Annotated in this window: 56 protein-coding genes and 1 riboswitch (1 of these 57 running past the window's edge); of the genes, 18 read left to right on the top strand and 38 right to left on the bottom strand. The window is 41.2% G+C overall.

The annotated features are described in order from the left end of the window. On the bottom strand, nucleotides 1-293 hold the 5' portion of the coding sequence (locus tag CWB80_RS06915; protein ID WP_063706310.1) for a hypothetical protein. It extends 127 nt beyond the left edge of the window; the window shows 293 of its 420 coding nt (coding positions 1-293); its start codon is at nucleotides 291-293; the stop codon falls past the left edge of the window. Nucleotides 294-707: 414 nt separating this feature from the next. Here CWB80_RS06915 and CWB80_RS06910 point away from each other — a divergent pair, with 414 nt between their 5' ends. After that, the gene (locus CWB80_RS06910; RefSeq protein ID WP_171041495.1) at nucleotides 708-2063 is read left to right on the top strand and encodes a M14 family zinc carboxypeptidase; all 1356 of its coding nucleotides are present in this window, start codon (nucleotides 708-710) and stop codon (nucleotides 2061-2063) included. A gap of 213 nt (nucleotides 2064-2276) precedes the next feature. Here the strand turns inward: CWB80_RS06910 and CWB80_RS06905 are convergent, their stop codons facing one another. The 12 genes from CWB80_RS06905 to CWB80_RS06850 all read right to left on the bottom strand — a co-directional run bounded on the left by CWB80_RS06905 (nucleotide 2277) and on the right by CWB80_RS06850 (nucleotide 13689). After that, complete coding sequence (locus tag CWB80_RS06905; RefSeq protein ID WP_138686273.1) at nucleotides 2277-3254, bottom strand: transposase; 978 nt, start codon at nucleotides 3252-3254, stop codon at nucleotides 2277-2279. A 191-nt stretch (nucleotides 3255-3445) separates the two neighbouring features. Further along, nucleotides 3446-3658 carry a (Na+)-NQR maturation NqrM gene (gene nqrM, locus CWB80_RS06900; protein WP_055020649.1) on the bottom strand — a complete coding sequence of 71 codons (213 nt, stop codon included), beginning with the start codon at nucleotides 3656-3658 and terminating at the stop codon, nucleotides 3446-3448. Nucleotides 3659-3994: 336 nt separating this feature from the next. After that, on the bottom strand, nucleotides 3995-5026 hold the full coding sequence (locus CWB80_RS06895) for an FAD:protein FMN transferase (RefSeq protein WP_063528648.1): 1032 nt from the start codon (nucleotides 5024-5026) through the stop codon (nucleotides 3995-3997). Nucleotides 5027-5138: 112 nt separating this feature from the next. Beyond that, nucleotides 5139-6365, bottom strand: a complete 1227-nt coding sequence (gene nqrF, locus CWB80_RS06890) for an NADH:ubiquinone reductase (Na(+)-transporting) subunit F (RefSeq protein WP_130052183.1) — start codon at nucleotides 6363-6365, stop codon at nucleotides 5139-5141. 19 nt (nucleotides 6366-6384) lie between these two features. Further along, complete coding sequence (gene nqrE, locus CWB80_RS06885; RefSeq protein ID WP_016708692.1) at nucleotides 6385-6993, bottom strand: NADH:ubiquinone reductase (Na(+)-transporting) subunit E; 609 nt, start codon at nucleotides 6991-6993, stop codon at nucleotides 6385-6387. Nucleotides 6994-7003: 10 nt separating this feature from the next. Further along, nucleotides 7004-7636, bottom strand: coding sequence for an NADH:ubiquinone reductase (Na(+)-transporting) subunit D (locus CWB80_RS06880; RefSeq protein WP_054554281.1), 633 nt, complete (start codon nucleotides 7634-7636; stop codon nucleotides 7004-7006). Then, the gene (locus CWB80_RS06875; RefSeq protein ID WP_054554280.1) at nucleotides 7636-8388 is read right to left on the bottom strand and encodes a Na(+)-translocating NADH-quinone reductase subunit C; all 753 of its coding nucleotides are present in this window, start codon (nucleotides 8386-8388) and stop codon (nucleotides 7636-7638) included. The genes CWB80_RS06880 and CWB80_RS06875 overlap by 1 nt, the downstream gene beginning before the upstream one ends. After that, entirely contained in the window at nucleotides 8381-9583 is a 1203-nt protein-coding gene (locus CWB80_RS06870; RefSeq protein WP_062566711.1) for an NADH:ubiquinone reductase (Na(+)-transporting) subunit B, read from the bottom strand. The genes CWB80_RS06875 and CWB80_RS06870 overlap by 8 nt, the downstream gene beginning before the upstream one ends. Nucleotides 9584-9587: 4 nt before the next feature. Continuing rightward, nucleotides 9588-10931, bottom strand: coding sequence for a Na(+)-translocating NADH-quinone reductase subunit A (locus CWB80_RS06865; protein WP_138601815.1), 1344 nt, complete (start codon nucleotides 10929-10931; stop codon nucleotides 9588-9590). A 348-nt stretch (nucleotides 10932-11279) separates the two neighbouring features. Continuing rightward, the gene (gene fabV / locus CWB80_RS06860; RefSeq protein WP_138601765.1) at nucleotides 11280-12473 is read right to left on the bottom strand and encodes an enoyl-ACP reductase FabV; all 1194 of its coding nucleotides are present in this window, start codon (nucleotides 12471-12473) and stop codon (nucleotides 11280-11282) included. Between the two features lie 243 nt (nucleotides 12474-12716). Further along, the gene (locus CWB80_RS06855) at nucleotides 12717-13028 is read right to left on the bottom strand and encodes a BolA family protein (RefSeq protein WP_054554277.1); all 312 of its coding nucleotides are present in this window, start codon (nucleotides 13026-13028) and stop codon (nucleotides 12717-12719) included. Nucleotides 13029-13101: 73 nt separating this feature from the next. Next, nucleotides 13102-13689, bottom strand: a complete 588-nt coding sequence (locus CWB80_RS06850) for an alpha-ketoglutarate-dependent dioxygenase AlkB family protein (protein ID WP_138601767.1) — start codon at nucleotides 13687-13689, stop codon at nucleotides 13102-13104. A gap of 41 nt (nucleotides 13690-13730) precedes the next feature. Between CWB80_RS06850 and CWB80_RS06845 the strand changes: the two genes are divergently transcribed. The 4 genes from CWB80_RS06845 to CWB80_RS06830 are packed head-to-tail and all read left to right on the top strand — an operon-like array spanning nucleotide 13731 to nucleotide 17474. Beyond that, nucleotides 13731-14864 (top strand): methyltransferase, encoded by a 1134-nt coding sequence (locus CWB80_RS06845; RefSeq protein ID WP_138601817.1) that lies wholly within the window; start codon nucleotides 13731-13733, stop codon nucleotides 14862-14864. 13 nt (nucleotides 14865-14877) lie between these two features. Further along, nucleotides 14878-15429 carry a YajG family lipoprotein gene (locus tag CWB80_RS06840; RefSeq protein ID WP_054554274.1) on the top strand — a complete coding sequence of 184 codons (552 nt, stop codon included), beginning with the start codon at nucleotides 14878-14880 and terminating at the stop codon, nucleotides 15427-15429. A 2-nt stretch (nucleotides 15430-15431) separates the two neighbouring features. Continuing rightward, nucleotides 15432-16049: a peptidylprolyl isomerase gene (locus CWB80_RS06835; RefSeq protein WP_054554273.1), complete on the top strand. Its 618-nt coding sequence runs from the start codon at nucleotides 15432-15434 to the stop codon at nucleotides 16047-16049. A gap of 36 nt (nucleotides 16050-16085) precedes the next feature. Beyond that, on the top strand, nucleotides 16086-17474 hold the full coding sequence (locus tag CWB80_RS06830; RefSeq protein ID WP_138601769.1) for an AmpG family muropeptide MFS transporter: 1389 nt from the start codon (nucleotides 16086-16088) through the stop codon (nucleotides 17472-17474). A gap of 108 nt (nucleotides 17475-17582) precedes the next feature. Here the strand turns inward: CWB80_RS06830 and CWB80_RS06825 are convergent, their stop codons facing one another. The 4 genes from CWB80_RS06825 to erpA all read right to left on the bottom strand — a co-directional run bounded on the left by CWB80_RS06825 (nucleotide 17583) and on the right by erpA (nucleotide 22958). Next, the gene (locus CWB80_RS06825) at nucleotides 17583-17822 is read right to left on the bottom strand and encodes a helix-turn-helix domain-containing protein (RefSeq protein WP_054554271.1); all 240 of its coding nucleotides are present in this window, start codon (nucleotides 17820-17822) and stop codon (nucleotides 17583-17585) included. Nucleotides 17823-18350: 528 nt separating this feature from the next. Further along, nucleotides 18351-21425 carry an efflux RND transporter permease subunit gene (locus CWB80_RS06820; RefSeq protein WP_138601771.1) on the bottom strand — a complete coding sequence of 1025 codons (3075 nt, stop codon included), beginning with the start codon at nucleotides 21423-21425 and terminating at the stop codon, nucleotides 18351-18353. 2 nt (nucleotides 21426-21427) lie between these two features. After that, complete coding sequence (locus tag CWB80_RS06815) at nucleotides 21428-22519, bottom strand: efflux RND transporter periplasmic adaptor subunit (RefSeq protein ID WP_249362537.1); 1092 nt, start codon at nucleotides 22517-22519, stop codon at nucleotides 21428-21430. Between the two features lie 100 nt (nucleotides 22520-22619). Continuing rightward, on the bottom strand, nucleotides 22620-22958 hold the full coding sequence (gene erpA / locus CWB80_RS06810) for an iron-sulfur cluster insertion protein ErpA (RefSeq protein ID WP_036966451.1): 339 nt from the start codon (nucleotides 22956-22958) through the stop codon (nucleotides 22620-22622). A 179-nt stretch (nucleotides 22959-23137) separates the two neighbouring features. Between erpA and CWB80_RS06805 the strand changes: the two genes are divergently transcribed. The 6 genes from CWB80_RS06805 to CWB80_RS06780 all read left to right on the top strand — a co-directional run bounded on the left by CWB80_RS06805 (nucleotide 23138) and on the right by CWB80_RS06780 (nucleotide 32212). Further along, nucleotides 23138-25513, top strand: a complete 2376-nt coding sequence (locus CWB80_RS06805) for a diguanylate cyclase domain-containing protein (protein WP_138601773.1) — start codon at nucleotides 23138-23140, stop codon at nucleotides 25511-25513. Between the two features lie 130 nt (nucleotides 25514-25643). Further along, complete coding sequence (locus CWB80_RS06800) at nucleotides 25644-27326, top strand: chloride channel protein (protein WP_138601775.1); 1683 nt, start codon at nucleotides 25644-25646, stop codon at nucleotides 27324-27326. A gap of 20 nt (nucleotides 27327-27346) precedes the next feature. After that, nucleotides 27347-27781 (top strand): CopD family protein, encoded by a 435-nt coding sequence (locus tag CWB80_RS06795; RefSeq protein WP_054554266.1) that lies wholly within the window; start codon nucleotides 27347-27349, stop codon nucleotides 27779-27781. A gap of 104 nt (nucleotides 27782-27885) precedes the next feature. Further along, nucleotides 27886-28902, top strand: a complete 1017-nt coding sequence (locus CWB80_RS06790) for an aspartate carbamoyltransferase (protein WP_138601777.1) — start codon at nucleotides 27886-27888, stop codon at nucleotides 28900-28902. A 72-nt stretch (nucleotides 28903-28974) separates the two neighbouring features. After that, complete coding sequence (gene hemL, locus CWB80_RS06785) at nucleotides 28975-30255, top strand: glutamate-1-semialdehyde 2,1-aminomutase (RefSeq protein ID WP_138601779.1); 1281 nt, start codon at nucleotides 28975-28977, stop codon at nucleotides 30253-30255. A gap of 118 nt (nucleotides 30256-30373) precedes the next feature. Continuing rightward, nucleotides 30374-32212 (top strand): methyl-accepting chemotaxis protein, encoded by a 1839-nt coding sequence (locus CWB80_RS06780; RefSeq protein ID WP_138601781.1) that lies wholly within the window; start codon nucleotides 30374-30376, stop codon nucleotides 32210-32212. On the opposite strand, the gene mrcB is transcribed toward CWB80_RS06780, so the two are convergent. From mrcB to CWB80_RS06755, 5 genes are all read right to left on the bottom strand, one after another. Beyond that, a complete protein-coding gene (gene mrcB / locus CWB80_RS06775; protein ID WP_138601783.1) occupies nucleotides 32196-34520 on the bottom strand; it encodes a penicillin-binding protein 1B in 2325 nt (774 codons plus the stop codon). The genes CWB80_RS06780 and mrcB overlap by 17 nt on opposite strands. Nucleotides 34521-34611: 91 nt before the next feature. After that, nucleotides 34612-34773 (bottom strand): YqaE/Pmp3 family membrane protein, encoded by a 162-nt coding sequence (locus CWB80_RS06770; RefSeq protein ID WP_082401591.1) that lies wholly within the window; start codon nucleotides 34771-34773, stop codon nucleotides 34612-34614. A gap of 160 nt (nucleotides 34774-34933) precedes the next feature. Continuing rightward, a complete protein-coding gene (locus CWB80_RS06765) occupies nucleotides 34934-36163 on the bottom strand; it encodes an ammonium transporter AmtB (protein WP_054554261.1) in 1230 nt (409 codons plus the stop codon). A gap of 9 nt (nucleotides 36164-36172) precedes the next feature. Then, a complete protein-coding gene (locus CWB80_RS06760) occupies nucleotides 36173-36511 on the bottom strand; it encodes a P-II family nitrogen regulator (protein ID WP_054554260.1) in 339 nt (112 codons plus the stop codon). Nucleotides 36512-36692: 181 nt separating this feature from the next. Then, a complete protein-coding gene (locus CWB80_RS06755; RefSeq protein ID WP_054554259.1) occupies nucleotides 36693-37922 on the bottom strand; it encodes a diguanylate cyclase domain-containing protein in 1230 nt (409 codons plus the stop codon). Nucleotides 37923-38422: 500 nt separating this feature from the next. Here CWB80_RS06755 and CWB80_RS06745 point away from each other — a divergent pair, with 500 nt between their 5' ends. The 5 genes from CWB80_RS06745 (at nucleotide 38423) to serA (ending at nucleotide 43187) form a co-directional block, all read left to right on the top strand. Next, entirely contained in the window at nucleotides 38423-39940 is a 1518-nt protein-coding gene (locus CWB80_RS06745; RefSeq protein ID WP_054554258.1) for a S10 family peptidase, read from the top strand. A gap of 118 nt (nucleotides 39941-40058) precedes the next feature. Continuing rightward, nucleotides 40059-40625 carry a hypothetical protein gene (locus CWB80_RS06740; RefSeq protein ID WP_138601785.1) on the top strand — a complete coding sequence of 189 codons (567 nt, stop codon included), beginning with the start codon at nucleotides 40059-40061 and terminating at the stop codon, nucleotides 40623-40625. Between the two features lie 13 nt (nucleotides 40626-40638). Then, complete coding sequence (locus CWB80_RS06735) at nucleotides 40639-41235, top strand: 5-formyltetrahydrofolate cyclo-ligase (RefSeq protein WP_138601787.1); 597 nt, start codon at nucleotides 40639-40641, stop codon at nucleotides 41233-41235. A gap of 54 nt (nucleotides 41236-41289) precedes the next feature. Beyond that, nucleotides 41290-41943 carry a ribose-5-phosphate isomerase RpiA gene (gene rpiA, locus CWB80_RS06730; protein ID WP_054554255.1) on the top strand — a complete coding sequence of 218 codons (654 nt, stop codon included), beginning with the start codon at nucleotides 41290-41292 and terminating at the stop codon, nucleotides 41941-41943. A gap of 14 nt (nucleotides 41944-41957) precedes the next feature. Beyond that, complete coding sequence (serA, locus tag CWB80_RS06725; RefSeq protein ID WP_054554254.1) at nucleotides 41958-43187, top strand: phosphoglycerate dehydrogenase; 1230 nt, start codon at nucleotides 41958-41960, stop codon at nucleotides 43185-43187. Between the two features lie 258 nt (nucleotides 43188-43445). Here serA and CWB80_RS06720 read toward each other — a convergent pair whose 3' ends face one another. From CWB80_RS06720 to yaaA, 5 genes are all read right to left on the bottom strand, one after another. Continuing rightward, a complete protein-coding gene (locus CWB80_RS06720; protein WP_138601789.1) occupies nucleotides 43446-43922 on the bottom strand; it encodes a hypothetical protein in 477 nt (158 codons plus the stop codon). A gap of 138 nt (nucleotides 43923-44060) precedes the next feature. Beyond that, complete coding sequence (locus CWB80_RS06715; RefSeq protein WP_138601791.1) at nucleotides 44061-44363, bottom strand: type II toxin-antitoxin system RelE/ParE family toxin; 303 nt, start codon at nucleotides 44361-44363, stop codon at nucleotides 44061-44063. Further along, nucleotides 44350-44607: a ribbon-helix-helix domain-containing protein gene (locus CWB80_RS06710; protein WP_138601793.1), complete on the bottom strand. Its 258-nt coding sequence runs from the start codon at nucleotides 44605-44607 to the stop codon at nucleotides 44350-44352. Before CWB80_RS06710 ends, CWB80_RS06715 begins: the two co-directional genes overlap by 14 nt. A 161-nt stretch (nucleotides 44608-44768) precedes the next feature. Then, complete coding sequence (locus CWB80_RS06705) at nucleotides 44769-45704, bottom strand: mechanosensitive ion channel family protein (RefSeq protein WP_138601795.1); 936 nt, start codon at nucleotides 45702-45704, stop codon at nucleotides 44769-44771. Nucleotides 45705-45821: 117 nt separating this feature from the next. Continuing rightward, the gene (gene yaaA, locus CWB80_RS06700; RefSeq protein ID WP_062566697.1) at nucleotides 45822-46601 is read right to left on the bottom strand and encodes a peroxide stress protein YaaA; all 780 of its coding nucleotides are present in this window, start codon (nucleotides 46599-46601) and stop codon (nucleotides 45822-45824) included. Nucleotides 46602-46823: 222 nt separating this feature from the next. Between yaaA and tal the strand changes: the two genes are divergently transcribed. Continuing rightward, on the top strand, nucleotides 46824-47774 hold the full coding sequence (gene tal / locus CWB80_RS06695; protein WP_054554248.1) for a transaldolase: 951 nt from the start codon (nucleotides 46824-46826) through the stop codon (nucleotides 47772-47774). Between the two features lie 186 nt (nucleotides 47775-47960). Further along, the gene (locus CWB80_RS06690; protein WP_054554247.1) at nucleotides 47961-48149 is read left to right on the top strand and encodes a DUF3545 family protein; all 189 of its coding nucleotides are present in this window, start codon (nucleotides 47961-47963) and stop codon (nucleotides 48147-48149) included. Here the strand turns inward: CWB80_RS06690 and ung are convergent, their stop codons facing one another. From ung to CWB80_RS06635, 11 genes are all read right to left on the bottom strand, one after another. Further along, the gene (gene ung, locus CWB80_RS06685) at nucleotides 48150-48842 is read right to left on the bottom strand and encodes a uracil-DNA glycosylase (protein WP_138601797.1); all 693 of its coding nucleotides are present in this window, start codon (nucleotides 48840-48842) and stop codon (nucleotides 48150-48152) included. Next, nucleotides 48839-49696, bottom strand: a complete 858-nt coding sequence (locus tag CWB80_RS06680) for a cobalamin-binding protein (RefSeq protein WP_138601799.1) — start codon at nucleotides 49694-49696, stop codon at nucleotides 48839-48841. Before CWB80_RS06680 ends, ung begins: the two co-directional genes overlap by 4 nt. Nucleotide 49697: 1 nt before the next feature. Continuing rightward, on the bottom strand, nucleotides 49698-50297 hold the full coding sequence (gene cobO, locus CWB80_RS06675) for a cob(I)yrinic acid a,c-diamide adenosyltransferase (protein ID WP_138601801.1): 600 nt from the start codon (nucleotides 50295-50297) through the stop codon (nucleotides 49698-49700). Between the two features lie 9 nt (nucleotides 50298-50306). Continuing rightward, nucleotides 50307-51791 (bottom strand): cobyric acid synthase, encoded by a 1485-nt coding sequence (locus CWB80_RS06670; RefSeq protein WP_138601821.1) that lies wholly within the window; start codon nucleotides 51789-51791, stop codon nucleotides 50307-50309. Next, nucleotides 51791-52318 (bottom strand): bifunctional adenosylcobinamide kinase/adenosylcobinamide-phosphate guanylyltransferase, encoded by a 528-nt coding sequence (gene cobU, locus CWB80_RS06665; RefSeq protein ID WP_138601803.1) that lies wholly within the window; start codon nucleotides 52316-52318, stop codon nucleotides 51791-51793. The genes CWB80_RS06670 and cobU overlap by 1 nt, the downstream gene beginning before the upstream one ends. Then, nucleotides 52315-53169: an adenosylcobinamide-GDP ribazoletransferase gene (locus CWB80_RS06660; RefSeq protein ID WP_228290589.1), complete on the bottom strand. Its 855-nt coding sequence runs from the start codon at nucleotides 53167-53169 to the stop codon at nucleotides 52315-52317. The genes cobU and CWB80_RS06660 overlap by 4 nt, the downstream gene beginning before the upstream one ends. After that, on the bottom strand, nucleotides 53123-54184 hold the full coding sequence (gene cobT, locus CWB80_RS06655) for a nicotinate-nucleotide--dimethylbenzimidazole phosphoribosyltransferase (protein WP_138601805.1): 1062 nt from the start codon (nucleotides 54182-54184) through the stop codon (nucleotides 53123-53125). The genes CWB80_RS06660 and cobT overlap by 47 nt, the downstream gene beginning before the upstream one ends. Nucleotides 54185-54187: 3 nt before the next feature. Continuing rightward, the gene (locus tag CWB80_RS06650; RefSeq protein WP_138601807.1) at nucleotides 54188-55177 is read right to left on the bottom strand and encodes a FecCD family ABC transporter permease; all 990 of its coding nucleotides are present in this window, start codon (nucleotides 55175-55177) and stop codon (nucleotides 54188-54190) included. Next, nucleotides 55170-56000 carry an ABC transporter ATP-binding protein gene (locus CWB80_RS06645; RefSeq protein WP_138601809.1) on the bottom strand — a complete coding sequence of 277 codons (831 nt, stop codon included), beginning with the start codon at nucleotides 55998-56000 and terminating at the stop codon, nucleotides 55170-55172. The genes CWB80_RS06650 and CWB80_RS06645 overlap by 8 nt, the downstream gene beginning before the upstream one ends. 103 nt (nucleotides 56001-56103) lie before the next feature. Continuing rightward, a riboswitch (cobalamin riboswitch) is annotated at nucleotides 56104-56171 on the bottom strand. Nucleotides 56172-56231: 60 nt separating this feature from the next. Beyond that, nucleotides 56232-56849: a histidine phosphatase family protein gene (locus CWB80_RS06640; RefSeq protein ID WP_138601811.1), complete on the bottom strand. Its 618-nt coding sequence runs from the start codon at nucleotides 56847-56849 to the stop codon at nucleotides 56232-56234. An 84-nt stretch (nucleotides 56850-56933) separates the two neighbouring features. Continuing rightward, the gene (locus CWB80_RS06635; RefSeq protein WP_138601813.1) at nucleotides 56934-57362 is read right to left on the bottom strand and encodes an FKBP-type peptidyl-prolyl cis-trans isomerase; all 429 of its coding nucleotides are present in this window, start codon (nucleotides 57360-57362) and stop codon (nucleotides 56934-56936) included. Nucleotides 57363-57671 lie beyond the last annotated feature (309 nt).

The raw sequence follows: 57671 nt of genomic DNA, 5'->3' as shown, positions 1-57671 counted from the left end.
AAGAAATGGAAGACCAACCAGCATAAACCAATAAGTAATTGGCAAGACACCACAGGGTAAGCTAAAAAACTCAAAACATTAAGCAACGGTGTTTCGTATAAAGCACCTTCACTTAATAAACTTCTTAGCCCGTGAGCATCTTCTAATGTACCGTTGATTAGCATGGCTGAATTAATCAGCAACAAGGCTAAAACTGACATTAGTTCTTTGCCAGCAAAAAACGCACGCGCAGCCAATTGCAACCTAGCTAAGCTAGACTGTTTGACACCTTGTGACTGATTAATTGCTCGCAAAACTCACGCCTTTTATCGCTTTTACTGCATTTTAGGTAAATGGCTTACCCTATTTTTTAATGCGGTAACATGATCTTCATCAATAAAGTTTCAGTAATTACTGAAATTTCGATGTGGAGTATAACAAAGTCAACAGACGGTACAAGTAGAATTTTACAGCACACGGTTAAGTATTGTTTAGCCATTTGATAATAAACTGTAAAAAAACAAACCTATTGAAGCTAAGTACTTAAAAGTAATACTGTATTTTATATAGCGTAAAGCTATGAAGAAAAAGAAAATAGCATAAAAATAGCGATTTAAAGCATACTTAGTCAGTAGCAATCGAAGCTTTAATACTGAACAAGAATTAGCCAAAGGCGCTGAAATATAATATTCTACAGAATGTCAAAACAAAGAATAAAAGAGATAATTATGCACCTATATGTACTCGCCACAGCCCTTTTAGCACTAAGTACCAGTACACTTGCAAATACGATTGAAGACACCGCTGTAGCTGGCTTAGATAAACCTGCGATTTACTACGCCGATATAGAGCCACACTTAAAAAGCGCAGCAAAACACCCCAGCGTCACACTAAAACAAATCGGCACCTCTTTCCAAGGACAGGCACTTAATTCTCTAAAAATCGGCACCGGCCCAATCAAGGTGATGATGTGGAGCCAAATGCACGGCGACGAAAACACAGCTACTGCCGCACTAATGGATTTTTTAAGCTTTATAACCGCAGATGAAAACGCACAATGGCTAGAAAGCTGGCAACAAAAAGTAACTCTTCTCATTATCCCTATGGTGAACCCAGACGGCGCGGCAGCTCAAACTCGCCATAATGCACAAGGTATTGATTTAAATCGTGATGCAAAAGCCCTTCGCACAAAAGAAGGACAAATACTCATGACTGCGGCTGATGAATTCAAACCTGATTTCGGCTTTAATTTACATGATCAGAATGCCTATTACGGTGCCGGAAAAATGGGAGAACAAGCCACTATTTCAGTGCTAGCACCCGCCTATAATGAAGCAAGAGAAGTGAATAAAATTCGTGGTGAGGCTATGCAATTTATTGCTCATTTAGCCAAAACGGTTGAAACCATGATCCCAGGGCACTTGGGGAAGTACAACGACAGTTACTCTTATCGCAGTTTTGGAGATACTTTTTCGGAAAAAGGTATCCGAACTATATTAATTGAATCAGGTGCTTACCCAAACGACCCAAACCGACAAATAGCCCGTAAAGTTAACCGTGTTTTATATAAAAAGACTATTGATTCAATAACTTCACAGGAATGGAAAAGCGCTAAAATAGCCCAGTACCACGCTATTCCATTTAATGCTAAAGACAATTGGGTAGACTTACTAATAGATGATGTAACTGTAAAGAGTGAGCTAGGTGATTATCAGATAGATATTGCAATAAACAACAAAGGACAGTCACCCATTATTAAAGAGTTGGGGGATATAAGCAGTATCCGCCAAGGTTACACGAGTTTAGATGCAAGCAACCTGAACTTTAGAACCGGTAACAGTTTTGTTTTAAATGAATCGTTAACGCTTACCGAAAATAAATATAAAGAGCTTTTAATACAAGGCTATAGTTGCTTTTCTGGCGATATTAATATGCTAGAAAACTCCACAAATTGGCCAGTTTACGCATGCAAAAGTGTATTTACATCAATACCTTCACTTCATGCACCTGCCGCCTTTTTCTTACAAGCAAATGGCAAAAATAAGTACGCAGTTTTAGGGGCTAAGCTAATTAATTTAGATTGAACACGATTTAAAAGGACAGGCACTGTTAAAAGTGCCTGTTAAACCTCCAAATACCTTAAATTTGTAACCTAAAATAATAGTGGCGTAGGCAAGCTAGCCTATTAGCTTAATCTAACAATAGAAACCAAGATAAAAGATTTAGTTTTATGAGAATTGAAAGCACAAGTTAGCTGCAAGAGTTTGCAAAAAATAAAAGTCGAGAGAAATTTAAGATTAACTAGCAAGTAATAACTTACAGCTTGCTAGATTACTTCGTCGCTTACGAGCAGTTTTACTGCAATAACTTTCAATAGCACCCACTCGACCTGCGGCTCCATGAAATAAGTTTTCAAATTGAGTTGTTAATGTTAACCAGTTTTTAGCTTCCAAATTCAGCCTTTCAAGAATAGGAGGTAAATGATGCTCTATATATCCAGGCTTATCCGCGCTGATACAACGCCCAGTTTGCTCCACAAGTAGCAGGTATGACTTTAACTCAAAAGGTATTTCCTTTGATTTATACTTACTCATGCCACCAATAAAACGAGCTAGTAATTTAGGTTGCTTTGACTCCTTCGCGCTTTCGCATCGCTTTTTAAAACTGGTATAGTCCGATTGTTCCGGCGTGCTCGCAGCTTTAGCACGAACAGGGTTTAAATCAACATAGGCCATGCAGGCTAAAAGCGCTGATTCATCAAGGAGAGCTTGGCTTTTAAAGCGCCCTTCCCAAAAATGCCCTGTACACTCGTCTTCTTTATTTGCCCGTCTGGCAATATATTCATTTAGCATTCGCATGAACCAACTAATGCTCGAAAGGCGCGCTCTGTATTCTGCAACCTCTTTATTTAAGAAGACTTGTTGACCATCACTTAACGGCTCACCATAAAGGGCTTTTTGACCTAAAGGAGTCATTTTACTGAGCTTAAACCAGCGTAAAAGAATGGCTTTATCCGATAACCTATTTGCTTTTTTATTATCAACATAAAGCACAAGATGCGTATGATTGCTCATCACCGCATAAGCACACACATCAATGCAAAATACCTTTGCAAGAGCAAGCAGACGCTGTTCAACCCACACTCGGCGGTGTTCATATGATTTGCCTGTGAGTGCGTCTTCTCCACAAAGGTAAGCGCGTCTGACGCAACGAGATACACAATGATAATATTTGGTGTTTGACAAACAGATTTGCCGCTTCCTTGCTAAAGCCATCGTCCACTCCTTGAACTGATAATTTGAAATGCATTAAATGTAATTAAAGTTTAGACAATATCTTTTTTACTGCAAGAATGAGTTCATGGATAAAAGTGACTGTCTTTGTAAATATTCAAAATAGTTTTAAAGTGACTGTCCTTGTAAAATTTAGGTATTAAAAAAGCGCCTTTGGGCGCTTTTTTTTGTGGTTAAAGAATTTGATTCTCTTTCCAGACTTGTTCTTTTGCCATGCGCTTTTTACGCTTGTCACATGGGTCGTCGCAGTCGCAAGCTTTGTCGATACCAACAGCGCCTAGGCCACCACAACTACTGGCCATAGATTTCTTTTGCACAATCATGCCGACAGCCATCGCCGCCACAATTAAAATAAGTAGACCAAATGTAAGAAGAAAAAGTGACATTGCTTTGCCCCTATCGTCAGCAATTAAATCGAGCCCAACTAATTAGGCTGCATGTATTATATACCTAAACGACCTCAAGGTGCGAGTTTCAGTTAGAATTAAACGCGATTTAGGCAAGGCATTGATTGCAAGCAATAGTGGTTCTATTGTTAAAATCAATAACGCGGTATAAATCGCTTTTAAACCAATCCTTTGGTCGCTTCACAGGCGCTTACTCTCATCGTTGTTAGTTCTGGGACTGCCATTGTTGCCAAGTAACGCCTTGATATTAAGCTCCTGTGGAACGCAGAATTCTGCATCTTGAGGCTGCTTGGGTATACACGGCTTCTTGCCCTGCTACAAATAAGGTTTAAAAGCGGGGCTAGAATATGTCACTAAGCCATTGTCTGACTTACCAATTAAGTACACCGGCAAATCGTGCTCTTCGGCATATTTCTGCGCCTTTTCCATGCCCATCACTGTAATTGCCGTCGCTAAGCCATCTGCAGTCATCGCTGATGGGTGTAAAACAGTAACTGATACCAAATCATGACGGCTCGGCATACCTGTTACAGGGTCAATTAAGTGGCTATAGGTAACACCATCCATTTCGTAAAAAATTCGGTAATCACCTGATGTCGCAATACCATTAGTACCCGGCTCAATTACTTTATGTACTTTACGCACGCCAGGCTCAGCATCAGGCTGCTCAATAGCTATTTTCCAAGTGATGTTGTTTGGCTTAATACCCGACACACGAAGCTCACCACCAATCTCAACCATATAATTAGTGAAACCATGGCTTTCTATCACTTGTGCTACTTTATCAATGCCGTAACCTTTGGCTGTAGCCGAAAACGACAGCTCTAAACCATCAATCGTCTTCATAAGACCAGCATCTGTAAGTTCAAGCTTATCAACACCAATTTTGGCAACCATTGCGGCCAAGGCTTCATCGCTTGGGCGTTTAGTCGGCTTTTTATCTGGACCAAAGCCCCACAAGTCAATAAGTGGCCCCATAGTCACATCTAACGTTTTTGTTGATTCGCCAAGGCGAATTGATTCAGCTACCACGTTTCTAAAATCAGCGCTTATTGGCATTACCTGCCCTGCTGGTAACTGGTTGAACTGGTTAATTTCTGAATCGGGAATGTAAGTCGACATAGATTGATTTACATCTTTAAGTACTTGCTTAATTTCCGGGTGTAAATCAACACCTGCAACCTTTGAAGACTCTGCAAACACCTTAATATGATAAGTGGTGCCCATTGTCTTACCTTCAAAGTAAAGCTCTTCAGCCTTATCAGCTTGGCTGCAGCCAGCCATGAGTAAAGTCATAGTTAATAGAAAAAAGGCCATCAAGCCTTGGCGATAAAACACTCTATTCATAGCATTCACCTTTTAGGTACCACGGAGTTCGGTATAGAAATAAAAAAGCCTCGTAACACTAAGTGCTACGAGGCCTGTATTCTAACCAAAACTTATTGTTTTGTGTATGGTGTTAGCCACCGAAGTCATCTAATAAGATGTTTTCGTCTTCTACACCTAGATCTTTAAGCATGTTGATAACAGCCGCGTTCATCATTGGAGGACCACACATGTAGAACTCACAATCTTCAGGCGCTTCATGATCTTTCAAGTAGTTTTCATAAAGTACATTATGGATGAAGCCTGTGTAACCTTCCCAGTTATCTTCTGGTTGTGGATCAGACAGTGCTGTGTGCCATACGAAGTTATCGTTTTCTGCTGCTAAGCCGTCGAAATCTTCTACGTAGAACATTTCACGCTTAGAACGCGCACCATACCAGAAGCTCATCTTACGCTTAGATTGTAAACGCTTAAGTTGGTCAAAGATATGTGAACGCATTGGTGCCATACCTGCACCACCACCTACGAATACCATTTCTGCATCAGTGTCTTTCGCGAAGAACTCACCGAATGGACCAGAGATAGTCACTTTATCACCTTCTTTTAATGACCAAATGTACGAAGACATTTTACCACATGGAAGGCTTAGGTCTCTTGGCGGCGGCGTAGCGATACGCACGTTAAGCATGATGATGCCTTCTTCTTCTGGGTAGTTAGCCATAGAGTATGCACGAATTGTTTCGTCGTCTACTTTAGACTCCAGATCGAAGAAACCGAAGTGGTTCCAGTCGCCACGATACTCTTCTGGAATATCGAAATCAGCGTATTTAACGTGGTGAGCTGGTGCTTCAATTTGAATATAACCACCGGCACGGAAAGGTACTGACTCGCCATCAGGGATTTGTAACTTAAGTTCCTTGATGAACGTTGCCTTGTTATCGTTAGAGATAACAGTACAGTCCCACTTCTTAACACCGAAAATTGACTCTTCAAGTTCAATTTCCATGTCGTTCTTAACATTTACCTGACACGCTAAACGGCAGCCTTCACGAGCTTCACCTTTAGAGATGTGATCAAGTTCTGTTGGTAAGATATCGCCGCCACCTTCTTTGATGTGTACACGACACTGACCACAAGAGCCACCGCCACCACATGCAGATGAAACGAAGATACCTGAATCAGCTAGCGCGCCTAATAGCTTGCTACCTGCAGATGTTTTAATAGCTTTTTCTGGGTCGCCATTAATTCCGATGATGATATCGCCGCTTGCTACTAATTTAGATTTAGCACCAATGATAACTAAAACTAAAATAACAACGATAGCGATGAAAACACCAACGCCTAAGAAAATCTCATTCATGATTTATCCTCGCTACCTATTAAAGTGAAATACCAGAGAATGACATAAAGCCAAGACCCATAAGACCAACAGTGATGAAAGTAATACCTAAACCACGTAAGCCATCAGGAACGTCTGAGTACTTCATTTTTTCACGGATACCAGCAAGTAAAGTAATTGCTAGTGCCCAGCCCACACCTGAACCGATACCATAAACAACAGACTCGCCGAAGTTATAGTTACGCTCAACCATGAAAGATACCGCACCGAAGATCGCACAGTTAACTGTGATCAGTGGTAAGAAGATACCTAACGCGTTGTAAAGTGCAGGGAAGAACTTATCTAATGCCATTTCAAGAATTTGTACAAGTGCTGCAATAACACCGATGAAAGTCAAGAAACGTAAGAAGCTAAGGTCTGCTTCTGGGTAGCCAAGCCACTCTAATGCACCTGGTGCAAGAACAGCGTGATAAACCAAGTTATTTACAGGTACTGAGATACCTAGTACCACGATAACTGCCACACCTAGGCCGATTGACGTTGTTACTTTCTTTGATACAGCAAGGAAAGTACACATACCTAGGAAGAAGGCTAAAGCTAAGTTTTCAATGAAAACCGCTTTTACAAATAAACTAATATAATGTTCCACTGCTCGCCCCTTACGCTTTTGCTTCTACTTGGTCTTTCTTGAAGGTACGAAGTACCCAGATGAATAAACCAATAATGAAGAATGCACTCGGTGGTAAAATCAATAGACCCATTGGTTGATACCAGCCACCATTTTGTACTAATGGGATAATATCAACACCGAATAGTGAACCTTTACCGAATAACTCACGGATGAAACCAACAGTTAGTAGTACTACTGAGTAGCCTAAACCGTTACCGATACCATCTAAGAAAGACATTAACGGTGGTGACTTCATTGCGTATGCTTCAGCACGACCCATTACGATACAGTTTGTAATGATTAGACCAACGAATACTGAAAGCTCTTTAGCTGTTGCATAAGAGAATGCTTGCAATACTTGGTCAACAACGATTACAAGTGATGCGATGATCGTCATTTGCACGATGATACGTACAGATGATGGGATGTGGTTACGAATTGACGAAATAAACAAGCTAGAAAACGCAGTTACTAGTGTCAATGCGATTGACATGATTAGTGCATTTTTTAAGCTTGATGTTACCGCTAGCGCAGAACAAATACCTAGTACTTGTAATGCGATCGGGTTATTTGCGAATACCGGGCCAAATAGGACCGACTTCATTTCTTTAGTATCAGCCATTATTTCAACGCTCCTTCACGTACTTTCGCAAGGAATGGACCAAAGCCATGCTCGCCAGTCCAGAAGTCAACTGTGTGATCAACACCGTTTGAAGTTAATGTTGCACCAGAAAGACCATCGATTTGATGTTCGTTCTTCGCACCGCTCTTCATGATATTGATTGGTAACTCTTTACCTTGCCATTTAGCAGTCCATTGTGGATTTTGGATTTCACCACCTAGACCTGGCGTTTCGTTGTGCTTGAAGAAGTTGATGTTTTTAACTGTTTCACCATCGCTTTCAAGCGCTAAGAAGCCGTACATTACACCCCAAAGGCCATAACCTTGGATTGGTAGAATGATTGCGTCTGTAGAACCATCAGATTTCTTCGAAATATATACAGGTGAATTTTTTGTCATACGCTGAATACCAGCGATGTCTTTAATTCCTTCTGCTTTCAACGCAAAGCTACGGGCTTGGTCGAATTTTGTTTTCTCGAAGTCAAATGAGTTAGGATCAGCACCTTCAACAAACTCACCTGTGTTCATGTCTACAACACGTGCTTCAATTTTTGAGTTAAAGGTATCTGACACAGTACCTGATACTTCAATGCCTGCAGCCGCTAAGATATTACGTTGGATATCTTGTGTTTTGTTAGCTTGCTGTAAAGGACGAAGCTGAACTGAAGCAAACGATACGATGATTGCACACACTAAACATAGTGCAACAACAACGGTTAGCGTTTTGCCGATTGATTCGTTATTACTAGACATTACGTGCCAACCTCCGCTTGATATTAGCTTGCACTACAAAGTGATCGAATAATGGTGCAAATAAGTTAGCAAATAAGATTGCTAGCATCATACCTTCTGGGAATGCCGGGTTAACAACACGGATCATTACAACCATAAAGCCGATTAACGCACCGTAAGCGAACTTACCTTTGTCTGTGAATGATGCAGATACTGGGTCTGTTGCCATGAAGAACATACCAAATGCAAAACCACCAAGCACTAAGTGCCAGTGCCAAGGCATAGCAAATACAGCGTTAGTTTCTGAACCAATTGTATTTAGTAAGAATGCCGTTGCAACCATACCTAGGAATACACCTAGTACTATACGCCAAGAAGCGATACGCACATAAATTAGGAATAAACCACCGATTAATAGTGCTAGTGTTGACGTTTCACCTACAGAACCTTGAATGAAACCGTAGAACGCATTCCACCATAGCTCCATGTTGCTGTAATCAAGTGAACCAACAACAGCTTGGCCAAGCATAGTCGCACCAGAGAATGAATCTACTGCAGTCCATACTGTGTCACCTGAAATTTGTGCTGGGTATGCGAAAAATAAGAATGCACGACCGGCAAGAGCAGGGTTAAGGAAGTTACGACCTGTACCACCAAAGATTTCTTTAGCGATTACAACACCAAACGTAATACCTAGTGCAACTTGCCATAAAGGAATCGTTGCAGGCAGGATTAGTGCGAATAATACAGATGTTACGAAGAAACCTTCATTTACTTCATGCTTACGCACTGAAGCAAATAGCACTTCCCAGAAACCACCCACAGCAAATGTTACTGCGTATATTGGTAGGAAGAAGCAGGCACCGTAAAACATTTTCGCGCCCCAACCAGAGTCAGCAGTTAATTCACCACCGAATAATTGGAACAGACCAACTTGCCATGTGTTTGCTAGTTCAAAACCTTGCGCTAAAGCACCAGCGGCCTGATGACCGATGTTGAACATACCAAAGAACATTGCAGGGAACGTCGCCATCCACACTAAAATCATCATACGTTTTAGGTCGATGTTATCGCGAACGTGTGTTTTGCCTTTATTTACATAACCAGGCGTGTAGAAAATAGTCGCTGCAGCTTCGTAAAGCGCATACCATTTTTCGTGTTTACCACCCGGTTCAAAATGCGGCTCAATATCTTCTAGAAATTTCTTTAAACCCATCTCTCTAGCCTTCCTTCTCGATCGTAGTCAAGCAATCGCGTAGGATTGAACCGTACTCGTATTTACCTGGACAAACGAAGGTACATAATGCTAAATCTTCTTCATCAAGCTCTAGCGCACCTAACGAAATAGCACCATCAAGATCACGTGCGATTAAATCACGTAATAATAGTGTAGGTAGGATGTCTAAAGGCATAACACGCTCATAGCTGCCAATTGGAACCATGGCACGCTTCGAACCACCTGTTGAAGTCGTCATGTTAAATAGACGGCTAGGAGCAAGGTGAGATAAGAAGGTACGTGTTACTGAGAACTTGTTAGCACCTGGTGCGATCCAACCGAATAGCTCTTTTTCGCGACCTTCAAGTAATACTGATACTTGAACATGGTAACGACCTAAGAACGCGTGTGGACCTTGAGAGATAGCGCCTGATAATACAGAACCAGAAATTACACGGTTATCACCGTCTTCTAATTCACCAGCAACTAAATCATCTAAAGATGCACCTAGCTGAGTTTTCACTAAGCGTGGGTTTTTAACACGTGGACCAGCAAGCGAAACAACACGGTCTGTGAAGATTTCACCTGTTAGGAATAAATTACCAAACGCGATTACGTCTTGGTAACCTAAGTGCCAAACCTGCTTGCTTGCAGAAACTGGGTCTAAGTTATGAATGTGTGTACCAACAAGACCTGCCGGGTGCTTACCACCAAACTCATGTACTTCTACTTGAGGGATTGATGAACTAGGCACTTGGCTACCAGCTTGTTTACAAACAAATACTTTGCCGTCAGTTAAACGAGATACCACAGCTAAACCAGCTTCAAATGCTTGAGTGTTCTCAGCAATGATTACTGCAGGATCTGCAGCTAGCGGGTTAGTGTCGATAGCCGTTACAAAGATAGAGCTAGGATTTGTATCCAAAGCAGCTACTCTGCTGAATGGGCGAGCACGTAGTGCTGTCCATTGACCTGACTGAACTAGTACTTCTTTAACTTTTTCACGGTCTAAGCCCGAAAGCTCGTCGGCCTTGAAAGAGTCAAAGGTGATTTGCTCACTGCCATTAACTTCAATAACAACAGATTGCAGCACACGTTTAGCACCACGATTGATTTCTTTAACTACCCCAGAAGCTGGTGCAGTAAATAAGACGCCTGGGTTCTTTTTGTCTTCAAAAAGTACCTGGCCTTTTTTGACTTGGTCATCCACGCGAACATGCATGGTTGGACGCATACCAATATATTCTTCACCTAGCACAGCTACACGTTTGACGGCAGAACCATCGTGAATAACTTGCTGAGGTGCGCCCTCTATCGGTAAATCCAGACCTTTTTTTATGTTGATCATACGCACTTGCATTACATTAACGGAAAGAAACTGAAAAATCGTACCAACCACGTCGCCATTTGATATGCTCAAGTTAAACTCTAAGTATCAAAGAATAGCCTGTTTAACACCCCAAACAAGCAACGCAGTAAACTCCTCACATATATTGCCCGAATTTTAACATCAATCAGGGTGACTATGCGAGAGCAAATATGAAATTTATACGACAGATACGGTTATTTAGACTACAAAAACCTTTTGAATAAAATTCAATATAGACCAAAGTGCTATTGATGAAGTTTTATTTTCATCAAGAAACAAAAAAGTCGCTTAAAAAAGCGACTTTACAAAATCAAGTTTGTTCAGCGATTAATCGATCAGCTGTGAAATCGCAACATCAGGATTCACATCTTGCTCGTAATCTACACTGTCGATACCAAAACCGAATAAACGTAAAAACTCATTATGGTAACCCACGTAATCCGTTAATTCGTCAATTGTATCTGTATCCACTGTATCCCAAACATGTTGTACACGAGCTTGAACATCATCTTCTAACTCTTTGTAGTTTTGGAATAAATGACCACCTTCGTCAAAACGTGGTGTTTCACCGTAAAGGTTTTCAGTAAATAGTGAGTGAATTTGCTCAATGGTACCTTCGTAAGTACCGTCTGCTTTCATTACTTTGAATAAAGCAGAGATATATAAAGGCATAATTGGAATTGCCGAGCTTGCTTGTGTCACAACCGCATTTAACGAAGAAACATACGCTTCACCATTTAAGCCTTTTGTTGACTCTTTGATTGCTTGCGTTGCACGGTCAAGATCTTCTTTCGCTTTACCAATTGTCGCATGACCGTAAATTGGCCATGTTAATTCTTTACCGATATAAGTGTAAGCCGTTGTTTTGAAGTTATCAGCAAGTACATCTGCTTCTTTTAATGCGTCAATCCACATTTCCCAATCTTCACCGCCCATTACTTTAATTGTATTGTCGATGTCTTCTTGGTTTGCTGCTTCAACCGTTACTTCATCAATCACACGCTTTGAAGTGTTTAGGTTCTTCGTAGTGATATCTGAGCCAATAGGCTTAAGTGTTGATGAGTAAGTCTCACCTGTATTTGGATCAGTACGACGAGGTGACGCAAGGCTGTAGATAACTAAATCAATTTTACCTAGATCGGCTTTGATAGTATCAATTGCTTTTTGCTTGATTTCGTTAGAAAACGCGTCGCCATTGATATTTTTAGACCATAAACCAGCTTCTTCAGCGGCTGCTTGGAATGCTGCTGTGTTGTACCAACCTGCAGAACCCGTTTTGCGTTCGCTACCTTCTTTTTCAAAGAAAATACCTAACGTTTTAGCACCGCCACCAAATGCAGCCGTGATACGTGATGCTAGGCCGTAACCTGTAGACGCACCTATCACTAATACATTCTTAGGTGCATTGCTCAGTGGTCCTTGCGCTTTCACATAATTAATTTGTTCTTGTACGTGCTCAGCACACCCTACTGGATGCGCGTTAGTGCAGATAAATCCACGAATTTTCGGCTTAATGACCATTGATCATCCTATATCTATCACAATAAAAATTAGCGCTAGTTTAAAGGCTAATAGTTAAAATACAGGTCTGATCAGTAAACTTTTCAGACCCACGTAAATTTTTCGAGCTTAAAACACCCAAGTAACCAGCAGTCTAGAGTGACTGTCCTTCTAACTTTGAGTGACTGTCCTGCTAACTTTGAGTGACTGTCTTTCTAACTTTAGGTGACTGTCCTTCTAACTTTGAGTGACTGTCCTGCTAATTTAGTCGAACTTTGAGCCGCCTAAGCACTTTGGTGATTCAGGTGCCTGTCCATGTTGTTCACTGAACTCTTCGGGAGTAAATGTGTGAATCGCTAATGCATGAATGTGATTTGCTAATTCATCTTTTAATAGCTCATTAATTTGACGGTGACGGGCAAGTAAACGTTTACCTGCAAATTCTTCACTCACAACCACCACTTTAAAATGCGACTCAGTTCCACGACTATGCATATGGCTTTCATTGACAACATTCAGGTGTTTACATTCGATACCCGCAGCAAGCTTTTGCTCAATTTGTTGTTGCATTGACATGTGTCATAGACCTTTCATAAGAAAATAATTGCCAGCTACTATATCAAGGGCATGGCTCAATTTACCAATGATTTTATATAATTGAACGAAAGGTAAGATTAATTCGAGGGTGTTTGAGTCTTTGCTGCTTCGGCAAACTATGCTGGTAATCGCGCTGGCTAAAACCATTCATGATTAAACAGCTACCACTTTGCAGCACAATGCTATATTGTTCATTTTTATATTTGTGCTTTATTTTAAATACACGTTCGGCCCCTAGTGATACAGACGCGATTGTTGGTTGCTCACCAAGTTCTTTCTCATCGTCACTATGCCAGCCCATACAATCATGACCATCTCGATACAAATTAACTAAAAGCGCATTAAATGGTATCTGCAAAGTTCTTGATAAGCGTACACGCATAGCATCAAGTACCTCTGGCCAAGGCTCAACGATTAATTTTGAACCCGAGTAACCATAATTTACGTTCTGATCAGCAATAAAGCATTGCAAACGCGGGATCACATGGCTTTTTCCGTACACTTTTATAGCCGGTTGCTGCCAGTTGAGCTGCTGCTGAAGAAAGTAAAATAATTCGAGGCTTTTTTGCGCACTCAATGTATTGGCTTGGTAAGAAAACCCATCAGGTAGATGATTAGGGTTGGCGTTTGGCTGTTGCATGTTAGAATTTACCTATACATTAATACTTTCGTAAAATCATGATGACCACCCAAGCACAGCTCGGTGATAACACCTATACCCTAGAACGCTTTCCGTTAGATCAAAAAAATCGCAGTCTTCAAGCATGGGACTCTGGCGATGAATATCTTGTCAATTATGTACAAGAGCACTATCCAGATGCAAATTCAATCCTGATACTCAATGACAGTTTTGGCGCCTTATCCTGTGCCTTTAATACGTTAACAGTTTATTCAGTTAACGACTCGTATATTGGTCATCAAGCTACCCGCTATAATTTACAAACCAATGAGTTATCAACAGATTCTTTAACGCAACTGGACTCATTAGCAGCATTACCTAATCAGGTTGATTTAGTGATATTAAAAGTGCCACGCAATTTAGGCTATCTTCAGCATCAACTTGCCGCAATCAGTGCAGCTTTACCTGCTGACATTGATGTTATTGCAGCTGGAAAAACGAAAGACATTCATAACTCAACAATAAAGGCTTTTAGTCAGTATATCGGTGAAACATCAACCAGCTTAGCGGTTAAAAAGTCCCGTTTAATTATCAGTAAAACCAGTGGTCTTAATAAAGTAGCCCCCTTTCCTGTTAACTGGCCACTTGAAGGCAGTGAATTTGAAATTCAAAATCATGCCAATGTATTTTCTCGGGACTCATTAGATATCGGCGCGCGCTTTTTCTTTAACTATTTGCCACAAACAAGTAAAGCCCGCAGCATCATTGATTTAGGCTGTGGTAATGGTGTTGTTGGGTTGATGACTCTCAAACGTTGCCCTAAAGCCCATGTAACCTTCGTTGATGAGTCCTTTATGGCCGTTGAATCTGCCAAATTGAACATAACTCACAATTTACCTGAGCAATTAGACCAGTGTGAGTTTGTTCAAAACGACTGTTTAACCGATTTTCAACCTAACAGTGTTGACCTTGTTTTATGTAACCCACCATTCCACCAAGCGCAAGCGGTCACCGATCATATCGCTTGGCAAATGTTCAAACAGGCAAAACAAACATTAAAGCACGGTGGTGAATTAAGAATTATTGGTAATCGTCATCTAGACTATCATGAAAAGTTAAAACGCATGTTCGGCAATTGTAAGCTATTAGGATCTAATAAAAAGTTTGTCGTACTAAGTGCTACAAAGAATAATTAATGGAGCTAACTAAATGAAAAAAATACTTCCTTTATGCTTGCTAGCCGCCCTATCTGCGTGTAGCAATCAGCCAAATCAGTTAATTTTGAACCCCGTTTATCAAGGCGGGAAAATTTCAACTATTAACAGTAATGTTAGCACCAGCGTAATTGACTTACGTGGTGACAATGTGACTCTTAAAATCATTGGTTCAGACAAAGTAAAAACGCTTGCAAGCCCTGGAATAGCTGATTCTGTGAAAAGTGCCTTAGACAGTGCTCTGAGCCGAAATGGTGCAAACATTTCAAACTTAGCAACTACACGTTTTGAATTAGATATTCATAAGTTGCAAGCAACTGTCACCGAAAAGATGATGACGCACAGTAGTGCTGCAAATGTGGAGTTTGGTTTAAGAGTGATTAAAAGTACAAGTAACTTTAGTAAGATATACCGCGGCAACGCAAATCTTGAAGGACCACTCAGTCATGACCGTGCAAAAATAGAAGGTCAACTTAATAAGTTGACTGAACAGGTTATAACACGCATTGTATCTGACCCAGAATTAATCGCCTATTTAGAAGGTTAACCATGAAACGCATTTTATTACTTAGTTTTTTATTGTTTTTTGCTCACAGTTCATTCGCAGCGACTGAAGGTAAGTTTATTCAAAAAGACAATATGTTTCCACGCGTAGAAATTGTCACTACGCTTGGCAGTATTGTGGTCGAAATGGATCGTTCACGCGCACCAATCACAGTAAATAACTTTCTAACTTACGTTGCCGATGGTAGCTATCAAGGTAGTGTATTTCACCGTGTTGAACGTGATGAAGACAACGAACGTGATTTTGTAATTCAAGGCGGAGGTTACGATAAAGACTACGATGGTCTGTACGAAGGTGACCCTATTTTCAATGAAAGTGGCAACGGGTTAAAAAACGATATGTATAGTATCGCAATGGCATATCAAGACCGTAAACCACACTCAGGTACGCGTCAATTCTTCTTTAATATGGACGACAACGACCATCTTAATCCAGGTCGTGATTGGGGCTTTGCTGTATTTGGTATGGTCATGGATGGCTACGAAACTCTAGACAAAATCATGCGTGTCGAAACTGCTTTCAATGAAAAAATTGGTTACAGCTTTGTACCCAAAGATCCTGTTGTTATCTTAAACGTAAAAGTGCTTGACGCTAATCAATAATAAATAGGGGCGCACGCCCCTTAAACTGGCAACACTATGACAAAAACCCTTTCTTTTTCAGAGTATTTCTCATACTTCAAAGATAAACGTTTAATTAATATATTTATTTTTGGTATTAGCAGCGGCTTTCCGTGGGTATTGATTGGCTCTGTCATGTCGGCCTGGCTAAAAGATGAAGGCCTAAGCCGCAGCATGATTGGGTTGTTTGGCATCGTGTTTGGTGCATATAGCATTAACTTTTTATGGTCACCGCTCGTTGACCGTGTAAAGTTACCCTTTTTATTTAACTGGCTAGGCCAGCGCCGTAGCTGGATTTTACTCTGCCAGTCAGTCATTTTTATTGGTACCTTTTCGCTTGCAGGGCTCGATATCAAAGCCAACCTTTGGTTTGCTGCCGCACTGTGTTTAGTGATTGCAATAGCATCTGCAACTCAAGACATTGCTATTGATGCATTTCGTATCGACACTTTAGCCGAAAACGAAAGCCATAAAGCCACCGCAGCGGCAGCAATGGCAACCTCAGGTTGGTGGAGCGGCTATGCTCTATTAGGCGCCCTACCGTTTTATATGGCCGACATTCCTTCAATTGATTGGCCACAAGTTTACTTTTTCCTATCTGTCGTGATGCTGCTATTAATGAGCAGCGTATTTTGGGCGAAAGAACCAGAATCAAATCGCGATGCAGTTCAAGCAGAGCTTGAGCAAACCTATCAACAAAAGCTGGCTGGTAGTACGCAAACTCGCTTTGCTAAAGTTATTGCATGGCTTGCTGTAACCGTTTTTGATCCTTTTAGAACCTTCTTCGCCCGTAACGGGGTAAAAACAGCATTGGCTTTATTAGCTTTTATTTTCTTATTTAAAATCGGCGAGGCCTTCTTAGGGCGAATGTCTATCGTGTTTTATAAAGAAGTGGGCTTCTCGAATAGCGATATTGCTACCTTCTCAAAAGTAGGTACGGCAGTACTTACTATCGCTTTCACCTTTCTAGGTAGTTTGTTTAACCAACGATATGGCATTGTTAAAGGCTTATTTATTAGTGGTATTGCGATGGCAGCCTCAAATCTCGCCTTCGCTTGGATTGCTATAGCAGGCCCTAAATTGAGCCTTTACGCGTTTGCAATCATTATTGATGGTTTTACACAGGCTTGGTCTCTGGTTGCCATGGTGGCGTTTATATCTATGCTTTGCGACCGAGCATTTAGTGCCACTCACTATGCGCTACTTGCTTCATTAGGTAATTTAGGTAGAACTTTACTTTCAAGTTATAGCGGCGTGGTCATTGATGACTGGTTAGGAGGAAATTGGGCGATGTTCTTTGTAGTGACAGCACTTATGGTTTTACCTTCATTAATTTTCTTATTTTTAATTAGGCATAAGCTTTATGCACTAGAAAACAACTATCATCAAAGGGATTTAACAAGTTAGATACGAAAGTAATTTTAGAGGAGAGATAAATGGTGAAATTTTAATAGCGCCTCCCTGCACTATTTGTATTACTTTAGTAGTGTCATTTCACCACAAAGCACTAAAAAATTATGCGTCTTTTAGCAAATTAAGACCTTCGTACGGGTCAACTTCTAAAGCATCGCAATAACGTATGAACTCAATAACATCTAGTCGACGTTCTTGGTTTTCAATTTTACCGATAAAAGAATGCGGCGTACCTAAAACCTGCGCAAGGCTACGCATTGTGTGACCTTTCTCGTGGCGTTTAGTTTTAAGCCATTTCGTTAATTTCGAGTTTTCTTCAGAAGAAACTGTTTTACCCATCATAAAATACATCTCCTACTAGATGATTTAAATTAATAAACTTAAGAGTGAAATTTGCCCGTCTCACTCTTGGATACATTATATACTAATAATTTTCACTTTGAATTATTAATTATACAAATGTCCACCTTTTAGGTATGGACCTTATTAGTATACATGTCTTAGTGTAGCTAAAATTAAAGCATGTGCTCTATAGTTAACTGGTTAACTGTACCAAAAAATTGATCAATTGGAAGTCAAACAAGATGAAAGTATCGCTTTAAATTCTGCATATTTATGCTTAAAGTGTACGTAAATACTGAAAAAGGCTAAGAAATGTTTCGTATATTATTTTTGTTGCCAATTGTACTGTGTGTAGCATGGTACCTATTTTTTAAACACAATCGAGTACCAATTAAGCAAGGTAAAAATGGCTTTGTATACATTTTGGTCGCATCAGCGTTAGTTTTAGGCTTCTTTTTACTGATGATTAAAGTGACCCAACACTAGGGTCACTCATTTTTAATTAATCGGTAACGAATTTACCTATTACTATCTACGGCGATCTCGCAGCATTAACAAACACGGTGTAAGCACAAGTGTCAACACCGTGGCAAATGTTAAACCACCCGCAACGGCTGTTGCCAATTGCACCCACCACTGAGTAGATGGCGCACCAAAATCAATGTGACGGTTAAATAAATCAATATTCACTTGGAGTACCATTGGCATCAATCCCAAAATGGTGGTAACAGTCGTTAGCAATACCGGACGCAAACGCTGTGCACCGGTTCGCAAAATCGCATCTTTGGCAGCCAGACCTTGGCTTCGTAAAACATTATAGGTATCAATCAATACTATATTGTTATTAACCACAATACCTGCAAGCGAAATAACCCCAATACCTGACATCACAATACCAAACGGTTGCTGTAATACGATTAAACCTAAGAACACACCCACAGTTGAAAATAGCACAGCACTTAAAATCAAAAATGCTTGATAAAAGCTATTAAATTGCGTCACCAAAATGATACCCATCACAAATAGGGCAACCACAAAAGCCTGCTCAAGAAAGGCTTCTGATTCATCTTGATCTTCAGTTTCACCACGCACTTTAATTTTCACGCGAGGGTCTAATCCTTGCTCTTCTAATTGCGCTTGTAAGCGCGGCAATGCCTTGGCAAGTTGTTCACCCGGCTTCATGTCAGCATTAACGGTAACAACGCGTTGAGAATCTACACGACGGATAGTATCGACTTTAGGCGCTGCTTGACGCTCAACAAAGTGACTAATTGGCACTTGCCCGTGCATGGTTTTTACACGAAGCGTTTCAAGACGTCCTAAATCACGTTTGTCATGGGGGAAACGTACGCGAATATCAATCTCGTCATCCACATCATCTGGACGGTATTCCCCTAATTTCAAGCCATTGGTAATAAGCTGAACATTTGCCCCTAACATACTGGCGTCGGCACCAAAACGAGCGGCATCCGAACGATTCAATTTAAGTTGCCACTCAATGCCTGGTTTTGAAGCACTGTCATCAACATTTCGAAACGCGCCATCATTCTCGATAGCTTGCCTTACTCGTTTAGCTTCACTGTTAAGCACATCAACAAACCGAGAGCTCAGCTCAATGCTTAACGCTTTACCACCACCCGGGCCGTTTTCATCTTTACGAAGTTCAATTTCTACACCGGCATAACTTGCCGTGATTTCGTTAACTTGGCTGATAATATCTTCTGCGGGCGGACGCTCATCCCAATCTTTTAGATTCATTCTAAACGTGCCTACTTGATCTTTACCACCAGTACGGGCATACAGAGTTTTTATACCTTCCACTTTTAGGATGCGCGACTCAATATCTTTCATGATCACGTCTTTTTCAAAGATGGATAAGTCACTGTAAGAACGTACTTTGATATTGACGCCATTTGGCTCAACATCAGGAAAGAACTCAACGCCAAGCTTAGAAATAGCAAAGGCAAAAAACACCATAATAGAAAACACGATTGCAGCAGCAAGGCTCCACCAAGGACGCTCTGTTGCATAATCAAGCACTCGAATATAACGCCCTAGCATCCCTTTAATTTGTGTTAAATCGCCAGACTCTGCTAACTCTAAATCATGTTTTTGCTGCTCAGAAAGCGGCCTTGATTTACCTATTAGTCCACCAATAGTTGGTACAAACACCAGTGCCATAAGTAATGATGCAGACAAGGTAGCAATAAGTGTAATCGGCAAGTATTTCATAAACTCGCCCATCATTCCCGGCCAAAATATCAGCGGGGCAAAGGCCGCTAATGTTGTTGCCGTAGAGGCGATAATTGGCCATGCCATTCGTTCTGCAGCCAGTTTATATGCAACCTTGCGCTGTTTGCCTTCACTCATTGCTCTGTCTGCAAACTCACTAACAACAATTGCGCCATCCACCAGCATACCGACAGCCATGATGAGCGCAAAGAGCACTACGATATTCACCGTTAAACCAAACACAGAGATCACTAAAATCCCCGTTAAGAATGAACCGGGAATGGCAATACCCACTAAAAATGCCGTGCGCGCACCAAGTACTGCCACAATAACGATAACCACCAATAATACGGCAGACAGCACATTATTTTGCAGATCAGAGAGCATCATCTTTACGTCTTTTGACATGTCGCCGGTGTAATCAACGCGTATATGATCAGGCCATATTTTCTTGGCCTCATTGACCACTTGCTTCACTTGTTCGACCGTATCAATAATATTTTCACCTGCACGTTTTTTTACTTCCAGCGAAACCGCATGGCGGCCATTAATACGTGCGATTGAGGTTGGGTCTTTATACGCTCGACGAATTTTTGCTACGTCCATAAAACGTACCACCCTATCGCCAACGACTTTCACGGGTTGCTCCATGACATCCTGAATCGTCTCAAATACCGACGGGATTTTTACAGCAAAGCGTCCTTTACCAGTATCAAGTGTACCGGCAGCAACTAAGCGGTTGTTATTTGATAGCAGTTGAATGATGTCACTCGGTTCTAAGCCATAAGAAATCATCGCCAGTGGATCGACCTCAATTTCGACCATGTCCTCGCGATCACCACCTACATCAACTTCTAATACGCTAGAAATGCTTTCTAGTTCATCTTTAAGATTACGAGCAAGTGTTAACAAACCTCGTTCTGGCGCATCACCGGACAAAGTTAATGTAATAGTCGGTTGCTCGTCTTCCATCAAGATTTCATGAACTTCTGGTTCTTCTGATTCAGAAGGCAGTTTCGCCTTAGCTAAGCTGACTTTATCTCGTACATCAGCTAAGGCTTCTTTGGGATCCATACCCGCGATAAATTCAAGGGTCACAGAGGCATGCCCTTCACTTGCCACCGCTGACATTTCTTTTACGCCTTCAATCGAGCGGAGCTCAATCTCCATTGGCCTAACTAATAGCCGCTCAGCATCTTCAGGGGAAATACCGTCATGAATAATCGACACATAAATAAAAGGAATGGTGACATCAGGATTCGCTTCTTTAGGGATGGTTTGATATGTCACCCAGCCCGAGATCAGCAACAAGATGAAAATAGATAAAACTGTACGCGTGTGAGTCAACGACGCTTCGATTAAGTTTTTCATACTTAGTTGCTCGTAGTTCCAGTAAACACTGGCTCAACTTTATCACCGGCACGCACAAAACCTTGACCAAGGGTAATGACATTTGCTTGTTCGCCTAAACCCCAAAGCCAAACCCCCTGCTCGGTACTTTTAGCCAGATTCACCGATTTAAACTCAACAATATTATCGTCATTCACGACTTTTACGCCGATATTACCTTGCTCATCAAGGGCCATAAAAGCCGGGCTTAATAACATTGCAGGCTCAGTTGGCAACTCAATATTTAGCTGAGTCGAAAAACCTGCTTTGTATTTCATTCCTGGGTTTTCAAACGCCGCTTCGATGCGAAATGTATTGGTGCTGTCATCAGCAACAGATGCAATATAACGAATACGACCAGGATAGGTTTTGTCATTTAAAACATGAGCAAAAGTAGCTTGCCCGACTTCTAAGCCTTGCACTTCTTTTTGAGTCGCATCGGCTCTAACAATTAACGGGTCTAAATCAGCGAGCTGTAAAATAGGGTCGCCTATGCCAACATAATCACCAATTTCGACTAAACGTTTGTTAATAACGCCATCAAAAGCAGCGCGTACTTCAGTGCGCTCTAGTTTTAATTCAAGGCTAACTAAGGTTGCTTTAGCCTGTTGCAACATAGCTTGCGCTTGCATGGTTAATACTTTGTTCTGTAAACCTTGCTGATTTAGCTTAAGGGCGCCTTCGTATTCAGTTTGATACTGTGCCACTAAGGCTTCTGCTGATGTAATTTGGGCGGCTAAATCAGATTTATCGAGGCGTAAAATAACCTGTTCTTGTTTTACAAACTGACCTTCTTCAACCAAGATTTCGAGTACTTGTCCTGCTTGCCTAGCGCTAATATTTGCGATTTTGTCAGGCTCTGATTTACCGTAAAAGGTCAGGTTTTTATTTATTTTCTTAGCAACTAATGACATCACCTGCACTTTAGGCAAGCGCTCTTGGGCTTGTTCTTTACTTTGCTGCGCGTTTTGATCTGCTTTGCTATCGCCGGATAGCATCCACAATATAATCACCAAAACAATGGCGATAGCTAAAATATAGGGTTTCTTTTCTATTGTTGTAGTTATATTTGGCAACGCAAAATTCCTTCTAATAATGCGTAAAATTTAGCAGAGGCAGGATATTATGAGAAGTTTAAGCAATAAAAAAGCCACATCAAGTGGCTTTCATAAATAATTAAACGCTGAAGCTGGCTCCGCAACCACAGGTTGTAGTTGCGTTCGGGTTATTCACAAAAAAGCGAGCCCCTTCAAGGCCTTCTGTGTAATCAACGGTACCATCAACTAGGTATTGAATACTCATAGGGTCAACAACTAGCGTTACACCATTTTTAACAATTTCTAAATCGCCAGGGTTAGCTTTTTCATCAAAAGTAAAACCATATTGGAAACCTGAGCAACCACCACCTGTAACGTATACACGTAGCTTTAGATCAGGATTTTCTTCTTCCTCGATTAACTGTTTAACGCGAACAGCTGCTGCATCGCTGAACTTGATTGGCAACTCATCTGACATACCAAAACCCTCAAAACCTATAATGGTCGCAATTATCTAATACCCGAGTATTTTAATCAAGTATCGCCTCCCATTGAAAATATTTTAGTATAGGATTGGCTAACATATTCGCATTGAACTAACATTTAATTGTAGTACTTTTTACCCATATAAAAGTTATGCGATGAGGGACCATCACAGTGATAGATCATTTAAAGCTGCATTTCATTAGTCCAAGCTTAACTAGCTCGCAAACAATCCCTGCGCAGTACGATAGTTTACTCGTTTGCTTATCCGTACTTACTGCGGTCTTTGCTTCTTACATTTCATTTTTACTATCAGCAAAAATTAAAAGCTCTCAATTAAGAAATGAAAGCCTTGTATGGACTTTGTTAGCATCGTGCTTTTTAGGTATTGGTATCTGGGGTATGCATTTTGTAGGTATGCTCGCCTATAAACTTCCTATCGCTGTTGAATACAACATCACGGTCACTTTGATCTCTATTTTGCCAAGCGTTTTTGCAAGTTATATTGTTCTTTCCCCCACTATTGGGCGTGGCAAAGGGCTAGTTTTTCGAAGTGTACTTATGGGGGCTGGTATTGGTTGTATGCACTTTATTGGCATGATGGCAATGATGATGCCAGCCCACATGGCCTATGAACCTTGGTTATTTTCATTATCGATTTTAGTCGCAATTGTTCTTTCTGGCATTGCACTATGGATTAATGATTTTAGAAATGAGCGTGAGGTAAACCAAACACGTATAAACATTCTCGTTGCAGTCATTATGGGGAGTGCTATTTCAAGCATGCACTACATTGGTATGATTTCAATGACTGTATTTGAGACTGATTATACCATTTATACATCTGGCCATGATAACGCTGCGCTTGCAAAATTAATTATATCCGTCTTATTAGCCCTAAGTCTGTTTGTATTAGGAATTGTCGAACTTAGAGCACGAAGTTTACTATCAGCCAAACTTGAAGCCGTGCTGAATACAGTTCAAGATGTCGTTATTAGCTTTAATAATGTAGGAGTAATTGAATTCGCTAACCCAGCAGTTCTTCCTGTTTTTGGCTATGAACCAACCCACCTAATCGGTAAACATATCCACACTTTAATCCCAAAACAATCATCGCAGTTAGATGAGATATTCTGCGACCCACAGCAAAAAAAAGAAAACGTGAGTACAAATAAGAGCCGCCTATTAAAGGGGTTACGTAAAGATAAATGCTACTTTCCTATCACTCTCACAATTAGCTCCATTGGCAAAAAAGAAGCGGGCTCTTACGTTGCAACTATTAAAGACCTAAGCGACATTCAAAACCAAGAAGCGTTTACACAAACAATTTTCGATAACTTACCTATTATGCTGTTCGTAAAAGAGGCCGAGCATCTAACATTTAGCCATGTCAATAAAGCAGGTGAGCAACTTTTAGGTAAAACTAAAGAGCAACTCATTGGCTTAAATGACTTTGATATTTTTAGCGATGAGGACGCCGTGAATTTTATTCAAACAGATAGGGATGTACTAAAAAGTAACGAAACACTTTTTGTAACTGAGAAGCCTATGACCATAAATGGTCGAACGCATTATCTTCGAACCAGAAAGCTCGCAATTAGAGACGCTCAAGGAAAAGCTCGCTACTTACTGGATGTATCTGAAGATGTTACTGAATTAAAACAAGCAAAAACAGATCTTGAGAACTTACACCAACGGATGTCAATGGCTGCAGATGCAGCACACATTGGAATTTGGGAGTGGAACTTTGAAACCAATGAATTAATCTGGGATGACTGGATGCATACCTTGTTCGAAATTCCAAAAACATCTTTTAAAGGCAATTACTCAACATGGGCGAGCACCTTACACCCAGATGATTATGAGGACGTTACAAATAAGCTCAAGCTTTCGATACTAAACAATGAAGAATTTCATGCTGAGTTTCGTATCGTTTTATCTTCTGGCAGAACTCGCTACATCAATGCCGACGGAAGAATCTACGGAAAACGGATGATCGGCGTCAATTTTGATATTACCAAGCGGGTTTTGGCTGAACAACAGATACGAATGTTGGCACAAACAGATCATCTTACCGGTCTTGCAAATAGAAGCGCTTTAAGTAAGTTTATTAATCATGAGTTTGACCGTGTTGAACGCACAGGTGGTAAGGTTGGTTGTTTATACTTTGACCTTGACAAATTTAAGCCCATCAATGACACCCATGGTCATTTAGTTGGTGATTTCGTGCTTGTTGAAATTGCTAAACGGTTACTTGAAACAGCCCGAAAAACAGATTGTGTTGCACGCATTGGGGGTGATGAATTTGTCATAGTCATTACTGATATAGAAAATCAAAATCAGATTGAGCGAGCTCTAACACGTTTTATTAACTCAATATCAACGCCAATTGCATCTGAGGTGGGTTATTTAAGTGTAGGCGCAAGTGTTGGTTATGCTTTATATCCTGATGATGCAAAATCACTTGACGACTTATTAAATAAAGCTGATGAGCGCATGTACAAGCAAAAACATAACTCTCCTATGACAGTGATAAGTATGCAACCATAACCTTGGCTCAGTCATTAAATATTATAATCAGCTCGATTTTCCCAAAAAGAAGATAAAAATATAAAATGCCAACGACTTAGTGAGTTTGATTTGGTAAACTGCGGCTCAAAAGTGCTGTGAGGAAATATGCGTGTGGCTTGAGAGACTAAGACGTCGACTAGCAAAGCCTAAAACATCTGTGCAATTGTGCTTACTTGGTGTGAGTGCAGGGTTAATTGCGGCAGTGCTGATCATATTCTTTCGCCTTACGATCATGTTTTTCCAGAGCTTATTCTTAGAAAAGCCTGATGACTTTTCTACGCTTCCTACTCTTGAACGTGTTTTATTACCAGTCGGCGCAGCCTTATTAATTGCTCTTTTTGCAGCTTCAACTGGATTTAAACATTATCGACTTGGTATTCCATTTGTCATTCATCGAATAAAAAAATACTACGGTCATATGCCACTCTATAACACGGTTAACCAATTTGTTGGTGGTGCTTTAGCCTTGATCAGTGGTTTTTCGGTGGGCCGAGAAGGCCCGTCAGTGCATATGGGTGCAACAGGTGCCAGTTTACTGGCCGATAAACTACACCTTCCACACAATGCAATGCGTACCCTCACCGGTTGTGGCGTTGCAGCCGGAATTGCAGCCTCATTTAACACCCCACTTGCAGCCGTTATCTTTGTTATGGAGGTGGTGCTTAGGGAATATAAAGTGCATATTTTTGTGCCCATTATGCTCGCTGCGGTTACTGGTGCTTTAGCCACTCAGTTTGTATTTGGTGATGCTTCAGAGCTTGCGCTTATCACCATGAACCCATTGAGTGGCTGGCATTACCCATTTTTAATCATTTTTGGTATGGCACTAGGGGCTGTTGCCTATGCGTTTAATCAAAACTTGATGCTTATAATCCGCACTTTTAAACCGCTTAGCATGTTTCCTCGCCTATTACTGGCAGGGTTAATTGCAGGGTTAATTGCTTATATGGTTCCTCATGCAATGGGTTCAGGTATGAGCGCCATCACTATTGCTATTGAATCACCAGATGATGTGCAGTTTTTAACAACCATCTTGATTGCCAAATTACTCGCCACCTTATTTGCCATTGGTTTGGGTATTCCGGGTGGGATCATCGGCCCTGTTATTGGGCTTGGGGTATTAATGGGCACCTTAATGGCCTTCTTTGCGCAGTTTATTAGCCCAGGAGTAGATATCACGGGTACCTACAGCATGCTTGGCATGGCTGGGTTATTGGCCGCTACATTACACGCACCACTTGCTGCACTCACTACGGTTATGGAGTTAACCTCAAGCCCCGAGATTATTGTGCCAGCCATGTTGGTGATCTCAACGGCTTATGTCACAGCATTACAGTTTTTTGGTAACCGCTCTATTTTTATGCAGCAACTTGACTTCCAAGGGCTTGAGTATCAAATATCGCCTGCCACAGAAGCATTACAAAAAGTAGGCGTGATGGATGAAATGGATGAGCAGTTCAAACTGCTTTACAGTGACGACAAACAACAAATTAAAGAATCGCTCGATGCCCTTGATAGCCAAACCCCGCTGATTGTTCATGATGAAGAGAATGGCTATCGTCTTGCTGAATATGATTTAAGTTTGATGTCTGACCAAGAAAGTAACATCAAATATGTCAGCCTTGCCGGCCTTAGTAGCCAAGCAACATTAGCCGATGCTTTTGACTTACTAAAAGATAAACGCAGCGGTGCGGTGTATATTTACAACCTACTTGATAACCAACAGATTATGGGCCTTTTGCGTTGGGACCAAATCAGACATATTCTTACCATACGCAATAGTTTGTTATAACAATTAAAATGGATGCTTAAATGACTGCGCTATTAGTTTATAAAACCTTCCACGTATTTTTTATGATTGCTTGGTTTGCCGGTATTTTTTACCTGCCACGTCTTTTTGTTTACCACGCAATGAGTGAAGAAAAAGCCTGTAACTCAATGCTGAAAGTAATGGAACGCCGCTTACTGTTTTTTGTGACGCCGTTTGCCGTTTTAACATTGGTATTTGGCTTACTGACCATTTTTGAATATGGTCGTGATTGGTTTAGATACAGCATGTGGCTGCACTACAAACTGGTGTTAGTAATTATCCTTTATATTTATCATGGCTATTGCTTTAAATTACTGGCTGACTTTAAGCATGATCGCAATACTCGTAGCGATCGCTTTTACCGTATTTTTAATGAAGTTCCGGTACTCATCCTTTTAGCTATAGTGGCACTGGCAATTATTAAACCTAACTTATAATTTGCTGCTGTGAACGTTAAAAATTTGCTATAGTACTGCGCAAATTTATGCGGCCTCCCATACCGAGTGCCAGCGCCCTATAAATATGATTAGGAACAAACCCCATGCTAAGTTTCCAAGGTGAAAATATCCTGTCGGTCAATCAGCTTGATCGAGATTGTATTGAACGTATTTTTGCAGTTGCTAAGAAAATGGAGCCTTATGCTAAAAAGCAAAAGCGCACCAATGTTTTAGAGGGCGCAATTTTAGCGAACTTGTTCTTTGAACCAAGCACGCGTACTCGCGTAAGTTTTGGTACAGCATTTAACTTACTAGGTGGTTTGGTTCGTGAAACAACAGGTATGCAAAGCTCGGCGCTTGCAAAAGGTGAATCTTTGTATGATACCGCTCGCGTTATCTCAGCGTATGCAGATGCAGTCGCAATGCGCCACCCTGACGCAGGATCTGTTGCTGAGTTTGCCACTGGGTGTGACGTGCCAGTGATTAATGGCGGTGACGGCCCAAATGAGCACCCAACACAAGCCCTACTGGACTTACTAACAATTGAGCGTGAACTAGGTCGCTTCAACCAAAGCATCGACGGTATGCACATTGCCCTAGTAGGTGATTTAAAATATGGCCGTACTGTGCACTCTTTATCTAAATTACTTTGTCATTATAAAGACGTTAAGTTCTCTATGGTGGCACCTGATGGCTTACAAATGCCAGAATACATTTTAGATGCTGTAGATAACGCAGGTCATAAAATTCAAGTAGTCGATAAGATGGAAGGCAACTTGGCGGCCGATATTGTGTATCAAACCCGTATCCAAGAAGAACGCTTCCCTTCACAAGAAGAAGCTAACAAATACCGTGGTGGTTTCCGTATCAGCCAAGCAATTTACAACGCACACTGTAAGCCAAACTCAGTATTGATGCACCCGCTCCCTCGTGACAGCCGTTTAGAGGCAAACGAGCTAGATAACGATTTAAATAGCAACGACAACCTAGCAATTTTCCGCCAAGTGCAAAATGGCGTGTTAATTCGCATGGCGTTGTTTGCTCTAACCTTAGATGTTGCCGACAAAGTTGAGCAATATGAAGTCGACGTGCCTTGGTTTAGCCGTAAACGTAATAGCTAACTTGCTTCGTTTTGGGCTCTTTGAGCCCTCGCAAACCAACTCATTTAACGTGACAACCCAATAGGACTATTCATGACAATTAGCCAAGATCTTTTTAATCGCGCGCAAGAATCAATCCCAGGCGGTGTTAACTCACCAGTTCGTGCCTTCAATGGCGTTGGCGGTACTCCTTTATTCATCACTAAAGCTGAAGGCCCTTTTACCTTTGATGCTGATGGTAACCGTTATATCGATTACGTTGGTTCATGGGGACCAATGATCATGGGTCATAACCACCCAGCTATTAAGCAAGCGGTATTAGAAGCCGTTGAAAATGGCCTAAGCTATGGTGCGCCAACCGAAACTGAAATCTTAATGGCCGAAAAAGTAAAAGAGCTAGTACCATCAATCGAAAAAGTACGTATGGTAAGCTCAGGTACTGAAGCTACAATGAGTGCGATTCGCTTAGCACGTGGTTTCACTGGCCGTGACAAAATCTTAAAGTTTGAAGGCTGTTACCACGGTCATGCAGACTCACTACTAGTAAAAGCAGGCTCAGGCGCACTGACTATGGGTGTACCAAACTCACCAGGTATTCCTGAAGACTTTGCTAAGCACACATTAACTGTGTCGTTTAATAACCTTGATGAAGTAAAAGCAATTTTCGCAAAATATGCTGACGACATCGCTTGTATCATCGTTGAGCCAGTTGCTGGCAACATGAACTGTATTCCACCTGTACCAGGCTTCTTAGAAGGTCTGCGTGAGGTGTGTGATGAATACAAATCTGTGCTTATTTTTGATGAAGTAATGACAGGTTTCCGTGTTGCTTTAGGTGGCGCACAAGCTTACTACAACATCAAACCAGACCTAACCTGTTTAGGTAAAGTGATCGGTGGCGGTATGCCTGTGGGTGCATTTGGCGGTAAGAAAGAAATCATGGATTACATCGCACCTGTTGGCCCAGTTTATCAAGCGGGCACATTATCAGGTAACCCAATTGCCATGGCTGCCGGTTTAAAATCTTTAGAACTTTTAAGTGCTGACGGCCTGCACGACGAGCTTGAAGCAAAGAGCAAAGCAATTTGTGAAGGCTTTGAAGCCGCTGCGAAAAAAGCAGGTATTGCACTTACAACAAACTACGCAGGTGGTATGTACGGCTTCTTCTTTACTGATAAAGAAAAAGTAACTAGCTACCAACAAGCGACTGAGTGTGATTTAGAACGCTTCAAAAAGTTCTTCCACTTAATGCTAGAAGAAGGTGTTTACCTCGCTCCTTCTGCGTTTGAAGCAGGTTTTGTGTGCGCTGAACACTCTGAAAAAGAGATCAACGACACCATTGCAGCCGCAGAGCGCGCATTCGCGAAGCTGTAAAAAGCTATTATTTTGAAAAAGCCCTCACATGAAAGTGTGAGGGCTTTTTTTATTTGAATGAAAATATCTTATTTTTCGGTCTATTCTTTTTATACTAGTATTGTTTAGCGAGAAAGCTGTGAATAGACTCATAATACCTGCTGTTAATTTAATGGCACAACTTAAGTACAAACATAAAATTACTTTATTGTTTAGTTTATTAGTTTTTCCTCTGTGTCTGAGCTTATTTTTTCTAATCAGTCTGTTAAATGAAAATATCCAAGTTTCAAAACAACAATACAAAGGCATCAATAGTTACCGCTTGCTGTTATCGTATCTTGTCGATAACAAGCAACAAGCCATGCTGAATTCCGCCCAAACTTTAGGTTATGCTCACAATGCATCGAGTGAAGAAAACATACTTGAAACAGTATCAATTGAGTCGCAATTAGCTGTTAGTCAAAACCTCACTATTAATTACTTAAATCGTACTTTAGTCACCCATTTGCCTAACTTGATTTACCATCTTAATAGCACCTACCAAAGTGCTGAAAAAGTATTAAATCAAGGTAAGTTTACGCCAGAAAGCTTTATTGCTTTATCAAACCAAATTAAAGCGATGCCCCAGTTATCTGGGCAATTTAAAGATGCGTTATCCATCGCCTTCCAACAAGACCATAAAATAAAAGAGCAACTATCTCCAAGTGCTGAAACATTACTAGAAAACATATCTCAGTTCTCGCAACAAGTTAACCAAAGGCTGTTGGAGCCTGATACGATAGAATTAAGCAAAGCACAATTTTTGAGCCTTAAAGCGAATTTAAACCAAAGTATAGATGAGTACATTGCTGACACTGAGCCAGCCCTTACGAGTATCATTAGTTATAAGCTAAACAATGAACAATTCATTTTGTACCTTGTTATCGCTGCGGCTCTATTATCTTTAATAATAGCCAGTTACTTGATGCTTGGATTTTATCGTTTAGTAGTTGATACCCTGAAGCTTTTTTCAGAAACCGCTAACAGTGCCGCGCAAGGTAATATCTCTGCGCGTTTAAAGTTAACAGGTAAAGATGAGTTAACCTCAATAGGAAAAGAGTTTAATCATGTATTGGCATCATTTTCTTTGATGGTAAATGAAGTCAAGCACACTACGAGCAGTGTAATATCAACCACAGATACAGTGACGAGTCACTCTGAAAAAACCAGTCAAGATGTACAAGTTCAGCAACAAAGTGTGTCAACTATTAGCCAAGCTTTATCAGAAATGAGCCAAGCTGCCGAACATGTCGAGGTGTCTGCCTCTCAAGCCGTTGATTTAGCTTCATCTGCAGCCAAAAAAGTACAAAAAGGTGCTGATGAAAGCGCACATTTAGCCACGCACATGAGTCATTTACAACAAGAGTTCAACGAGGGTCTTGCTGCCTTAGAGTTACTTGCTAAAGACAGCCAAGCGATTAGTAGCGTGAGTAATGGTATAAATGAAATTGCCGAGCAAACCAACCTACTAGCTTTGAATGCTGCGATAGAAGCAGCTAGAGCTGGTGAACAAGGCCGAGGCTTTGCGGTTGTTGCAGATGAAGTAAGAACCCTTGCAAAACGCACTCAACAACAAACTCATGAGATCCACCAAATTATTAATTCTCTTCAATCCGCAACAAAGCTAACACAAGATAAAATGCAAGCAAGCGTAGAGAAGATGGAACAAGGTTCACAAAGTGCAGAGCACACTAAAAATAATTTATTAGCTGTCGCAGCATCAATGTCTGATATTGGCATGCAAGGAAAGCAAATAGCAGTTCAAGTCAGTCAGCAAGGCACTGCAATTCAAAACGCTTTACACCACGCTGAAGATGTCAGTGAACTTGCCAGAGACACAGAGAAAAGTGCACTTATGGCAATGAATAGCGTACAAAATTTAGCTCAACTCTGTGTTGAGCTAAATGATTCAATGGCCAAGTTTAGCGCTGACAATTAGGTCTCGGCTCAAACTCGCTTGCACGTATAGGTAGCTGCACCACTTTGCCGCAACCCGGAGGCGCTTGCAGGCCGGTTTCTTCATTAATGAATGCCCAACGAATAGAAGCCGGACGAGTATCTGCTATAGCTTCAGGGTTGAGTGGTTTAAGGTAACGAATGTAGGCCTCTAGTGCGCCAACACTGCCTGTCAGACCCATGCTCTTATTATCGTCGCGACCAATCCATGCAACAGTAACGGTGTTTTGATCAAAACCAGCAAACCAGCTATCGCGTAAATCATTACTAGTGCCTGTTTTACCTGCAAGCTGAATTGATGGGAAGTGAGCATTTAGGCGTTTAGCCGTGCCATCTTTAGTCACGCGCTTCATTGCATACTTCGTCATGTAAATTGATGCATCATCAAAGCGTTTTTGTGAGCTGACATCATGCTTGTAAAGCACTTTACCTACTGAGTCTGTAAGGGCTGAGATAGACGTTAATTCACGGTACTGACCATCAGCAGCAAGCGTTGTATAAAGCTGCGCTACTTCAAAACTTGAAAGCTCAAGTGCACCTAAAAGTAACGACGGATATTGATCAATACGCCCTTCAACACCTAAACGCTTCAGGGTATCTGCTACTTTATCAACTCCAACATCAAGGCCCGTATTAACGGCGGGAATGTTTATACTGTTACTAAATGCTTTGTAGAGTGGCATTGCCCCTCTAAACTGTTTATCAAAGTTCTCTGGTTGCCACACTTTCCCCTGCTCATTAGTCACTTGCAGCGGTGAGTCATCCACCAATGTGGCAACATTAAACTGACCACTTTCAAATGCCGATAAATAAACTGCAGGCTTAACTAATGAGCCAATATTACGTTTGGTATCAAGCACACGGTTAAAACCAAAATAACGTACGTCACGGCCTGCAACTAGCGCCGACACTCCACCTTTTTCGACATTAACAGAAATCATCGCTGCCTCAAGCTCTTCTGTTTTAGGGCGTCTTTCTAGATAAGGTAGACTTGCCTCAACAGACTCTTCCATGGCCGTTTGCTTTTGTAAGTCAAAATAGGTGAATACACGCACCCCAGCATCTAACACCTGCTGATCAGGTAGTAGGCGCTTTAATTCTCGGTTAACTAATTCTAAGTACCCCGGATACGACTTTTGCAAGCTGTCTTTCATTGGTGCAATATCAATAGGGCGCTTTAATGCTGCGCGGTACTCACGGGTATCAATTAGCTTGTTTTCAACCATTAAGCGCAGCACTAAATCACGGCGCTCCATTGCGCGCTCACTATAACGGCGCGGATTATAGTACGATGGCCCTTTTACCATAGCGACTAATAGCGCGATTTGGTCGTATTCAAGCTCATCCACAGGCTTTGAAAAATAAAACTCAGCGGCAAGGCCCATACCATGCACGCCTTGATTATAAGACTGACCTAAATACACCTCATTCAGGTAGGCTTCTAATATTTCATCTTTGCTGTAGCGGTAATCTAATATCAAGGCAATAAGCGCTTCATTAAACTTACGCACCAGTGAACGCTCACGGGTAAGGTATATATTCTTTGCTAATTGCTGGGTTAAAGTACTGCCCCCTTGCACTGTACGTCCGGCTTTAATATTGCTGTATAAAGCGCGCATAATTGACCACACAGATACGCCATGGTGTTGATAGAAATTGCGATCTTCAACCACCAGCAAGGTATCTTTTAGCATCGGCGGAAATTTATCTAGCGGCACAAACTCGCGATCTTGTTTTGAATCATTACCAATGCGAGCTATTTGAACCGGCTCTAATCGAGCATTGTTTAAACGGCGGCCAAACTTATCTTTGATAGTTGCTAATTTCTGCCCTGAAAAACGCAGCTCAATAACGTGTGCATCTTCAAGGCCATCATAAAACTCAAACTCGCGACGGTACACTTTAATACTGTTTGCTGATTTAACATACTGACCTGTACGGCTTAGTTTATTCACAGATGAGTAATTTAAACGGTTTAACTCCCAAATAACCTCTTGCTGAGACAAATACTGCCCGGGATAAAAGCTCATTGCGCGGGCATATACTTGTGCAGGTAACTGCCATTTATTGCCTTCAAATTGGCGAGTGATTTTTGCATCTAAATAAATTAGATACAGCACCATGGCAACTATTACTGCGAGTGAAAGCTTCCAAAAAATTGACCAAAGTTTTCTAAATAAACTTGTTTTAGCAGGCACTTGAGATGTGCGTGAGCGCTTAGTAGTAGTTTTTTTTGATGCCGCCTTCGGTTTGCTAGACGACTTTTTTGCAGGAGTTTTTTTATCAGCCATTGAGTTCGCTATTGGTCAGTTAATTTTACAGGATTAAGCCCTAAACAGCGCAATATTAACACCTGTAAAATTAACAGTCACTTAAACTCGACTAGCGTGTACACAACCAAAGAGAGTGGATCACTGCAGGTATAAAAAAGATAAAACATAAAATAATGTTAATTACTAAGTCTTTACCAGCACCCGCTTTCAAAAATACCGCTACAGGCGGTAAAAACAGCGAAATAATTATAAGCAAGAGTTTGTTATCCATCGTTTTTCCTTATTAATTCGGAATTAAAAGCATAGTCAAAAAACGACTATTTCGCCTATCAGAAAAGACTTATTTAAACGCAAAAAAGCCCTACCTAAGTAGAGCTTCGATTTGAACACACAATGATATTTTTATGTGCGTGCTATAGCACGCACTAAGATTAGTTACTGCGAACTGAAACAAACTCAGGGTAAGCATCAATACCACAGTCATGTTGATCCATACCGTTTAGTTCTTCTTCTTCGGTAACACGGATACCCATGGTATTTTTCAGGATTGCCCATACGATTGATGACGCGATGAATACAAATCCTAAGATACATACTAAGCCAATTAATTGATTAACAAAGGTTGCATCAGAGTTTGAAAGTGGCACTAGCATAATACCTAATGCACCACACACACCGTGTACAGAGATAGCACCTACAGGGTCGTCGATTTTCGCTTTATCAAGTGCAACGATGCTAAATACAACCAGTGAGCCACCTAATAGACCAAGTAAACAAGCAAGTAATGGTGTTGGTGATGCTGGCTCAGCAGTAATAGTTACTAGACCTGCTAATGCACCATTTAGAACCATTGTTAAGTCAGCTTTACCCCATAACACTTTACATACAAATAGTGCTGCGATTGCGCCACACGCTGCTGCTGCGTTAGTGTTTAAAAAGATTTTGCCAACTGCTGTTGCGTTTTCAGCATCAGAAACAAGTAGTTGCGAACCACCGTTGAAGCCGAACCAACCCATCCAAAGAATTAATGTACCCAATGTTGCTAACGGTAAGTTAGAACCAGGAATTGGGTAGATTTCACCATTTTTACCGTATTTACCTTTACGCGCACCTAAGAAAAGCACACCTGCTAGCGCTGCCGCAGCACCTGCACCGTGAACGATTGCAGAACCAGCGAAGTCAACAAAGCCCATTTCTGATAAAAAGCCCGCGCCCCAAGTCCAGTAACCTTCGATTGGGTAGATGAAACCGGTTAAAATAACAGTAAAAATTAAGAATGCCCATAACTTCATACGCTCAGCAACCGCGCCAGATACGATTGACATAGCTGTTGCTACAAACACAACTTGGAAGAAGAAATCAGACTCTAAAGAGTGATCAGCATCAGCAGCTTGCGTGCCGATTAATGCGCCAAATGAAGGGATGAAACCACCTTCTGCGTTATCAACATACATGATGTTGTAACCCACTAATAAAAACATAGTGCAAGCAATAGAAAATAGTGCAACGTTTTTAGTTAGAATTTCTGTAGTATTTTTTGCACGAACTAAACCTGCTTCAAGCATAGCGAAACCAGCCGCCATCCACATTACTAAAACACCCGACATCAAAAAGTAAAAAGTGTCGAGTGAGAACTTCAACTCTACGATAGTGTTTTCCATAATTCCCCCTTAAATTGCTTCTTCATCAAGTTCGCCCGTACGGATACGAACGATTTGGTCTAAGTCGTAAACAAAAATTTTGCCGTCACCAATTTTGCCTGTTGAAGCAATTTTTGTGATGGTTTCAACAACGCGTTGACAATTTTCGCTACGAGTTGCAATTTCAAGTTTGATCTTTGGAATAAAATCGACTTGGTATTCAGCTCCACGATATAGCTCAGTATGACCACGTTGACGGCCAAAGCCTTTAACGTCGACAACTGTCATCCCCTCAATGCCTAAATCAGCCAATGCTTCACGCACATCATCAAGTTTGAATGGCTTTATTATTGCACTAATCATTTTCATAGTGGCCCCCTTCGGACGCTTATTGTTATCCTGTTGACTTATACAATCCAACCTTTATGCCACTATTTTTTATTTAATCCTTTCAATAAGTTAAAAACAAAACTGCGTTTTTGAACAAAAAAAATGCACCCTGATGGTGCATTTTTTTAACAATTAACCTGCGCTGGTGCAATTAACACAACTATAGTTGAACTAAGCAATTTCGCGATTGCTGCTTGGCTTGATAAAGGGCTTTATCTGCGGTGCGCATTGCAGCTGTGAGGGATACTTTATGGAATTTTGTTATACCAATACTCATCGTTAGTGAGTAAGGTTCACCATTAATTGAAAAGGCGTGCTCAGCTAACTGTTCACGAAACGTATTTAGCTTAGGCTGAGCCTTTTCGAGATCCATATTGTTTAATACTACAGCGAACTCTTCACCACCAATACGAGCAACTGTAAAATCATCAAACTTTCTTTTCAAAAATGAAGCTACTTGCTTTAATGCCTGATCACCCGCCTCGTGACCAAACTGATCATTGATATTCTTAAAAAAGTCGATATCAAGCAGGGCAAGCACGTTATCTTGCTCTACATTTTTTAATACTCTTTCAGCATATTGATAAAAATAACGTCGATTATGCAAACCAGTTAGATGATCGCGGTATGCACTTTCTTTTATATCGGCTATTAATGACAACTGCTCCATAGTTTGCATCACACGGCAATGAAACTCTTCGTTCATAAATGGCTTAGTTAAAAAGTCATTAGCTCCATATTTTATGAACCGCGCAGATAAACCATGCTTACCCGCACCTGATAGGCCAATTATTGCTAGGTCATCGCGGCCACGAAAGTTACGTACCGCTTTAACAAGCTCAAAGCCGTCCATTGTTGGCATCGCATAATCCGTTAGCAATAACTTAATTTCTGGGTCGTCTTTAAGCATTTGTAGTGCTTGCTCACCATCTTGCGCATCACTTACTTTGAAAAGCTGCTTTTCAAGCATTTGCTTCATCAAAGTACGACTTAACACCGAATCATCAGCCACTAACGCTTTACAACCATGATTTCTAAGCAATTGCGCAACAAGTTTAATCGCGTAGTGATATGAATCACGGTTGTCTTTAACTACGTAATCAACCACACCTAGTTCTAACATTTGCTGACGAATGTATTCATCAATTTTAGATGTTAGCACCACGGTAGGAATATCTTTTGAGAGGGTATATCTGGCCACTTCGCCGTTCATCGCATCAGGTAATGTTAAATCAACCAAAGCTAATGTGTAGTCATGCTTAGCGATATAGTTTACGCCCTCTTTTAAGGACCACGCAAAGTCAACAGCTACATCAAGGTAGTGAGCTGCTAAATGCCGTAACACTTGCTGTACTACTTTACTGTCTTCTACAACTAACACTCTTTGCATTGCAACTTCTCTTTCTTAAGCTCGTGTATATACCCAAACCACCTCAAGGTGCGAGTTTCAGTTGGAATTAAAAGCGATTTAAACAAGGCATTGATTGCAAGTAATAGTGGTTCTATTGTTAAAATCTATAACGCAGTATAAATCGCTTTTAAACCAACCCTTTGGGCGTTACACAGGCACTTACTCTCATCGTTGTTACTTTTTAAAAGGGACTGCCATTGTTGCAAAGTAACGCCTTGATATTAAGCACCTGTGAAACGCTGAATTCTGCATCTTGAGGTGGTTTGGGTATACCATTTATAAACTTGCTCAATATACGCCATTTTTTAATCTAGCTAAATATTTAACCAAGCTATCTTTACTAAAAAGTGCACTTTTTTGTAACTCACCCTGCATTTCTTCTTTTATTTAACAGCTAATATTGGTGACTAGTCTCATTAGTTTGTCATCGACTTGGCTTTACTTTTTAATAGCTGCAATTCGAATAATAAGGAATCAACATGAAACTTGTTAGTTTTATTGGCTTGTCAGTGACAGCATTAACACTGGCCTTCAGTACTCCAAGCTTTGCTGATAATGGACGTCGTATTGACGTTGACAGTAAAGTGGTGACAGAACACAAAGCCCGCATTAATGGTGAGCGCTTTTCATATACCGCAACCACAGGGACACAACCAGTTTGGAATGAGCAAGGCGATGCGGTTGCAACGCTACAATATACTTATTATACCCGCGACAAAGTAGACGATAGAACAAAACGCCCATTAGTCTTTTCGTTCAATGGTGGCCCAGGTTCTGCGTCAGTATGGATGCACCTTGCCTATACTGGACCGCGTGTATTAAAAATTGATGACGAAGGCTACCCTGTTCAACCTTATGGCGTAAAAGATAATCCTTACTCAATTTTAGACGTGGCTGATATTGTTTATATCAACCCTGTTAACACCGGTTATTCACGTGTTCTTGAAAACGAAAAAGGTGAGCTACCAAGTAAATCAGATCAACAAAAAATGTTCTTTGGTGTTAACGCTGACATCAAATACTTAGCAGAGTGGCTAAATACCTTTGTTTCTCGCAACGAGCGCTGGCGCTCTCCTAAATTTTTAATTGGTGAGAGCTATGGTACGACTCGTGTATCTGGCCTTGCTCACGAATTACAAAATCGCCAATGGATGTACATCAACGGTGTTATTTTAGTATCACCAACTGAGATTGGTATTAAGCGCGAAGGCCCTGTAGAAGCTGCTAACCGCCTACCTTACTTTGCTGCAACCGCTTGGTACCACAAAGCACTTAGCGCAGACTTACAAGCAAAAGACTTAGACGAGTTACTCCCTGAAGTTGAACAGTTCACCGTGAATAAGTTCTTACCTGCAATTGCTAAAGGTGGTTTCTTACCTGCTGATGAAAAGCGTGCCATTATCAAGCAAGCGGCAAAATACGCAGGTTTATCTGAAAAGTTTGTTGAGCAAAATAACCTTGATATCCCAAATAACTTCTTCTGGAAAGAGCTATTGCGCGAGCGCGGCCAAACTGTAGGCCGTTTAGATTCTCGCTATTTAGGTATCGACAAACGTGATGCAGGTGAGTCACCTGATTACTGGGCTGAGCTTACTTCATGGTTACACTCATTCACGCCAGCGATTAACTATTACCTACGTGAAGAGCTTAACTACAAAACCGATATCAAATATAACCTATTTGGTAATGTTCACCCTTGGGATCGCTCAGGCAACAACACAGGTGAAAACTTACGTTTAGCAATGGCACAAAACCCATACTTAAACGTGATGATTCAATCTGGCTACTACGACGGTGCAACAAACTACTTTGATGCTAAATACACAATGTGGCAGTTAGATCCTAGTGGCAAAATGAAAGAGCGCTTAAGCTTTAAAGGCTACCGCAGTGGTCACATGATGTATTTACGTCATGCTGATTTAGAGTCATCAAATAACGACTTACGTGATTTCATCCTGAAATCTCTACCAGCCGAAGGCAAAGCAGCAAAATACTAAACAGCGTATTTGCAAATCCATAATAGAAAAAGCCCGTTTTATACGGGCTTTTGTTTTTCCACTAATCTTTTTGGGTATATACTCAAGTCATTGATTTAAGGATTTGGATAATCAGCAAATGGCAGAAAAATTTCGCGTAATGTTTGCAGGGCTTGAAGCCGGTGTCGACCAAGCACAAGCAACAGAACAATTAGCTGCAAAACTAAAAACAACAACAGACAAAGTTGCAACCCTGTTTGAGCATAAGCCATTATTTGCACCAAGCGAGCAAGATAAAGCACTAAAACAAGCAAAATTACTCGCAAGTGTTGGCATTAAAGCCAAGCTCCAACCGATAAACCAAGCAGCCACCAGCAACCAATCAAGCAATACAGATGCACAGACCAAAGAGCGTGAAGAACATATTTTTGATGCCCTCGATTACATCACCAGTAGCCTTATTCGTCTAGAAGAAAAACTTGATGACTTAGAGCAACGTTTACCTGAGCTTGAAAATAACAGCGTTGCTGATAGTGACGATAGCTGGCAAGAAGATGACTTGCTACTTGAAGACGAATTAACAGAGCCCGTTAAAAAACGCTCAAACACCCTACTCTATTCGCTTATTGCCATGGTCATTGTGTTATTGATCATTTTAGGTGTAGTGGAGCTTTTTCCTGAACTTTTCTCCTTTTTAGAAAGTTAATACTAATATTGACATGAGCAACACACGAGCAGAAATCAGACAATCTATCCGAAAACAGCGCAATTCACTGACTGTTGAACAACAAAAAAATGCAGCCATTGCGCTAAAAGTGAATTTTACTCAACACTTAAAATCACTAAAAACACCTAAAAATGTCCATATCGGCATTTATTTTAGCAATGATGGCGAATTAGACACCTCATTGTTAATTAAAGAATTATGGAAGCAAGAGCAGCATTTATACCTGCCTATAATTCACCCCTTTAATGGCACAACTTTATACTTTCAGAGGTATGAAGAAAATTCACCCATGACTGCAAACCGCTATGGTATCTTGGAGCCCAAGTTGAATTGCAGTCAAATATGTCCTTTAGACAAGCTTGATATTTTACTTATGCCATTAGTGGCATTTGATGATCAAGGTAACCGTTTAGGAATGGGCGGTGGGTTTTATGACAAAACGTTGGCTCGGTATTACCAAGAAAACTGGCAAAAACCGATTTTGATAGGCCTTGCCCATCAATGTCAGCATGTTTCAGCATTGCCAATTGAATCGTGGGATGTACCGTTAAAACACATTATAACCCCAGAGAAAATCTACCAATGGTAAGCAAACTGTTTGTATACTATAGGCCCTCTCTGACAGCTAACTGAGCACATAATTATGACGCAAGATGAATTAAAAAAAGCCGCTGCCTGGGCAGCCCTAGAGTTTGTAAATGAAAATACCATTGTTGGCGTAGGTACAGGCTCTACAGTGAATCACTTTATTGATGCACTTGATACAGTAAAAGACACCATTACTGGTGCGGTTTCAAGCTCTGAGGCTTCAACTGAAAAGTTAAAAGCACTGGGTATTGAAGTATTCGAACTAAACGATGTATCAAGCCTTGATGTGTATGTTGATGGCGCAGACGAAATCAACCCACACAATGAGATGATCAAAGGCGGTGGTGCAGCCCTGACACGCGAGAAAATCGTTTCAGCGGTAGCAAAACAATTTGTTTGTATTGTTGATGAATCTAAAGAAGTTACAACATTAGGCGCATTTCCACTACCGGTTGAAGTGATCCCTATGGCACGCAGCTATGTAGCTCGTGAACTAGTAAAACTAGGCGGTGATCCTGTTTACCGTGAAGGTGTTGTAACAGATAACGGTAACGTCATTTTAGACGTGCACAATTTAGATATCAGCAACGCCAAAGAATTAGAACTAACAATCAACCAGATTGTTGGTGTAGTAACAAACGGCTTATTTGCCCATCGCGGCGCAGATAAAGTCATTATCGGCACCAAAAACGGGCCGCAAATAAAGTAAATAGGAATGAGGATATGAGTAAGGTATCGTTAGCAAAAGACAAAATTAAAATTCTCTTGCTGGAAGGCGTGCACCAAAGTGCTGTAGAAACGCTTAAGCGTAATGGCTACAGTAATATTGATTACGTAAAAACATCCTTACCTGAAGACGAGCTCATTGAGCGCATTAAAGATGTGCACTTTGTAGGCCTTCGTTCTCGCACTCATATTAATGAAGCGGTATTAGAAGCAGCTGAAAAGCTAGTCGCAATCGGCTGCTTCTGTATCGGTACTAACCAAGTCGACCTGCAAGGTGCTCGTGAACGTGGTATTGCAGTATTTAACGCACCATTTTCAAACACCCGATCTGTTGCAGAATTAGTACTTGGTGAAATCTTATTATTACTTCGTGGTATTCCAGAGCGTAATGCCCTTGCACACCGCGGTGGTTGGTTAAAATCAGCCAACGGTTCATTTGAAGCACGTGGTAAAACCTTAGGTATTATTGGTTACGGCCACATTGGTACACAGCTAGGTATCATGGCTGAAAATATCGGCATGAACGTTGAGTTTTACGATATCGAAGACAAGCTAACACTGGGTAATGCAACGCAAGTTCATAACCTAACTCAGTTACTACAACGTGCTGACGTTATTAGCTTACACGTACCAGAAACACCACAAACGAAGAACCTAATTGGTATGGCTGAACTTGAAGTAATGAAGCAAGGCGCCATCTTGATCAATGCTTCTCGCGGCACTGTTGTTGATATCGATGCATTAGCAGAATCACTTCGTGATAAAAAGCTGAGCGGCGCTGCAATCGACGTGTTCCCTGTAGAACCAAAATCAAATGATGAAGAGTTCGTATCACCGCTACGCGAGTTCGATAACGTGATTTTGACTCCGCATATTGGTGGTTCAACTCAAGAAGCACAAGAAAATATCGGTATTGAAGTAGCGGGCAAACTTGCTAAGTACTCAGATAATGGTTCAACCATTACGGCGGTTAACTTCCCTGAAGTATCACTGCCTGAGCTTGCAAACCGCAGCCGCTTATTACACGTGCACCACAACCGCCCAGGTGTTCTAACGCAAATTAACCAAGCGTTTGCACAGCACGGCATTAATATCGCAGCCCAGTACTTACAAACTGACGAATCAATTGGTTACGTAGTAATTGATGTAGATACAGACCAATCTGAAGTCGCTCTTAAAGAGCTAAGTGCAGTTGAAGGGACTATCAGAGCACGTATTCTTCACTAATCGTTGGTATACCGAATAAATAAAAAAGCGCAACCAGTTAAACTGCTTGCGCTTTTTTTGTAGGACAAAACTTTAAGGTAGGTTGGTTTGAGCGCAGCGAAACCCAACACTATAGAGAGCTATCAGCCGATTGCGCTCATCTGTTGTTAGGGTGCAATACTTTAATGTAGGCGTAAAATTTATTTCGCGCGAAAAGTTATGTCTAAGAAAGGCCACTACACTTTAACTATATTAAACATGTAACTATTAGTATTTAACTTAGTTTTTACTACTTAGATGCGCAAGAAATTCTTTTAACTTTACAAAACTACCAAGCCCTCGCTCACCGGTTTGAACTTCAGGTTCCCAAAAAGCTACAGCGGTATATTGATACAATGAGCTTTCCAGCATCCAAGTGTCTCCATCCACACCTCGCGTTTTATCTTTTGGAAACTCCAATGCTTTTTCAAGCATTAACAATAAGCTTGAATACTCACCTTCAGTTAACTCAACACTTTTCTCTGACTTAATGCCTTTCCAATTATAGCCACCAGACCCTTCATAAACTTTAGTTAATAGCTGATAAGGTCTTACACTTGTAACCTCATATATTACAGGGTTTGAGAAAGTTGGAACAACTTTCAGTTTTAAAACGGGTTCAAGATAAAACCCAGGGTCAGTATATTCGATAGTACTTTGGGTGGACTTACAGCCGACAAGCGAAATTAAAATCAAAAAAATTGAAAAATAATTCATATCCCAAAACGACTCCTTCGATCTGGATAGATTTGATAAAGCCACAACAAATAAATTAGCAGTCATAGAAAATCTATACGAGTTACTGAATTAAACAAAAAGCCTGTCGATATTTTGTTATGTCTGAAGTTAAATTGATTATACATTGCCAATTCGAAGATTAGCTTGAATGTCTTGCCTGCCTAATACTCTCATAATTTCTATATTACCAACTTGAATGCGAAAATAAATGCTATCAACACCACAAACAGCTCGTCGATAACCTTGCCTAATTTCATCGACTGCTGGTGCTAAATAAGGTTGCTTTGCCAATTGCTCAAAACGATCAAAAAACTTATAAAAATAAGCATCAGCCTGATTTTCACCATATTGCTCTAAACCACGAAACCAAATTCGCTTCAAATCAGCTTCGGCTTGAATATTAAGTTTATAACTTCCCATCCTTACTCGCTTCTTCCTTGAAACTAGCTAACATTTGATTTGGTGATTTATCTGAAAGTCCACTTTTCTCTGCTTCAATCAATTTCATACGAATAGCTTCAATTTCAGAAGCTCGCATTTGCTCTTTTCTAATCAAATCTCGAAGTAACTCACTGTCACTCGCATAATTTCCTGAAGCGAGCTGTGCTTGCATCCATTTTTCTTGTTGGGCAGTCACAGTGATACTTTTTTTTACCATCGTCATAATTTACTCATCTTAAACAGATCAAATCCAGATATAATCCTACTTTGTACTACTACAATCAAGCTTAGCTTATTGGTGCTAGTAATCAACTATACCTTTTACTTAATCCCCCACCTCAAACACACTTCCCTGTGTAAATCACGCCGATGAGTCAGTAAATTTTACTTATCGGTTTGCGGTGCCTCAGCGTCTTTATCTTGCTGTTTTTCGCTTATCATGGCATTTAATTTCTCGCCGCCTTTGATGCCAAAATCTAACGTGCGGATTGGGAATGGGATGGTCATATCAGCTTCGCTTAGGGCGTTTCTAACTGCCACAACAGCCTTGTGACGAACGGTCATGAAATCCGCTTCGCCGGGGTATTTAATCCAAAACCAAACTAGTAAGTTAACGCTGCTATCACCAAAGCTTTCGGCGTAAACTGCGGTTTCTTCTTGTTTGATCACAAAATCAAACTCATTGATTTTTTTAACAATCACCTCAGCAGCTTGCTCGGGGTCATCTGCATACGAAATTCCCACTGGCACTTCGATACGACGCACACCTAAGGTACTGTAGTTACTGAGTATATTTCTAAATAGAATCTTGTTAGGCACTAAGATAAGTTGCCCATAAAAGTTCTCAATGAGGGTGTTTCTAAGGTTAATCGCCCGTACAGTACCAAACACGCTTTCAGTGCGAATTACATCCCCTGTTTTAAATGGTTTGCGAATACCCATAGCAATACCCGCTATAAGGTTCTCTGTCATGTCCTGAAAGGCAAAACCAATTGCAAGGCCTACGATACCCGCACCAGCTAGTAATGAGGTGACCGTGCCTCTGAGGCCCAAGAAATCAAGGGCTACAAATAAGCCTACGCATAACACGATGACTTTTACTATCGATGACATTAAGTCTGCGATTTGCGAAGACTCTAACGAGCGGCGTAATAGCTTTCTAAGCATTGAGCCAACGATACGCGCCAGCAGTGAAAACACGATAGTAATGATTACTGCAACAATAAAGTTAGGGATATGGCTTATGATGATATCAACCCAGCCACCGAGCTTTTCTTCTATAAGTTTTTCGGCTTCACCGACGGTTGGTATTTTTAACATGCGACTACCTGATACATTAAGAAACATAAAAGGTGTTTTGCAAAATAAGCGCCAGTTTCATACAAGCACAAAAAAGCCGTGCTTAGCACGGCTCTTCTAATTCATTTTACTAAAAGTTTAGTTCTGCTCTTCTCGTAAGAAAACAGGCTCTAATTCTTTTGCTGTTGCATCGCTGCTAAAGTAATAACCAGCAACAGTAAAATCTTTTAAATCACTTAATTGGGTGATTTTATTTTCAATGATGTAACGTGCCATCATGCCGCGGGCTTTTTTCGCATAAAAGCTGATCACTTTATATTGGCCGTTTTTACAGTCTTTAAAATGTGGAGTGATGATTTGCGCATTTAATGCTTTTTTATCAACCGCTTTAAAATACTCATTAGAAGCAAGGTTTACCAAGTATTTGCTATCTTGCTCAGCAAGCACTGTATTTAGCTTTTCGGCGATAACACTGCCCCAAAACTCATATAAGTTTTTACCGCGTGGGTTTTCTAACTTAGTACCCATTTCAAGGCGGTAAGCTTGCATTAAATCTAATGGTTTTAGCACACCATAAAGACCAGACAAAATACGTAAGTGCGACTGTGCGTAATCAAGATCAGCATCGCTTAGAGTTTGCGCATCTAAGCCACCGTATACATCACCATTAAAGGCTAGCACGGCTTGTTTTGCGTTATCTTGGGTAAATGGCTGTGACCACTCGGCGAAGCGTGCCGCATTCAAACCAGCTAGTTTATCGCTGATTTTCATTAGGCTACCAATTTGTGCTGGTGTTAAATCACGGCAAACTGACATTAACTCTTCGCTGTGCTCGAGTAATTCAGGTTGAGTGAATTTATCGGTCGTGGCTGGTGTTTCGTAATCTAAATTTTTTGCAGGTGAAATAACAGTGATCATACTTAGCTATTGACTTGTAATTTGTTTGATGTCAATTTCAACATTAATTGAATCAAAATGCACGTTTTGTTTCGTCCTGCCTTTATCCGCTGTTCTTTTCATACATAATGTTCTAGTTTTCTGTATTAAGGACATTTGACCTATTAAACACTGTCATAGTGTTGCAGCATAAAGGCCGCTATAATGGATTTTCTTTTAACTTGCTTGGAATGAGGAAAGCAAATGACTTCAGCACTACAAAGGCTTAAACAGCATTCATCTATTGTTGCAGATACAGGTGATATCGAAGCTATCAAAAAGCACCAACCAGAAGATGCAACAACAAACCCATCTCTACTTTTAAAAGCCAGTGAAATTGAAGCGTATAAGCCTTATTTAGATAAAGCGTGGCAATATGCCAAAGAAACCGAGCAAGATGCAGCTAAACAACTTGAGTTAGCATGTGATTACTTTGCTGTATTAATTGGTAAAGAAATTAGCGAAATCGTACCGGGCTATATCTCTACAGAGGTAGACGCACGTTTATCATTTGATACTCAAGCGACTATCGACAAAGCCCACACTTTACTGAGCCTTTACGAAAAAGAAGGTGTTAGCAAAGATAAAATCCTAATCAAAGTTGCATCAACTTGGGAAGGCATCAAAGCTGCAGAACAGCTTGAAAAAGAAGGCACTAAGTGTAACTTAACGCTGTTATTCTCTGAAGCACAAGCACGCGCATGTGCCGATGCGAATGTATTTTTAATTTCACCATTCGTTGGCCGTATCTTAGACTGGCACGTTGCTAACGGCATGGAAAAACCAACAGATCCGCTAAACGATCCGGGTGTGCAATCTGTACGTAGCATTTACGAATTTTACAAACGCCACGATTACAAAACGGTTGTTATGGGCGCAAGCTTCCGTAACACAGGCGAGATCATCGCACTGACTGGCTGTGATAAGTTAACGATTAGCCCTGCTCTTTTAGAAGAGTTAGGCCAATTGACGGATGCACAAGAGTACCTACTAGAGAGCGACTTTACTGTTGAAGAAAAACCAGCACCACTAACTGAAGGCCAGTTCCGCTGGTTACATAACCAAGATGCTATGGCAACAGAAAAACTTGCTGAGGGTATTCGTTCTTTTGCTCAAGCACAGCTTGAATTAGAAGCACGCTTTAAAGCAATGTAATTTAAATTACAGTATTTTTTAAAACGCCACCGCTAGGTGGCGTTTTTGTTTCTAAAAAACCACCTTCTTTGATCTATTCATCTATCAATCACAGTTCTGTAACAGTATTGTCACTTTTTTATTCTATTTTTGAGCAGCCTGTGGTATAGGTATTTCCGAGGTTCAAAAAATCAATAGGAGAAGTTCATGGATAGCCTAGACGATATTTTAGAAATATTAGAAGGTCCTAGTACAACAAAAAAGACCTCTACAAAAAATAAAAAGAGAAAATGGCGCGAAATCGAAGCGTTGAAAGACAAGCATAGACTTCGCAAAGAACTACAGGAGTTAGACTATTTCACAGACAGCGTTGAGCTTGATGAATTAGACTTTTAATTAAAGGCCCGCAAGGGCCTTTTGCATTTGCGGCAACGACCAATTTACTGGTGCTTTATTTTGATCAGTAAGCAGCTGGTTTGTCTTTGAAAAATGCTGACAACCAAAAAAGCCACGATGTGCAGAAAGCGGTGATGGATGCGGGCCTTGGATCACATGATGACGCGAGGTATCAATGTGTTTGCCTTTTTTCTGAGCATGTGCACCCCATAACACAAACACCACACCGTCACAGTGCTGATTAATAAGCGCAATTACTGCATCCGTAAATTGCTCCCAACCAAGGTGCTTATGAGAGTGAGCTTGCCCTTGCTCAACAGTTAATACCGTGTTGAGTAAGAACACGCCTTGCTCAGCCCAGCTTTGCAAATAGCCATGGTGAGGGATCTCAAAACCTTCTATATCGGTTGCCAGCTCTTTGTACATATTCTTCAAAGACGGTGGTAATTTTTTAACTTCTGGTAATACCGAAAAGCACAAACCATGGGCTTGCCCTTCTCCGTGGTAAGGATCTTGCCCTAAAATAACCACCTTAACTTCATTTAAAGGTGTAGCATCAAAAGCTGAGAATACCTGTTCGTCTTTCGGATAAACGGTAACGCCTGCTGCGCGTCTATCGGCCACATATTGTAAGGTTTCTTGCATGTAGGGCTTAGCAAGTTCGGTATCTAGAAATGTTTGCCAATCGTTCATTTTGAAGCCTGTATTTGCTGACGAGAAACGTCTATTTTACCACACATATCAGTCAAACCATCAAGCATACGGGTTGTAAAACGGTGCAATAAGTCTGCGTTTACACTAATAAACTGGTTATGTTGCACCGCTGGCAATTCAGGCCATTGTCGCCAATCAATTTTAGGCTGAGGCTTTTTCGATTTTTCATCTGGAATAATCACTGCCTCTGGATTGGCAACCAAAACATTTTCAATACTAATGCGCGGATAGTCTGTATCACTATTAGCAAACACATTTTCCGCATGACAAATAGTTAATAGCTGATTGATCCAAGTATTTCCGCCAACTGTCATCATTGGCTCAGGCCATAATTGATAAAACACCGACACTTTAGGTTTGCCTTCTTGCGCTGTACGAATAGCATTGAGTTTAACTTCAAACTCTTTGGCTACTTTATTTGCCTTGGTTTGCAAATGCGTCAGCGTGCCTAGTTTACGTAGTTCATCAGCCACATTATCAACCTGATTTGGATTGCTGTACGCTACCGGAATACCTAATTTTTCAATGTAAGCGAGATCTTCGGCTTTGTTACCCGTTTTCCAAGCCAGAACTAGGTCTGGTTTTAACGACAACAGCTTTTCCATGTTAATTCCGTAATAGCCGCCTACTCGTTCGATATCATTCGCTTGCTGAGGAAAGTCTGCATAGTCAACGGTACCGACAATGCGCTCTCCTGCTCCAATCGCAAACAGGTTTTCAACAATGTGCGGTGCTAAGGCAACGATACGCTGCGGCTCTTTAATTTCATGAGCGTGAGCCAATGCAGGTAAATAAAATAAAACCCCTAAGAGTGCAAACTTAATGGTTCTCATGTTAAAAATCGAACCCTTTTTGCGCTTTTATTCCTGCATCAAAAGCGTGTTTTACGTTTCTGACTTCACTGACTGTATCAGCTAAGTTGGTCAGTTTACGGTGCGCACCACGACCTGTAATAATCACCGATTGCATAGCAGGACGAGAGCTAACTGCTTCTAGCACTTCGTCTAAATCAATATAGCCGTAGGTTATCATATAGGTTATTTCGTCGAGCATAACGAGGTTAATTGACTCATCTTTCAGCATTCTTTTCGCTTCTTGCCATGTCACTTGCGCAGCAGCAGTATCTGACTCTTTATTTTGTGTTTCCCAAGTAAAACCGGTGTTCATAATAACAAATTCAACCCCTGCTTTTTCCAGTAGGTTGCGTTCACCGCACTCCCATGTGCCTTTAATAAACTGACACACAGCAGCTTTCATTCCGTGACCTACCGCACGTGCAACAGTACCAAACCCAGAAGTCGATTTACCCTTACCGTTGCCAGTTATAACCTGAAAAATCCCCTGCTCTTTTTGTGCAGCAGCAATCCGTTCGTCGACTTTTTGTTTTACTTTTTGCTGGCGTTGTTGGTGCTTATCTTGATTCTGTTCGCTCATTGTTGTTCCTTATGTCTCTAAATTGAAGTTCTCATAAATATTGATGATTTGTTCAATATCGAGATTCTCTGCTACTACACTAGCTAAACGGCTTAACTGTTGTTCACGGTTTAAGTTAATATCAATTGGCTTAATTTGGCTATTTGCTGCAAGCCAAGTTATTAGCTCAGATACGCCTTCAGGGGTATCGAACAAGCCATGTAAGTAAGTACCTGCTACTTGGTTATCATCACTAATAAAACCATCTACTTTGAATCCACTTGGGTGTTCATTAAAACTCAAAAATGGCTTTTCAAGTGCCGGCCCTTGACTAATCCCGGCGTGAATTTCATAACCAGATATTGCTTCATCGCTATTGTTTAAATGAAGAGTACCAGAGACTTGGCTTAGTACTTTTTGTTGCCCTAATTGCGTTTCAAAGTCAGCAAGCCCAAGCCCTGCTGCGCTGCCTAAATTAGATTCCACAGCATGTGGATCAGTAAGGTAGTTGCCTAGCATCTGCAGCCCACCACATACTCCCAGCACTTTACCACCATAGCGTAGATGACGTGTTATTTGTTTATGCCAGCCTTCATTTTTTAAAAACGCTAAATCACCGAGTACATTTTTACTGCCCGGAATAATAATCAGATCAACACTTGGAATAGCCTGGGTATGACGTACATACTGTAAATCAATTTCTGGTTGTAATCGCAGTGCATCGAAGTCTGTGTGATTACTAATATGAGGAAGTAGCAACACGGCTATGCGTAATTGCGGTTTATCTACCTGATTAATTATAGCAACGGCATCTTCTGCATCGAGTGCTAAGTCATGTAAATAAGGTAACACCCCAAGCACTGGCTTATTGGTGTATTGCTCTAACCAATCAAGACCGCCTTGCAATAACGCAATATCACCCCGAAAACGGTTAATCACAAAGCCTTTAACGCGAGCCTGCTCCGACTCAGACAACAAGGCTAACGTTCCGACTAAATGAGCAAACACGCCGCCTTTATCGATATCGGCAATGATGATCACCGGGCAATCAACCGCCTCAGCGTAACCCATATTAGCAATGTCGTTTTCGCGCAGGTTAATTTCTGCTGGGCTCCCTGCACCTTCAACAACCAGTAATTCAAAACGTTCACTTAAACGCTGCTGCGAAGTAAGAACTGCATCCATCGCCACTTTTTTGTAGTCGTGATAACTGCCCGCTTCCATATTCGACAGCGCTTTACCATGGACGATTACCTGCGCCCCGGTATCGCTGTTAGGTTTCAATAAGATAGGGTTAAAATCGACTTCTGCGGGGACTTTTGCCGCTACTGCTTGCAAAGCTTGTGCGCGACCTATTTCGCCACCATCTTCGGTTACGGCGCTATTTAACGCCATATTTTGTGGCTTAAAAGGCGCAACCTTAATGCCTCGATTAGCAAAGATCCGGCAAAGTGCTGCTACAAGAGTACTTTTACCTGCATCTGAGGTCGTGCCTTGCACCATTAATGTTTTCATCATTGTTCTCTTTTTAAGGTTTGTGCAAGACCTGCAATCACAAACTCAACACGTGCAACTTGCTGTGCTAAGGCTTGATGCAACCAACCTGAATGATCAACAAACTGACGGCTTAATTCACCGAGCGGCACAATACCATGACCCACTTCATTACTGACAAAAATCACCTCACCTGGCAATTGCGATAGCACATCGAGTAAGGCCGCTTTTTGCTCAAGCCAAAATGCTTCACCCTGCAGGCATAGGCAATTACTCAACCACAGCGTTAAACAGTCCACTAAAATACAGTTTTCAGCATGGCTATATTGTTGTAGTGCTTTAGCCAAATACAAAGGCTCTTCAACAAGCTGCCAATGCTTAGCACGCTCTGCTTGATGCCTATTAATTCTGGCTGTCATTTCTTCATCACCCGCATTGGCTGTGGCAATATAGATAAGCGGCTTGTTTGAATCTGTTGCCAGCTGCTCAGCAAAACGGCTTTTACCGCTGCGAGCACCGCCTAAAATTAAAGTATGTTGTTGGCTCATAATAAACTCACCAAGCAAAGGTAAGTAACAAGCTCAGATACTTGCTGGGCTGCCCCTAAGCAATCGCCGGTGTAGCCAGATAACTGTTTTTCAAACCAGCGCTTTAATAGTAAGCGAGTAACACAAAGCACACTGATGAGTATTAATAATTGCCCTAAAGAAAAGCCAAAAAACAACCATGCAATTGCTAACACCGCACCGCCAGTTGCTAGCAGTATTTGATAACTCTGCGTGCTTAAATGCATCGCAATGGGTTTTACTTTAGATGTGGCGTCCTGACTTACATAGTCCATGTCTGCAATTAAACTTGTTGCTACAACCCGACTTAAGCTTTGCCCTAAAACAAGTGCAATAATCACAGTACTGGTTACTTCACTAAGTGCGACGAGTGTTTGGTACTTAATTAATAAGGCCATCACAAGCGCCGCAGCACCATAGGTACCTAAGCGACTATCTTTCATAATGCTCAGCTTATCTGCTACTTGCCAACCACCACCAAAGCCATCCCAGACATCTGCAAGGCCATCTTCATGGAATGCCCCTGTGATTATCAAGCTAAACGCCATAACTAACGCGACTGCAATGGCTGCAGGGAATAACCAACTTAGCAGTAAAAAGATCAGCGCTAAAAGTACACCTAATATTACACCGACCAATGCAAAATAGCGGCTGGCCTGATTGAGTGCCTGACTCGATACTGCAAAGTTTAATTTAACGGGTATCCGCGTTAAAAAACTAAGCGCCAGTAAAAATAGTTGAAGCTGACTTGGGGTAGAGTCAGAAGTGTGTTGTTCAGCGCTCATATCAGACAACTTGCTCAACATTGGCATCGGCAAAACTTGCCATGTCATTATAAAACGCCAAAGATGCTTGCAGTAAAGGTAAAGCAAGCGCAGCCCCGGTGCCCTCTCCTAAACGTAAATCAAGCTGCAATAAAGGTGCTGCATGCAAGGCATTGAGCATTGCTTTGTGCCCTTGCTCATCAGAGGCATGAGCAAATAACATATAATCGCGAGCGTTTGCATTAATGCGAGTTGCAACAAGCGCTGCTGCAGTGCAAATAAAGCCATCCACGATCACCGCTATACTAAGCTCGGCAGCAGCTAAAATGGCACCGGTGATCTGTACAATTTCAAAACCGCCTAATGCCGCAAGCGTCATTAATGGGTCGTCAAAATGAGCTTGGTGTAATTGAAGGGCTTGCTCAACAACTTTAATTTTTTTAGCTATAACCTCGTCGCTCACACCTGTGCCTTTACCAACACATTGGCTGGCAGGTAACGACAACAAGGCAGCCATTAATGCCGCAGCACTTGTGGTATTGCCAATACCCATCTCACCAAAGGCGATGGTATTACAACCTTGCTCATAGAGTGAATGAACTCGCTGTTTGGCTAATTCAAACCCTTTTTCAACCTGGCTAAGTGACATGGCCATTTCAGTATTCAGTGGTGCAGTGATTTCACCTAAACGCTGGTTATGCACACTTTTATCGTGTGAAGTACTGAGTGTTCCGGCGTCAACAACTTCTAGCTGCCAGCCAAGCTGACGGCAAAACACGTTGATCGCTGCGCCTCCTGCTGCAAAGTTTGCCACCATTTGTGATGTAACGCTGCTAGGAGCAATTGACACACCTTGGCTTGCCACACCATGATCGCCCGCAAATACAATTAGAGAAGGGTTTGAAATAACCGGTTTAAAGGCAACTAGCGCCTGCTCACTATCAAGCTGCTTTGAAAAAATAAGCGTTAATTGTTTGGCACAACTTTCAAGCTGACCCAAAGCGCCTAGCGGCTTTGTTTTAAGGTCTATTTTTTGTTGAATACCAGCTGAAAATTGCTGATTAATAGGCATGATATTAAACATTCGCTACCTGCTCTGTTTGCGAAAATAAAGTAAGAATAAAAAGAACACGCTACCAATAGCGGCAGTGATCACACCTACAGGTAATTCTTGGTTATTCAATAGGGTTCGGCATAACACATCTACCCACACCATAAAAATACCTCCGACCAAGGAGGTCATAACTAAGTTATGGCTGCTGCCTTGCGGTGAAAAGTAGCGCACAATATGTGGGATCATCAGGCCGACAAAACCAATGCCTCCACACATAGCAACAAGCACCGCTGTGATCAATGAACTTAGCAGTAGCATCATGATCCGAAAGCGTTGCACATGAATCCCCAAAGTCGCAGCACTTTCATCACCAAGCAGCATTGCATTAAGCTGACGACGAAATGCAATCATCAGCGTCATGCAGGCAATAATAACGGTAAATGGCAGCCAAAGAGTGTCCCACTGTGCACGAGAAAAACTGCCCATCGTCCAAAACAAAATGGCGGTTATAGCTTGAGGATCGCTAAAATAAAGCAGCAGACTAGTCAGAGCGCTAAATAAGAAAGATAAAGCAACACCAGCGAGTAACATGGCTTCAACTTGGCCAACATGGCGACGCCCTGCAATAGCAATAAGCAACAGCATAGAAAGTAAGCTTCCGGCAAATGCTGCAACTGACATACTAAAGCCAAAACTCACACCGGTTAGGGCTATAAAGCACACCACACCGAATGAAGCCCCAGAAGAAATACCAAACAAATAAGGGTCAGCAAGCGGGTTTCGGGTTACGGTCTGTAAAATTAATCCTGCCAGAGCAAGCCCTGAGCCTGCTAAAAATGCCAGCACCGTTCTTGGCATACGCAACTGCCAAATAATACGCTGCACAAATTCATCGCTACCTTGGCTAAACAAACCATTAAAAACATCACTCAGTGGCGTATTTGCAGCACCAAAGCTCAATGCTAAAAAACAACTAATAAGCCCTACGACAACACAGATACTTAAACGCATTGCATCAGTCATTTTGATGCTCCTGTGTCTGATAGCCATAAAAATAAGTGATGTGCGGAATAAACTTATCAGTGCTTGATTGCGGGTGAGCAGATACCGCTGCACAGACACCAAATACATCACTCAACAGCTGCTCAGTTAGCACCGCTTTTGGTTGCCCCTGACAAACCAAACGCCCTTCATCAATCACCAATAATTCATCACATAAACTCGCTGCGAGATTTAAATCATGGAAAGAGGCAAGCACTGTCACATCGAGGGACTTTGCTAATTCCATTATTTGAATTTGGTATTTAACATCAAGGTGACTGGTAGGCTCATCCATGATGAGCAACTTAGGTTGTTGTACAATAGAGCGTGCAATAAGCGCTCTTTGCTTTTCGCCACCTGAGAGCGAATCAAATGCTTGCTCACTATGATGAGACAAACCAACCTGCTCTATAGCTTGATATATTCGCTGCTTATCATTGGCAGACGTGGCGCTGAAAAGTCGCTTATGAGGTGTTAAGCCTAAACTCACTACATCGAACAAAGACAAATTAAACTGCGATGGAGACTCTTGTAAAACCACTGCAACCTGCTTTGCATATTCATCAGCACTGATTTTCCAGATATCTTGACCGCTTAGCAGCACAGCCCCTTGCTGAGGTTTCAAGTAACGATAAAGACAGCGCAGCAGGCTTGATTTACCTGCCCCATTAGGGCCGAGTAGACCGATAAACTGCCCTGCTTTTAACTCAAGGTTAATTGATTTAAGTATAGTTTTATTCGCAGTACCCCAACTTAAATCAGACACTGATATTAATGGTGCAGCGCTATGGCTATTTTGTTGCAAGCTTATTCTCTCTTGACGAGCAATCGCAACGCACAAGAAAGCACTGGTAAGTACCAGAAAATGACGTGAGTTGACCCGCTCGATGATTAATTGTTAGTGCTAAGTATCTGGCTAACCATTACTTCGATGGATTACAGTTGCGGGAACAGCTGGAGAATTACACTCCATTCCATAGCATATGAGTATTATGGCGGGCTAAGTAAATAATTCAATGAATATCGCTCTAGATGGCTAAAAAACAATTTTAGGCCAAGCTTCTCCTTGTTCATCTATATATACATCGAGTGTAATAAGCCCCGCATAAGGAAGATGAAAAACATTTAAATGCGTGGCTGATTGTTTTGGCATCTGACAAACAATAGCGAGAATTTGTTTGATCACTCCAGCATGACTAATTACCAATGACTGTTCATGCTTAGATTCACATAGTGATTGTAAAAATGTTTGCCACCATGCCTCTACCCGGGCGTAGAAATCAGCCATAGATTCACCATTAGGTACCTTTACTTGCCATGGGTGCTGCCAAAAATCACCAATATGAGGCTTACTTGTTTGCTGCCAAAGCTGTTGATAATCTTGGCCATCCCAATCACCAAAATTAAACTCTTTCAGCGCGTTATAATACTGTACATGCAGTGAGTGCTGATTTGCTAAATAATCAGCGTGGACTGAGCAACGCTTTAGTGGTGAGCTATATATGGCATTTAAACGTATAAGCTCAGCAGAGGCTTGGCGCATTTGTTCAAGGCCTTGCTCAGATAAACCGACATCGATTTGCCCAGAAAGAATTCCAGGCGTAGCGATTTCGCCATGGCGAAGAAAGTAAACTCGTGAAGTAAATACGTCCATAATGTTCCTCAGTAAACCAATAGTGAACGTTAACGCGTTTTAAATACTCTGTCGACTTATGCTAAGGCTGTTATGCTCAGAGAGTTAAGCTAAACGCATTAAACGAACGTCAAAATGTAGCACTGCATTTGCGCCAATCTTGCCACCGTTACCTTTTTTACCCCAAGCAAGCTCTGGAGGGATCACAAATTCATAGCGAGAGCCAATATTCATTAATAACAATCCTTCTCTTAACCCTTCTATAGCTTCAGATAAAGCGAACACTTCGGGCATACCCGCTTTATAACTGTCGGCAATCACATTACCATCAGCAAGCATAATACGTTGGTTAATAACCACTGTATCAAACTCTGATATGCGTTCTCCTTCAACTTCATCAATCACTTTATACATTAAGCCCGACGGGCATAGATGTGTATCTGGATGCGATGAGAACTTAGCAATAAATGCTTCACTATTTTTACGATTTAAACCTGAAGAACCTTTTGACTTGGTCGTTTTCTTACGAGACACAGCAAACCTTAATTGTATTACAAATATAAGACGCTTTATCGCATAACAAGGTAGGGGAAGCAAGTTTGCGAGAGTAAAGTTGCAAGTTAGAAAGGGGAAAGTTTGAGGATCTGGCGTAGGTTGGGTAGAGCACAGCGAAACCCAACACAGAGCTATCAGCTTTCAGCCGTCAGCGTTCAGCCGCGCGGTGTGGGTGTTTGGGGCAGAGTCTCTTTAAGTAATAAAATCTTGTAGGAGGCACTTCAGTGCCGAAATAATAAAACAAAAATATTCATTGCTGAAGCCATTCTTATACCATTCCGCTTAAAT

Origin of the sequence: Pseudoalteromonas sp. S1650, from assembly GCF_005887195.1 — a bacterium.
Classification (GTDB): Bacteria; Pseudomonadota; Gammaproteobacteria; order Enterobacterales; family Alteromonadaceae; genus Pseudoalteromonas; species Pseudoalteromonas simplex.
Note: the sequence above shows the minus strand (reverse complement) of the source record. Positions and strands in the feature narration are given on the sequence as shown.

Excerpts from the sequence above, each read along its gene's own strand:
- cobO (WP_138601801.1), bottom strand. The coding sequence starts at position 50,297 with ATGAGCGAACAGAATCAAGATAAGCACCAACAACGCCAGCAAAAAGTA.
- CWB80_RS06640 (WP_138601811.1), bottom strand. The coding sequence starts at position 56,849 with ATGGACGTATTTACTTCACGAGTTTACTTTCTTCGCCATGGCGAAATC.
- CWB80_RS06865 (WP_138601815.1), bottom strand. The coding sequence starts at position 10,931 with ATGATCAACATAAAAAAAGGTCTGGATTTACCGATAGAGGGCGCACCT.
- CWB80_RS06705 (WP_138601795.1), bottom strand. The coding sequence starts at position 45,704 with ATGTTAAAAATACCAACCGTCGGTGAAGCCGAAAAACTTATAGAAGAA.
- CWB80_RS06910 (WP_171041495.1), top strand. The coding sequence starts at position 708 with ATGCACCTATATGTACTCGCCACAGCCCTTTTAGCACTAAGTACCAGT.
- CWB80_RS06905 (WP_138686273.1), bottom strand. The coding sequence starts at position 3,254 with ATGGCTTTAGCAAGGAAGCGGCAAATCTGTTTGTCAAACACCAAATAT.
- CWB80_RS06650 (WP_138601807.1), bottom strand. The coding sequence starts at position 55,177 with ATGACTGATGCAATGCGTTTAAGTATCTGTGTTGTCGTAGGGCTTATT.
- CWB80_RS06880 (WP_054554281.1), bottom strand. The coding sequence starts at position 7,636 with ATGGCTGATACTAAAGAAATGAAGTCGGTCCTATTTGGCCCGGTATTC.
- CWB80_RS06875 (WP_054554280.1), bottom strand. The coding sequence starts at position 8,388 with ATGTCTAGTAATAACGAATCAATCGGCAAAACGCTAACCGTTGTTGTT.
- CWB80_RS06820 (WP_138601771.1), bottom strand. The coding sequence starts at position 21,425 with ATGAAAAACTTAATCGAAGCGTCGTTGACTCACACGCGTACAGTTTTA.
- fabV (WP_138601765.1), bottom strand. The coding sequence starts at position 12,473 with ATGGTCATTAAGCCGAAAATTCGTGGATTTATCTGCACTAACGCGCAT.
- cobU (WP_138601803.1), bottom strand. The coding sequence starts at position 52,318 with ATGAGCCAACAACATACTTTAATTTTAGGCGGTGCTCGCAGCGGTAAA.
- CWB80_RS06840 (WP_054554274.1), top strand. The coding sequence starts at position 14,878 with ATGAAAAAAATACTTCCTTTATGCTTGCTAGCCGCCCTATCTGCGTGT.
- ung (WP_138601797.1), bottom strand. The coding sequence starts at position 48,842 with ATGAACGATTGGCAAACATTTCTAGATACCGAACTTGCTAAGCCCTAC.
- CWB80_RS06845 (WP_138601817.1), top strand. The coding sequence starts at position 13,731 with ATGACCACCCAAGCACAGCTCGGTGATAACACCTATACCCTAGAACGC.
- CWB80_RS06755 (WP_054554259.1), bottom strand. The coding sequence starts at position 37,922 with ATGCAAAGAGTGTTAGTTGTAGAAGACAGTAAAGTAGTACAGCAAGTG.
- CWB80_RS06745 (WP_054554258.1), top strand. The coding sequence starts at position 38,423 with ATGAAACTTGTTAGTTTTATTGGCTTGTCAGTGACAGCATTAACACTG.
- CWB80_RS06855 (WP_054554277.1), bottom strand. The coding sequence starts at position 13,028 with ATGTCAATGCAACAACAAATTGAGCAAAAGCTTGCTGCGGGTATCGAA.
- CWB80_RS06765 (WP_054554261.1), bottom strand. The coding sequence starts at position 36,163 with ATGGAAAACACTATCGTAGAGTTGAAGTTCTCACTCGACACTTTTTAC.
- nqrM (WP_055020649.1), bottom strand. The coding sequence starts at position 3,658 with ATGTCACTTTTTCTTCTTACATTTGGTCTACTTATTTTAATTGTGGCG.
- CWB80_RS06740 (WP_138601785.1), top strand. The coding sequence starts at position 40,059 with ATGGCAGAAAAATTTCGCGTAATGTTTGCAGGGCTTGAAGCCGGTGTC.
- CWB80_RS06830 (WP_138601769.1), top strand. The coding sequence starts at position 16,086 with ATGACAAAAACCCTTTCTTTTTCAGAGTATTTCTCATACTTCAAAGAT.
- CWB80_RS06770 (WP_082401591.1), bottom strand. The coding sequence starts at position 34,773 with ATGGATAACAAACTCTTGCTTATAATTATTTCGCTGTTTTTACCGCCT.
- CWB80_RS06790 (WP_138601777.1), top strand. The coding sequence starts at position 27,886 with ATGCTAAGTTTCCAAGGTGAAAATATCCTGTCGGTCAATCAGCTTGAT.
- CWB80_RS06825 (WP_054554271.1), bottom strand. The coding sequence starts at position 17,822 with ATGATGGGTAAAACAGTTTCTTCTGAAGAAAACTCGAAATTAACGAAA.
- nqrF (WP_130052183.1), bottom strand. The coding sequence starts at position 6,365 with ATGAATGAGATTTTCTTAGGCGTTGGTGTTTTCATCGCTATCGTTGTT.
- serA (WP_054554254.1), top strand. The coding sequence starts at position 41,958 with ATGAGTAAGGTATCGTTAGCAAAAGACAAAATTAAAATTCTCTTGCTG.
- CWB80_RS06795 (WP_054554266.1), top strand. The coding sequence starts at position 27,347 with ATGACTGCGCTATTAGTTTATAAAACCTTCCACGTATTTTTTATGATT.
- hemL (WP_138601779.1), top strand. The coding sequence starts at position 28,975 with ATGACAATTAGCCAAGATCTTTTTAATCGCGCGCAAGAATCAATCCCA.
- rpiA (WP_054554255.1), top strand. The coding sequence starts at position 41,290 with ATGACGCAAGATGAATTAAAAAAAGCCGCTGCCTGGGCAGCCCTAGAG.
- CWB80_RS06660 (WP_228290589.1), bottom strand. The coding sequence starts at position 53,169 with ATGACATGGCAAGTTTTGCCGATGCCAATGTTGAGCAAGTTGTCTGAT.
- CWB80_RS06835 (WP_054554273.1), top strand. The coding sequence starts at position 15,432 with ATGAAACGCATTTTATTACTTAGTTTTTTATTGTTTTTTGCTCACAGT.
- CWB80_RS06670 (WP_138601821.1), bottom strand. The coding sequence starts at position 51,791 with ATGAAAACATTAATGGTGCAAGGCACGACCTCAGATGCAGGTAAAAGT.
- CWB80_RS06680 (WP_138601799.1), bottom strand. The coding sequence starts at position 49,696 with ATGAGAACCATTAAGTTTGCACTCTTAGGGGTTTTATTTTATTTACCT.
- mrcB (WP_138601783.1), bottom strand. The coding sequence starts at position 34,520 with ATGGCTGATAAAAAAACTCCTGCAAAAAAGTCGTCTAGCAAACCGAAG.
- CWB80_RS06715 (WP_138601791.1), bottom strand. The coding sequence starts at position 44,363 with ATGGGAAGTTATAAACTTAATATTCAAGCCGAAGCTGATTTGAAGCGA.
- CWB80_RS06870 (WP_062566711.1), bottom strand. The coding sequence starts at position 9,583 with ATGGGTTTAAAGAAATTTCTAGAAGATATTGAGCCGCATTTTGAACCG.
- CWB80_RS06720 (WP_138601789.1), bottom strand. The coding sequence starts at position 43,922 with ATGAATTATTTTTCAATTTTTTTGATTTTAATTTCGCTTGTCGGCTGT.
- CWB80_RS06710 (WP_138601793.1), bottom strand. The coding sequence starts at position 44,607 with ATGACGATGGTAAAAAAAAGTATCACTGTGACTGCCCAACAAGAAAAA.
- CWB80_RS06895 (WP_063528648.1), bottom strand. The coding sequence starts at position 5,026 with ATGAATAGAGTGTTTTATCGCCAAGGCTTGATGGCCTTTTTTCTATTA.
- cobT (WP_138601805.1), bottom strand. The coding sequence starts at position 54,184 with ATGTTTAATATCATGCCTATTAATCAGCAATTTTCAGCTGGTATTCAA.
- erpA (WP_036966451.1), bottom strand. The coding sequence starts at position 22,958 with ATGTCAGATGAGTTGCCAATCAAGTTCAGCGATGCAGCAGCTGTTCGC.
- CWB80_RS06690 (WP_054554247.1), top strand. The coding sequence starts at position 47,961 with ATGGATAGCCTAGACGATATTTTAGAAATATTAGAAGGTCCTAGTACA.
- tal (WP_054554248.1), top strand. The coding sequence starts at position 46,824 with ATGACTTCAGCACTACAAAGGCTTAAACAGCATTCATCTATTGTTGCA.
- yaaA (WP_062566697.1), bottom strand. The coding sequence starts at position 46,601 with ATGATCACTGTTATTTCACCTGCAAAAAATTTAGATTACGAAACACCA.
- CWB80_RS06735 (WP_138601787.1), top strand. The coding sequence starts at position 40,639 with ATGAGCAACACACGAGCAGAAATCAGACAATCTATCCGAAAACAGCGC.
- CWB80_RS06760 (WP_054554260.1), bottom strand. The coding sequence starts at position 36,511 with ATGAAAATGATTAGTGCAATAATAAAGCCATTCAAACTTGATGATGTG.
- CWB80_RS06850 (WP_138601767.1), bottom strand. The coding sequence starts at position 13,689 with ATGCAACAGCCAAACGCCAACCCTAATCATCTACCTGATGGGTTTTCT.